General features: G+C 72.3%; 42 protein-coding genes, 1 tRNA gene, 1 rRNA gene and 1 pseudogene. 21 read left to right on the top strand and 24 right to left on the bottom strand.

Annotated features, from left to right (window positions below):
• Positions 1–153 precede the first annotated feature (153 nt).
• Both rrf and AB0C36_RS20875 read left to right on the top strand, forming a co-directional pair.
• Positions 154–270, top strand: a 5S ribosomal RNA gene (rrf, locus tag AB0C36_RS20880).
• A gap of 87 nt (positions 271–357) precedes the next feature.
• Positions 358–552, top strand: a complete 195-nt coding sequence (locus AB0C36_RS20875) for a hypothetical protein (protein ID WP_358356121.1) — start codon at positions 358–360, stop codon at positions 550–552.
• An 84-nt stretch (positions 553–636) separates the two neighbouring features.
• On the opposite strand, the gene AB0C36_RS20870 is transcribed toward AB0C36_RS20875, so the two are convergent.
• Entirely contained in the window at positions 637–2,619 is a 1,983-nt protein-coding gene (locus AB0C36_RS20870) for a protein phosphatase 2C domain-containing protein (RefSeq protein WP_358356119.1), read from the bottom strand.
• Positions 2,620–3,072: 453 nt separating this feature from the next.
• On the opposite strand from AB0C36_RS20870, the gene AB0C36_RS20865 reads away from it, so the two are divergent.
• Together AB0C36_RS20865 and AB0C36_RS20860 are read left to right on the top strand one after the other, a co-directional pair.
• The gene (locus AB0C36_RS20865; protein ID WP_358356118.1) at positions 3,073–4,239 is read left to right on the top strand and encodes a tyrosine-protein phosphatase; all 1,167 of its coding nucleotides are present in this window, start codon (positions 3,073–3,075) and stop codon (positions 4,237–4,239) included.
• Positions 4,240–4,488: 249 nt separating this feature from the next.
• Entirely contained in the window at positions 4,489–5,736 is a 1,248-nt protein-coding gene (locus AB0C36_RS20860) for a tyrosine-protein phosphatase (RefSeq protein WP_358356116.1), read from the top strand.
• A 298-nt stretch (positions 5,737–6,034) separates the two neighbouring features.
• On the opposite strand, the gene AB0C36_RS20855 is transcribed toward AB0C36_RS20860, so the two are convergent.
• Positions 6,035–6,943 (bottom strand): RNA polymerase sigma factor SigF, encoded by a 909-nt coding sequence (locus AB0C36_RS20855; protein WP_358356114.1) that lies wholly within the window; start codon positions 6,941–6,943, stop codon positions 6,035–6,037.
• 412 nt (positions 6,944–7,355) lie between these two features.
• On the opposite strand from AB0C36_RS20855, the gene AB0C36_RS20850 reads away from it, so the two are divergent.
• Entirely contained in the window at positions 7,356–10,067 is a 2,712-nt protein-coding gene (locus tag AB0C36_RS20850; protein ID WP_358356113.1) for a SpoIIE family protein phosphatase, read from the top strand.
• Between the two features lie 78 nt (positions 10,068–10,145).
• Here the strand turns inward: AB0C36_RS20850 and AB0C36_RS20845 are convergent, their stop codons facing one another.
• From AB0C36_RS20845 to upp, 5 genes are all read right to left on the bottom strand, one after another.
• Entirely contained in the window at positions 10,146–11,078 is a 933-nt protein-coding gene (locus AB0C36_RS20845; protein WP_435839085.1) for an RNA polymerase sigma factor SigF, read from the bottom strand.
• Between the two features lie 253 nt (positions 11,079–11,331).
• Entirely contained in the window at positions 11,332–11,625 is a 294-nt protein-coding gene (locus AB0C36_RS20840; RefSeq protein WP_358356109.1) for a Dabb family protein, read from the bottom strand.
• Positions 11,626–11,632: 7 nt separating this feature from the next.
• Positions 11,633–12,139: a PH domain-containing protein gene (locus AB0C36_RS20835; RefSeq protein ID WP_358356108.1), complete on the bottom strand. Its 507-nt coding sequence runs from the start codon at positions 12,137–12,139 to the stop codon at positions 11,633–11,635.
• 64 nt (positions 12,140–12,203) lie between these two features.
• On the bottom strand, positions 12,204–12,371 hold the full coding sequence (locus tag AB0C36_RS20830; protein WP_358356106.1) for a hypothetical protein: 168 nt from the start codon (positions 12,369–12,371) through the stop codon (positions 12,204–12,206).
• A 424-nt stretch (positions 12,372–12,795) separates the two neighbouring features.
• Entirely contained in the window at positions 12,796–13,437 is a 642-nt protein-coding gene (upp, locus tag AB0C36_RS20825; protein ID WP_358356104.1) for a uracil phosphoribosyltransferase, read from the bottom strand.
• 354 nt (positions 13,438–13,791) lie between these two features.
• Here upp and AB0C36_RS20820 point away from each other — a divergent pair, with 354 nt between their 5' ends.
• The 4 genes from AB0C36_RS20820 to AB0C36_RS20805 all read left to right on the top strand — a co-directional run bounded on the left by AB0C36_RS20820 (position 13,792) and on the right by AB0C36_RS20805 (position 15,798).
• Positions 13,792–14,484 (top strand): hypothetical protein, encoded by a 693-nt coding sequence (locus tag AB0C36_RS20820; RefSeq protein WP_358356102.1) that lies wholly within the window; start codon positions 13,792–13,794, stop codon positions 14,482–14,484.
• A gap of 228 nt (positions 14,485–14,712) precedes the next feature.
• Entirely contained in the window at positions 14,713–15,180 is a 468-nt protein-coding gene (locus AB0C36_RS20815; protein ID WP_358356100.1) for a tRNA adenosine deaminase-associated protein, read from the top strand.
• Positions 15,181–15,245: 65 nt separating this feature from the next.
• Positions 15,246–15,701, top strand: coding sequence for a tRNA adenosine(34) deaminase TadA (tadA, locus tag AB0C36_RS20810; RefSeq protein WP_358356098.1), 456 nt, complete (start codon positions 15,246–15,248; stop codon positions 15,699–15,701).
• A gap of 10 nt (positions 15,702–15,711) precedes the next feature.
• Positions 15,712–15,798: transfer RNA gene (locus AB0C36_RS20805), tRNA-Ser, on the top strand.
• Between the two features lie 155 nt (positions 15,799–15,953).
• On the opposite strand, the gene AB0C36_RS20800 is transcribed toward AB0C36_RS20805, so the two are convergent.
• From AB0C36_RS20800 to AB0C36_RS20790, 3 genes are all read right to left on the bottom strand, one after another.
• Positions 15,954–16,334 carry a DUF2784 domain-containing protein gene (locus AB0C36_RS20800; protein WP_358356096.1) on the bottom strand — a complete coding sequence of 127 codons (381 nt, stop codon included), beginning with the start codon at positions 16,332–16,334 and terminating at the stop codon, positions 15,954–15,956.
• 59 nt (positions 16,335–16,393) lie between these two features.
• Entirely contained in the window at positions 16,394–17,053 is a 660-nt protein-coding gene (locus AB0C36_RS20795; RefSeq protein WP_358356094.1) for a LytR C-terminal domain-containing protein, read from the bottom strand.
• Positions 17,054–17,317: 264 nt separating this feature from the next.
• Positions 17,318–17,614 carry a type II toxin-antitoxin system VapB family antitoxin gene (locus AB0C36_RS20790; RefSeq protein WP_358356092.1) on the bottom strand — a complete coding sequence of 99 codons (297 nt, stop codon included), beginning with the start codon at positions 17,612–17,614 and terminating at the stop codon, positions 17,318–17,320.
• A gap of 175 nt (positions 17,615–17,789) precedes the next feature.
• On the opposite strand from AB0C36_RS20790, the gene AB0C36_RS20785 reads away from it, so the two are divergent.
• Together AB0C36_RS20785 and AB0C36_RS20780 are read left to right on the top strand one after the other, a co-directional pair.
• Positions 17,790–19,427: a helicase HerA-like domain-containing protein gene (locus AB0C36_RS20785; RefSeq protein ID WP_358356090.1), complete on the top strand. Its 1,638-nt coding sequence runs from the start codon at positions 17,790–17,792 to the stop codon at positions 19,425–19,427.
• A gap of 126 nt (positions 19,428–19,553) precedes the next feature.
• Positions 19,554–21,479: a hypothetical protein gene (locus AB0C36_RS20780; RefSeq protein ID WP_358356088.1), complete on the top strand. Its 1,926-nt coding sequence runs from the start codon at positions 19,554–19,556 to the stop codon at positions 21,477–21,479.
• Between the two features lie 275 nt (positions 21,480–21,754).
• Here AB0C36_RS20780 and AB0C36_RS20775 read toward each other — a convergent pair whose 3' ends face one another.
• The 6 genes from AB0C36_RS20775 to AB0C36_RS20750 all read right to left on the bottom strand — a co-directional run bounded on the left by AB0C36_RS20775 (position 21,755) and on the right by AB0C36_RS20750 (position 35,538).
• A complete protein-coding gene (locus AB0C36_RS20775; protein ID WP_358356086.1) occupies positions 21,755–23,626 on the bottom strand; it encodes an AAA family ATPase in 1,872 nt (623 codons plus the stop codon).
• 100 nt (positions 23,627–23,726) lie between these two features.
• Positions 23,727–25,175 (bottom strand): DUF2201 family putative metallopeptidase, encoded by a 1,449-nt coding sequence (locus AB0C36_RS20770; RefSeq protein WP_358356084.1) that lies wholly within the window; start codon positions 25,173–25,175, stop codon positions 23,727–23,729.
• Positions 25,176–25,268: 93 nt separating this feature from the next.
• Positions 25,269–27,596, bottom strand: a complete 2,328-nt coding sequence (locus AB0C36_RS20765; protein ID WP_358356082.1) for a hypothetical protein — start codon at positions 27,594–27,596, stop codon at positions 25,269–25,271.
• A complete protein-coding gene (locus AB0C36_RS20760; protein WP_358356080.1) occupies positions 27,593–29,680 on the bottom strand; it encodes a hypothetical protein in 2,088 nt (695 codons plus the stop codon). Before AB0C36_RS20760 ends, AB0C36_RS20765 begins: the two co-directional genes overlap by 4 nt.
• Positions 29,677–32,109: a hypothetical protein gene (locus AB0C36_RS20755; protein ID WP_358356078.1), complete on the bottom strand. Its 2,433-nt coding sequence runs from the start codon at positions 32,107–32,109 to the stop codon at positions 29,677–29,679. Before AB0C36_RS20755 ends, AB0C36_RS20760 begins: the two co-directional genes overlap by 4 nt.
• 102 nt (positions 32,110–32,211) lie before the next feature.
• A complete protein-coding gene (locus tag AB0C36_RS20750; RefSeq protein WP_358356076.1) occupies positions 32,212–35,538 on the bottom strand; it encodes an AfsR/SARP family transcriptional regulator in 3,327 nt (1,108 codons plus the stop codon).
• Positions 35,539–35,936: 398 nt separating this feature from the next.
• Here AB0C36_RS20750 and AB0C36_RS20745 point away from each other — a divergent pair, with 398 nt between their 5' ends.
• Together AB0C36_RS20745 and AB0C36_RS20740 are read left to right on the top strand one after the other, a co-directional pair.
• A complete protein-coding gene (locus tag AB0C36_RS20745; protein WP_358356074.1) occupies positions 35,937–36,962 on the top strand; it encodes an NADP-dependent oxidoreductase in 1,026 nt (341 codons plus the stop codon).
• A 2-nt stretch (positions 36,963–36,964) separates the two neighbouring features.
• Complete coding sequence (locus AB0C36_RS20740; RefSeq protein WP_358356072.1) at positions 36,965–37,630, top strand: NAD(P)H oxidoreductase; 666 nt, start codon at positions 36,965–36,967, stop codon at positions 37,628–37,630.
• Here AB0C36_RS20740 and AB0C36_RS20735 read toward each other — a convergent pair.
• Complete coding sequence (locus tag AB0C36_RS20735; RefSeq protein ID WP_358356071.1) at positions 37,617–38,792, bottom strand: FAD-dependent monooxygenase; 1,176 nt, start codon at positions 38,790–38,792, stop codon at positions 37,617–37,619. The genes AB0C36_RS20740 and AB0C36_RS20735 overlap by 14 nt on opposite strands.
• A 120-nt stretch (positions 38,793–38,912) precedes the next feature.
• On the opposite strand from AB0C36_RS20735, the gene AB0C36_RS20730 reads away from it, so the two are divergent.
• Positions 38,913–39,536, top strand: a complete 624-nt coding sequence (locus AB0C36_RS20730; RefSeq protein ID WP_358356069.1) for a TetR/AcrR family transcriptional regulator — start codon at positions 38,913–38,915, stop codon at positions 39,534–39,536.
• 46 nt (positions 39,537–39,582) lie between these two features.
• On the opposite strand, the gene AB0C36_RS20725 is transcribed toward AB0C36_RS20730, so the two are convergent.
• On the bottom strand, positions 39,583–40,161 hold the full coding sequence (locus AB0C36_RS20725) for a helix-turn-helix domain-containing protein (protein WP_358356067.1): 579 nt from the start codon (positions 40,159–40,161) through the stop codon (positions 39,583–39,585).
• 115 nt (positions 40,162–40,276) lie between these two features.
• Between AB0C36_RS20725 and AB0C36_RS20720 the strand changes: the two genes are divergently transcribed.
• Positions 40,277–40,984 carry a B3/B4 domain-containing protein gene (locus tag AB0C36_RS20720; RefSeq protein WP_358356066.1) on the top strand — a complete coding sequence of 236 codons (708 nt, stop codon included), beginning with the start codon at positions 40,277–40,279 and terminating at the stop codon, positions 40,982–40,984.
• A 12-nt stretch (positions 40,985–40,996) separates the two neighbouring features.
• Here AB0C36_RS20720 and AB0C36_RS20715 read toward each other — a convergent pair whose 3' ends face one another.
• Positions 40,997–41,401, bottom strand: coding sequence for an ATP-binding protein (locus AB0C36_RS20715; protein WP_358356064.1), 405 nt, complete (start codon positions 41,399–41,401; stop codon positions 40,997–40,999).
• Positions 41,402–41,649: 248 nt separating this feature from the next.
• On the opposite strand from AB0C36_RS20715, the gene AB0C36_RS20710 reads away from it, so the two are divergent.
• Positions 41,650–42,501 carry a helix-turn-helix domain-containing protein gene (locus tag AB0C36_RS20710; RefSeq protein ID WP_358356062.1) on the top strand — a complete coding sequence of 284 codons (852 nt, stop codon included), beginning with the start codon at positions 41,650–41,652 and terminating at the stop codon, positions 42,499–42,501.
• Positions 42,502–42,705 carry a DUF397 domain-containing protein gene (locus AB0C36_RS20705; protein ID WP_358356060.1) on the top strand — a complete coding sequence of 68 codons (204 nt, stop codon included), beginning with the start codon at positions 42,502–42,504 and terminating at the stop codon, positions 42,703–42,705.
• Positions 42,706–42,780: 75 nt separating this feature from the next.
• Here the strand turns inward: AB0C36_RS20705 and AB0C36_RS20700 are convergent, their stop codons facing one another.
• Complete coding sequence (locus AB0C36_RS20700; protein ID WP_358356058.1) at positions 42,781–43,107, bottom strand: hypothetical protein; 327 nt, start codon at positions 43,105–43,107, stop codon at positions 42,781–42,783.
• 271 nt (positions 43,108–43,378) lie between these two features.
• Between AB0C36_RS20700 and AB0C36_RS20695 the strand changes: the two genes are divergently transcribed.
• Positions 43,379–44,068, top strand: a complete 690-nt coding sequence (locus AB0C36_RS20695; RefSeq protein WP_358356056.1) for a restriction endonuclease — start codon at positions 43,379–43,381, stop codon at positions 44,066–44,068.
• A gap of 128 nt (positions 44,069–44,196) precedes the next feature.
• On the opposite strand, the gene AB0C36_RS20690 is transcribed toward AB0C36_RS20695, so the two are convergent.
• The 3 genes from AB0C36_RS20690 to AB0C36_RS20680 all read right to left on the bottom strand — a co-directional run bounded on the left by AB0C36_RS20690 (position 44,197) and on the right by AB0C36_RS20680 (position 49,920).
• The gene (locus AB0C36_RS20690; protein ID WP_358356054.1) at positions 44,197–45,405 is read right to left on the bottom strand and encodes a cytochrome P450; all 1,209 of its coding nucleotides are present in this window, start codon (positions 45,403–45,405) and stop codon (positions 44,197–44,199) included.
• Positions 45,395–46,267, bottom strand: coding sequence for a cyclodityrosine synthase (locus tag AB0C36_RS20685; RefSeq protein WP_358356052.1), 873 nt, complete (start codon positions 46,265–46,267; stop codon positions 45,395–45,397). Before AB0C36_RS20685 ends, AB0C36_RS20690 begins: the two co-directional genes overlap by 11 nt.
• Before the next feature lie 338 nt (positions 46,268–46,605).
• Positions 46,606–49,920 (bottom strand): ATP-binding protein, encoded by a 3,315-nt coding sequence (locus AB0C36_RS20680; RefSeq protein WP_358356050.1) that lies wholly within the window; start codon positions 49,918–49,920, stop codon positions 46,606–46,608.
• Positions 49,921–50,002: 82 nt separating this feature from the next.
• On the opposite strand from AB0C36_RS20680, the gene AB0C36_RS20675 reads away from it, so the two are divergent.
• From AB0C36_RS20675 to AB0C36_RS20665, 3 genes are all read left to right on the top strand, one after another.
• Complete coding sequence (locus AB0C36_RS20675) at positions 50,003–51,241, top strand: alkene reductase (RefSeq protein ID WP_358356048.1); 1,239 nt, start codon at positions 50,003–50,005, stop codon at positions 51,239–51,241.
• 49 nt (positions 51,242–51,290) lie between these two features.
• Positions 51,291–51,434, top strand: coding sequence for a hypothetical protein (locus AB0C36_RS20670; protein ID WP_358356046.1), 144 nt, complete (start codon positions 51,291–51,293; stop codon positions 51,432–51,434).
• Positions 51,435–51,568: 134 nt separating this feature from the next.
• Positions 51,569–53,395 carry an AMP-binding protein gene (locus AB0C36_RS20665; RefSeq protein ID WP_358356044.1) on the top strand — a complete coding sequence of 609 codons (1,827 nt, stop codon included), beginning with the start codon at positions 51,569–51,571 and terminating at the stop codon, positions 53,393–53,395.
• A 106-nt stretch (positions 53,396–53,501) separates the two neighbouring features.
• Here AB0C36_RS20665 and AB0C36_RS20660 read toward each other — a convergent pair.
• A pseudogene (locus tag AB0C36_RS20660) lies at positions 53,502–53,629 on the bottom strand (ectoine hydroxylase); the annotation flags it as partial.

Below are 53,629 nucleotides of genomic sequence, written 5' to 3'. Positions count from 1 at the left end.
CCGAGGACTTGTCCTCAGATGCTCGCGTCCACTGTGTGGTTCCCGGACCGCAACCGGTTTCGGTGTGAACCACAGTTGAGAATTTCATACAGTCACAGGCATGGCTGGAAGATTTTCGGTACACATGTCGGTTGTTTGTGTGTTCGATGGTTTTCCGGTGGTCTTGGCGAAGAGGAAACGCCCGGTCCCATTCCGAACCCGGAAGCTAAGCTCTTCAGCGCCGATGGTACTGCACTCGAAGGGGTGTGGGAGAGTAGGACGCCGCCGGAATTAGCGTGATAAACGAGTAGGCCCCCTCCTGTGGAGGGGGCCTACTTGCGTTCTGGGGGCATCGCGCGGCGCGGTAAGGTCGTGCGCATGGCTGAGAACAATGAGATGGATCCTGCCGCAAGCACCCAGATGTTCCGTGCGTTCGTCGCGGAGCAGGGGAACCCGAACCCGGCGCCGCCGGCGGAGCACCACCGAAGTGGTGGAATCTCCCCGGTAGTTGTGGGCGTGATCGTCGTCGCCGTCATCGCGGTTGTCGTGGCGGCTGTGCTTGCGTTCGCCTGAGGAAAGACCGAAGGCGACACACAGAGGGCGGGCCCGGTGACGGTGCCCGCCCTCTGTGTGTCTTTCAGTGCTTCTTCGGGGCTCCTACGGTTCGGGCCACAGCGCGACGACCGCGCCGTCGTCCGCGTGGCTGCCCTCCACCACATCACGCAGGAAGTCGAGCAACTCCGGTGGGCGCCGCCAGTCTTCCGCGAGCCTTGCGGCGAGGACGCCGCCCTCCGCGCCGAGTGACTCCGCGAATCCGCCGGTCATGAGGACCAGCGAGTCACTGGGACGCCAGGTGGTGCGGCAGACGCGTACGTGCTCGGTGCCCTGCTCGGGGAGTGCGGGCGGGGGAGCGTCCGTCGGGGTCTCGCGCATTCCCAGCGGTGCGCGCCAACCGCCCTCCGCCAGGCGGAGGATCGTGCTGTCGCCGAGGACCGCCATGTCGACGCGGTCGTCCTGCAGCGGTTCGGCGGACGTGACGAGCACCGCGAGCCGGGTGGCCGGGGCCGGTTGCCCCAGGGTCCGGGCCTTGGTGCCGATCTCGGCCAGCCGGGTGCGCAGTTCGGCCTGCACGCCCGCGAGGGTCGTGGTCCAGTCCCAGTCCTCGTGGCGGGCCGACATCACCATCCGCGCAACTGCCCGGTAGGTGCTGCGGATCGCGACCTGGGCGGCCAACTCGGGGGCGTATCCGCCCTCGACGCCGTCGCAGATGATGGAGATCGTCCACCGCAGGCTCGGGTCCGGACCGGACGCGAAGCAGTTCTGCCGGGGTACGCCCTGCTGGGAGTGCAGGTCACCGCGCGCCGCGGCGGCCCGTACGGTCAGCTGGCCGATCCTGCCGCCGTCGACGACCATGCCGCCGCCGTCCGAGAGGACGGGGGTGGGCAGCAGCCGCAACATCCGCCGGGGTTCCGGCGATTCCCGCTCGGCCGTCGGCAACACCTGCTGTGCGGCCGAGGGTTGTTCGGCGGGAGACTGCTTGGCCGTGGAGACACCGGGCAGCGGGGGGAGCGGAGCGGGTGGCTTCGAGGCGGCGTGCCCCGGCGCCGCTGCTGGGGGTGCCTGTGCGGGTAGGGCGGCGATCGTTCCGGTGGGACCGGGGTCGTCGAACTGGCTGTCCGGATCGGCGTCTTTCGATTCGCTGACCGTGTTGTTCCCGATGGCCGTGCCCGTACCCGTGCCCGTGCCGGCGCCACTGCCCGCGCTCGTGGTCCTGCCCGAATCGGTGTCCTCCGACGATGCCCCGGTCGGATCGTCCGGGTGCAAGGGGTCGACCGGGTCCATCGGATCCAGCCAGTCGGAGAGCGCCGCGCCGCCGCGGGTTTCGCCCGCGCGGCGGGACGGGCTCTCGGACAGGGGTACCGAGGGTGCGTCGGCGGCCGCCGCGGGCGGGCGTACCGCGTAGGGGTCGGGCGGCAGGGTCCCGGCGGGCAGGGCGTCGGACATCGGCGTACCGGGCGGTGGGCCCGAGCCGAGCATGATGTCCTCCCAGGGGCTGGTGGCCCTGGTACGCCGAGGCCGCGCGGCGGGCGGCAGCCCCGCCCCGGCGGTTCCGACCGGATCGCCGTCTGCGCCGGACGTGTCGAAGTCGTCTCCGGCGCGCGCGGATCGGGCGTCCGGCAGCCGCGTCTCGGGGATCCGGTCGTCTTCCTCCGCGTCGTACGGGTCCCGGTCGCGGCGGTCGTCGGCCCGGGTGTACCCGGAGTCCTCGTCATCGAGCAGCAGCGGGGGCGGCGACTTCGGCTGCGGCGGGATGGCGGGACGCGTCCCGTAGAGGTCGTCGTCCTCGCCGTCTTCCCCGTCGGCGCCGGGGTTCCGGGGCTCCCCGTACGTCTCGTCCGAACCGACGCCGAGGCCGAGCCAGTTCGCGATGCGGCGGACCGGCCCCGGGCGTTCCTCGCCCGCTTCGTCGGCGTCCTGCCCGACGTCGTCGTAGTCGTCCTGGTAGGGATCGCCGTACGGGTCGCCGCCGCGCCGCGGCTCGTCGTCGTACAGCTCGTCGTCGTCGTGCTCCCGCGCCGCCGTTCTCCGGGCCGGCTGTCGGTCGCCGGTGCTGGGGCGCCTGTCGAGACCGTCCGGCACGGTTCCCTCCTCTTCCTCCCGGGCAAGTTCGTTGTTCCTGCCCGGATCTGCTGCCCGCATCCGCCGACCTGGTCCATCTCGACCGGGCCTGCCGACCGGTTGTCACGTCACGGTCCTAGCCTGCCCGGATCGTGCGGTGCGGCGCACGGATTCGCGCGCCGAGAGCCCTTGACCGAGGTTACGTCGGGGTCTCGCCCAGGCGGCGTCGCCGACACGATCTTGTGACGTGCGCGGCGGATTGGCCGAGGGTTGCCGCAGTTCACTTTCCGGCCACCAAAAATCCCGTTCCTACTCTCGATCCTTTCGCCCCTTTCGCTTACAGTCTGCGCACCTGATCCTGGTGGGCCGGTGACCGGGCACTGACACGTGTCATCGGCCTTCTCGTGCTGCCCTCACGCGCCGTGCGGCATCGCCGCGCGCCCGCGTGCGGGCACCCGACCATTTTGGAGTGGAATGAAGCTCCGTCGTACAAGAGCCGCCACCTGCGCAATGGTGGCGACGCTCGCCCTCGGCACCACCGCCGGGACCCTTGCGGTCTCCGGGACGGCCGTTGCGGCCCCCTCCCAGCAGTCCGCCCACAGTGGCCGGACCGTTCTGTCCGACGCGGCGGCGGAGGCCGCGTCGGACGGTTCGGTCAAGCTGTCGTGGACGGCGAGCCGCGCCGGCGAGGTGCGGGTGTACGCGTCGACCAACTCGTCCTTCCCGGCCCTGACAGGCCGTCAGGTCGCCGTCACGAAGGCGACTTCCGTGACGGTCACCGGCCTGGACCCGGCCAAGCGCTGGTACTTCCAGCTCGTGCCGGACCGCAACCCGCTCGGCGCCGTCACGGTGGCGCCGCGCGGTATCGGCCTCTCGGCCGCGGGCAACGCCCGTGACCTGGGCGGCTACCAGGCGGCGTACGGCCTCACCGTCAAGTACGGCCAGGTCTACCGCTCCGACGCGCTCGTCAAACTGACCGATGCGGACATCGCCCGCCTCAAGACGCTCGGCGTCGACACGGTCGCCGATCTGCGCACCGAGTTCGAGCTGAACCTCAACGGCCAGGACAAGGTCCCGGCCGGCACCGAGGTCCTGCGCGTGCCGGTCTCGGACGGCGGCATGTACCAGAAGCTGAACGAGGTCATCGACAGCAAGGACCCGGTCAAGCAGGCCGAGGCCCTCGGCAACGGCAAGGCCGAGCAGCTGCTGATCGACGCGAACCGGTCGTTCGTCCGCGACGCGTCGCAGCGTGCGCAGTTCGCCCAGGTGATCAAGCGCATCGCGAACGGCGAGACGACGCTGTTCAACTGCTCGGCGGGCAAGGACCGTACGGGCTGGATGTCGGCCGTCATCCTGACCGCGCTCGGTGTCGACCGCGCCACGGTCACGCAGGACTACCTGCTGAGCAACACGTACCTCAAGGCCGCCAACGACCGCACCAAGGCGGGCCTGAAGTACGCGGGCCTCATGCAGAACCCGGACCTGCTCGACCCGCTGCTCGGGGTGCAGAAGCAGTACCTGGACGCCGCGTTCGACGAGGTGCAGAAGCAGTACGGCTCGTTCGACCCGTTCCTGCGCGTCGGCCTGGGCCTGGACGGTGTGACGCTGGCGAAGCTGCGCCTGCAGATGCTCACCATCTGACGCGCACCATCTGATCCGCAGGACCTGACACGCACAACTGACGGGCACGGCGCCTGACACACGGAGCGGCGGCACACGGGCGAAACCGTGTGCCGCCGCTCACGTCGTGCACCTACACACCCAACCGTATGGAGTCCGACCGGGCCCGGTCACTAAGGTGGTTGCCGCGCGCATCGGTCGAACCCCCGTACGTTCTCGCGGGCGATCCCGGGCGCGCTTCCTGCTGAATCGATCCAGGAGCACCACCGAATGCGCGTTCGCCGCACCCGATTTGCCACCGTCGCCCTTGTTTCGTCCCTCACGCTCGGCCTGACCGCCGCGTCCTCGTCGGCGTCCTCGTCGGCGTCCTCGTGGGCGTCCCCCTCGGCACCGGCACCGGCACCGGCGCCGGCCGCCGCGTCCGCTCCCGTCTCGGATGCCGCGGGCGGCGGGTACGCCGACTCGTCCTCGTCCGTCTCGGCGCTCGCCTCGATACTCGACGCGACCGCGGCCGCGAATGCCGACGGTTCGTTCACCGTTGCGTGGACGGGCCTGCTGGCCCGTGGCGAGGTGTACGTGTACGCCTCGACCGACCCGCGCGACCCGGCCCGTTCGGGGAAGCGCGTCGCGGCGTCGCGGTCCGGGAGCACGGTGGTCGACGGGCTCGACGCGGCAAAGCGCTGGTATTTCAAGGTGGTTCCGGCCGGCACGTCGTACGGCGTGGTCACCGCGCCGCGCGGGGTCGGGGCACAGGGTGCGCTCAACACCCGTGACCTGGGCGGCTATCGCACCGAGAGCGGCCTCGCCGTTCGCTACGGACAGGTGTTCCGCTCGGACGGCCTCGGCAAGCTGACCGAGGCGGGCGTGGGCAAGTTGGGTTCGCTCGGCCTGGACACGGCGTACGACTTCCGCGTGAACGGCGAGATCGGCAGCAACGGTCCGAACAAGCTGCCCGCGGGCGTGGAGTCGGTCAACCTGCCGCTGTCCGACAACGGTGTGCTCGCGACCGTCATCGGCGCGGTCTCCAGCGGCGACCCGGTCAAGCAGCAGGAGATGCTGGGCGACGGCAAGGCCGCGAAGTTCATGGAGGACGTGAACCGTTCGTTCGTGAGCGACCCGGCCAAGCGCGCCCAGTTCGCCGCGGTGCTGAAGGCGGTCGCCCGCGGTGAGACGGTGCTGTTCAACTGCTCGTCCGGCAAGGACCGTACGGGGTGGATGTCGGCGGTCGTCCTGACCGCGCTCGGGGTGGACCGGCAGACGGTGTACCGGGACTTCCTCGCCAGCAACGACTATCTGAAGCCGAGCATCGACGCGACGATCCAGCAGATGGTGGCCTCGGGTGCGCTGCAGAACCCGGACCTGATCCGGCCGATGCTGGGTGTGCAGTCGTCGTTCCTCGACGCCGCGTTCGACGAGGTGCGGAAGGTGTACGGGTCGTTCGACCGGTACCTGCGCGACGGGCTCGGCATCGACGCGTGGACGTTGGCCCAGCTGAAGCTGCGGATGCTGGCGGTCTGACGGACGGCCCGGTCGCCGTAGAACGTACGTGTCGCCCCGTCCGGGCGGTCCCCCTCCGCGGGCTGTCGGGGGTGGGGACCAGGCGGGGCGACATGTCGCTTCCTGGACTTGTTCACGTGGCCTGTCCCACCGGTGAGCGCACCCTCCCCCGAAGGGTGGCCATCACCAATCCGTTGGTTCCCCCCTGTAATTCCTATGAGTTTCCTGCCATGAAACAGCGGGATTCCGTCCTGTCCCCGGCTTCCCCCGACCCCCCAGGGCGTGTGCCGCGCCGGCTCGCGGCCACCCGAACCTGCGTTCAGCAGTCCCCCAGCTCGGCGCGAAGGCGCGTGAGCGTGCGGGACAGGAGCCTGGACACGTGCATCTGGGAGATGCCGAGCTCGATGGCGATCTGGGACTGCGACATGCTCTGGAAGAACCGCATCATGAGGATCTTGCGCTCGCGGGCCGGCAGCCTGGACAGCAGCGGCCGCAGGGCCTCGCGGTACTCGACGCCTTCCAGCGCCTGGTCCTGGTAGCCCAGGCGGTCCGCGAGCGTGCGCTCCTCGGTGCCGTCGGGGGCGTCGAGCGAGGACGGGGCGTACGCGTTGGTGGCCTCCAGGCAGGCGACCACCTCTTCGTGGGTCACCTGGAGGTACGCGGCCATCTCGGCCACCGTCGGGGCGCGGTCGTTCGCCTGCGACAGCGTCTCGATCGCCTCGGACAGCGACAGCCACAGCTCCTGCACGCGGCGCGGCACGCGCAGCGACCAACCGCTGTCGCGGAAGTACCGCTTGATCTCACCGATGATGGTGGGCATCGCGTACGACGGGAACTGCACGCCGCGGTGGGGGTCGAAGCGGTCGATCGCCTTGATCAGGCCGATGGTGCCGACCTGTACGACGTCCTCGTGCGGCTCGTTGCGGTGCCGGAACCGGTTCGCCGCGTAGCGCACGAGCGGGAGGTTCTGGCGGATGAGCCGGTCGCGGATGTGGGCGTGTTCCGGGGTCCCGCGCTCCAGTTCGGCGAGCCGTACGAACAGCACGGCCGACATCCTGCGGACGTCGGAACTGTCGCGTGGCCCGTCGGGATCGGGCTCGAGTGTGTCGAGTGGCCCCGGGTCGTCGGCCGTCGGGAGTGCGGCCGACCGCCGCCCGATCGGGACCTCGGGGAGAGTGCGAGGCGCTAGTTCGTCGTGAACGTGCTGGGTGTCGAGCAGAGCGGACATCCGTACCTCATCGCGGGATCGTCTAGAACCGGCAGTGCTTTCCGGACTGGCCGGATCGATACCGGTCGGTGTCCATCAGATCAATACCAGAAGGCGCGTCCTTATCAAACCGCTTCGGGTAAACCAGACATTTACCATCAAAATTCTTCATATCACACAGCCTCGGGTAGGGTACAGATCAAATCAAGGCGAATGTCGATCAAGATACGTAGTTGTTTATGCTCACGAGTGGCACGAATCGGCAGTTATTGCTATAGGTGTGTTGTCCAACGGATCAGGTATCCGCCGCGTAACCTTGCGCGACATATGCCACCGGGGAGAGTGGCCGCGCGATGCACGATCCGTACTCGGGGTGGGGGGCTCGCGGCGGATGCGCGTCCTGGGCATCGCGTCACCACCGAGGAGGCAGCGCATGGGGGACGAACGGGGGAACGGATTCCCGGCAACCCCTCGAACCGGAGTCGCCGCGATGAGCGCCGCCGCCCGCGCGGGGGCACCGCGCCCGAACGGCGGCCATGTACCTGCCTGGTCGTGGCCCGGCCTCCAGGAACCGCTCGAACCCCTGCTGCTCGACCTCGTCGAGACCTGCGGCCGAGAGTCGCAGGTCGGCGTCGTGATGCTGCACCTGTGGCATGAGGACATCGCCGAACTACGCGGCGTGGCCGGACTCGTCATGGACTTCGTCGGCCCGCCCACGACCGCGCACCTGTGGTGCCGCATCCTGCTCGACGAGCACCTGCCGGTCACCGAAGCGCTGCGCACCCGCCGGGTCGTCACGGTGGAGGACCAGGTCGCCGGCGCCGCCCGCTACCCGCGCCGGGAGGTGCAGACCTGGGGCGGCCGCACCGGATCGTGCGTCGCGGTGCCGCTGGCCGGGCCGATAGGCGCCCCCGCGCGCGAGGAGCCGATACGCGGCGTACTGACCGTCGCGTTCCGCGATCCGATGCGGTTCGACCCGCGGCTGATCGCGCGCGTGCGGGCGTTCGCCGAGCTGATCGGCGAGGAGGTCGCGGGCATCGGTGAACTCCCGCTGGCCGAACCGTTTCGCCGGGGGCGCGCCAACGGAGCGGCCGGTGCGGCCAACTCCGGTGCCGCGGCCGGTCGTACGTCGGCGCCCGACCGGGTGGCCGCCGGCCCCGCGCCCGCCCCGCCTGTACGGCGTTCCCGCCGGTCACGCTCCGGCCCCGACCTCCAGTCCACCCTGGAAGCCCTGGACGCGGCCGGCACCGGGACGTTCGACTGGGACCTGGTCAGCGGCGAGATCGTGCTCGGCACCCGGCTCGGCGGCCTGCTCGGCTCGCGCGGCGCGTACGTCGGACCGATCGAGGCGGTGCTTTGCGCGCTGCACCCGGAGGACTACCCCGGGTTGCGGATGAGCCTGGCCGAGGCGTTCGCGAGCGACGGGCGGCTCAGCTCCGGGCACCGCATGCTCGACCCCGACGGCGGCCCGCACCGCTGGGTCGAGGTGCGCGGCAGCGTGGTCAACGAGTCGGGCGGCCGGTCGCGCCGCCTGCGCGGCGTCGTCACCGATGTGACCGAGGCGTCCGACCTGCGGCTGAGCCTCGCGCGACAGGCCGAGGAAGTCGAGGCGCTGGTCATCGTGGTCGACGAGGAGTGGCGCGTCGTCTACTGCAACAGCCCCAGCGAGCAGCTCTTCCGCCGGCCCCGCGCCGAGATTCTGGGCAGGCCGTTGCACGCGCTGCTGCCCGAGGCGCGCAGCCACGGGTGGGGGCGCCACCTGTTCGCCGCGCTCCAGGAACGCCGCCCGCAGTCGTTCATCCTGCATGTGCCGGGCGAGGACCGGTGGTTCCGGGTCCGGGCGTACCCGAGGCCCGACCAGATGCTGCTGTTCTGCGTCGACATCACCGACGAGCGGCGCGAAGAGGCGCAGCGGCGCGAGGCCGCCCAGCTGGCCGCCGCGCAACAGGCGCGAATCCAACTGCTCACCGCGGCACTTGCCGAGTCCCTGACCGTACGTGACGTGGTGCGTGCGGCGCGTCGGCTGCCCGCCGTGTGCGGCGCGGACGGCCTGGTGGTCGGCATGGTGCAGGACGGCCGCCTGCGGGTCGTCGGCCACGCCGGGTATCCGCCGCGCGCCGCGACCGGCTACACGGCCTGGGAGCTCGACGAGGACGCGCCCTTCGTCGAGGCGGTACGCCGCCGCAGCGCCTTCGCGATCACCTCGCGCACCGAATACCTGCGCCGCTACCCGCACTTGGTGGACCTTGCGGGGGCGGCCGGCAAGCAGGCGTGGGTCTTCCTGCCGCTGGTCGCCTCGGGGGAGGTCGTCGGCACGGCGGTCCTCTCCTACAACCGCGAGCGGCAGTTCGACGCCGACGACTACCGCCTGTTCGGGCAGTTGCGCGCACTGCTGGCCCGCGCGCTGCACCGCGCGCGGCGCTACGACGACGAGCACGCGATGTCGTCGGGCCTCCAGCGCGGCCTGTTGCCGGGACGCCCGGCACGCGTCGCGGGTCTGACGGTCGCGACGCGCTACATTCCCGCGACGGTCGGCATGCAGGTCGGCGGCGACTGGCACGACGTGATCTCGCTGCCGGGCGGACGCGTGGGCCTGGTGATCGGCGACGTGCAGGGGCACGGCGTGGACGCGGCGGCGATCATGGGCATCCTGCGTACCGCGGTCCTGGCGTACGCGGTCGAGGGTCACGAGCCGGCCGAGGTGGTGCGCCGTACCAACGCGCTCACCGCGGGGCTCGGCACCGACCTCTTCGCGACGTGCGCGTACGTGGAGTTCGACCCGCGCACCGGGCGCGCGGTCGTGGTGCGCGCCGGCCACCAGCATCCGGCCGTGCTCGGGCGCGCGGGGACGCTGCTGGTGGACGTGCCGGGCGGGCTGCCGCTCGGCATCGACACCGACGCGCGCTACCCGGCCACCGAACTGGTGCTGGAGCCCGGCGACATCCTGGTGCTCTGCACGGACGGGCTCGTCGAGTCGCGCGGGCTCAGTCTCGACGACGGTGTGGCGTGGATGTTGGAGACCTTGGAGCACGGCCGGGGCATGACCCCGGACGGGCTCGCGGGACACCTCATCGCCCGGCGTACCGGCGAACTGGGCGACGACATCGCGCTGTTGCTCGCCCGGTACGACGGCGTGGACGGCTGACCGGCCGACCCCTCCCGGCCGGATCCCGGCCGCCGACCCTGACGCGTCTACGCCGACCCGCCGCCCCCGACTCGCCTGCTACGCGGACAAGTCCGCGCGCAGCCGGGCCAACGCGCGGGCCAGCAAACGCGATACGTGCATCTGGGAGATGCCGAGGCGCTCGCCGATCTGCGACTGCGTCATGTTGCCGAAGAACCGCAGCATGATGATCTGCCGGTCGCGCGGTGGCATCCGGGCCAGCAGCGGGCGTAGCGCCTCGCGGTACTCGACGCCGTCCAGCGCCTCGTCCTCCTGGCCGAGCCGCGCGATCAGCGCGTTGTCGCGGTCGTCGTCGAGGTCGTGCGCGTCGAGGGAGGCGGGCGAGTAGGCGTTGGCGGCCTCCATGCCCTCCAGGATCTCCTCGACGGACATGCCCAGGTGCGTGGCGAGTTCGACGACGGTGGGCGCGCGGTCATGCTTGTGCGAGAACTCCTCGGTGGCCTCGGCAAGTGCGAGGCGCAGCTCCTGGAGACGGCGGGGGACGCGGACGCTCCACGACGTGTCGCGGAAGAACCGCTTGATCTCGCCGATGATCGTCGGGACCGCGTACGTCGGGAACTCCACGCCGCGGTGCGGGTCGAAGCGGTCGATCGCCTTGATCAGGCCGATGGTGCCGACCTGGAGGACGTCCTCGTACTGGTCGGTCCGGCTGCGGAAGCGGTTCGCCGCGAACCGCACCAGCGGCAGGTTGAGTTCGACGAGGGTGCTGCGCACGTAGGCGTGCTCGGGGGATCCCTCCTCGACCTCCGACAGACGCAGCAGCAGGGTGCGCGACAGCACCCTGGTGTCGAGCGGGGCCTCGGAGGCGGCCGGGGCGGTGCGTGGCGCCGTCCCGGGGGTGTCCGGGGCGACGGACCCGTCCCGCACGGCCGGCACGGTGGCCGAGCCGGAGCGGGGGAGAGGCACGGAAACGGGTTGGGGTGCGGAGTCAGCCTCGGCGGCATCCACCGCGGACGCATCGCGTAGCAGCACTGGAGAGCCCACCTCCTCATCGGAGCCGAACCTGGTCGGCCGTCCGTCAGGTCCGGGCGGCCGTCGTTCGCTACCCACATACCGGTGTGCGCGGCGGCCAAACCCCTTGCGACATCCTGGATTTGTCAGGTGAAGCGCGTCAACTCGGACGTAGGCCACCGGGCAACCGGTGATGAAGCGGGCAAATGCTGTGCCGAACGAGCCGGAAATCGCGGCAAGTTACCCGTGGGTCGGGGTCGTTCGGACCGCGCCGTCAGCTCTCCAGGTCGGCGACGACCCACGTCGCGAACTCGCGCCACCGCCCGGCGGCGGCCTGGTGGTCCGGGTGCGCGATGTAGCGCTGGAGGGCGTCGCGGTCCTCGACGTCGCACACGATGGCGTAGTCGTACGCGATGTCCCGCACGGTGATGTTCCACCCGCACTGCCACGACTTGAGCTCGGGGATCACGCCGTCCAGCGCCGCGAACGCCTCGTGCCCCGCGACCACGCGCGGCTCGTCGCGCGAGACACCCTCGTCCAGCTTGAAGAGCACCAGGTGACGGATCATGTCTCGCCTACTCCTTGGAATCGAACATCAGGTCGCACATCCGGACATAGATCGTGTCCGGCCACGGAACATACTGCACGTCCTTGAGGGAGTCCTCGGTGACGTTCGATTCCAGGATGAGCGTGCCGTGGCCGAGGATCCGGCCGGACAGCGAGCGCTGGAACTTGAGCTCCGTCACCTTGCCCAGCGGCACCATCAGCACGCGGCGGGTCAGCACGCCGTGGGTGACCATCACCCGCCGGTCGGTGACGAAGAAGTAGTCGTGCCGCCAGACCATGACATGCCAGCCGGCCCACAGGACCGCCGCGACGACCGCGGGCCACACCGCGAGGTGCACGACCGCGTTCTCCTCCGGGAAGTACCAGGCCATCGCGAGGGCGAGCGCGGCGGCGCCCAGCGCGGCCGCGCCGGGGCGGATGAGGATCGACCAGTGGCGGCGTACCGCCACGACGCACTTCTCGGCGGGCAGGAGGTACCGCTGCACGGTCTTGGGGGATATCGACGGGTCCAGCATCGGCGGCGGGTTCTCGCGGTCTCGGGCGGCGGGGTTTCCGGGGGCGGCTGCGGGTCGGTCCGGCTCAGTTCGCCAGGTTGCCGATCTGGTTGCCGACCCACTTGGAAGCCGAGGAAATCGCCGAGAACCACTGCGCGATCAGGTCGCTGGCCTTGTCCGGTGTGGCGATGATCGTATAGACGACGAAGCTTATGAGCAGTACGCCGAAGATCTTCTTGGCCTGCACCTGCATCGTCCTGCCTCCCCTGAGGAGCGCCGCCCGACGCTCACCCTCATTGATACCGGTCCCTGCGGACTGCGGCGAGCCTCCACGCCGTTCGTGCCGGGGAAGCGAAACGGGGCGGTACGAGTATGCACCGCAATGACCCGTAAGTCCGTCCGCCGGGCGCGGCGGTAGCCGTAAAGAGATCCCCAAAGAGGCCGGGAACGACAAGAAGAGGGAGCGGCCGCGGGGGGAATCGGTCGCTCCCTCTTCTCTGCAGGGGACCCGGCCGGAGCAACGGTGGGTCGAACCGTCGCAGGCATCGGCCTGGAGTCCCGGGGTGCCGACGGGGCTCCTGCCCAGCCCCGGGCACACCATCAAGCATGCGCCGTACCGGACGGTTGTGCATCCGGCGGACGTCCCGCTTTCGCGGGGTCTTTGGTCCTTCGCCGGGTCAGCCGGCGGTGCCGTACAACCGGTCGCCCGCGTCGCCGAGGCCGGGCACGATGTAGCCGTGCTCGTTCAGCCGCTCGTCGACGGCGGCGGTCACCACGGTCACCGGCACCTCGGAGTCCGCGAACGCCTTGCGCATCACCTCGACGCCCTCCGGGGCGGCGAGCAGGCACAGCGCCGTGACGTCGCGGGCGCCGCGCTCGATCAGCAGGCGGGTCGCGGCGACCAGGGTGCCGCCGGTGGCCAGCATGGGGTCCAGCACGTACGCCTGCCGCCCGGTGAGGTCGTCCGGCATGCGCGTCGCGTACGTCGACGGCTGCAGCGTGCCCTCGTCGCGGATCATGCCCAGGAAACCGACCTCGGCGGTGGGCAGCAGCCGCACCATGCCGTCGAGCATGCCGAGTCCGGCGCGCAGGATCGGCACCACGAGCGGGCGCGGGTACGAGAGCTTCACGCCGGTGGTCGCGGACACCGGGGTCCGCAGGTCCACCCGGTCCACCCGGACGTCGCGGGTCGCCTCGTACGCCAGCAGCGTGACGAGCTCGTCGGCCAGCCGCCGGAAGGTCGGCGAGTCGGTGCGCTCATCGCGCAGGGTCGTGAGCTTGTGCGCGACGAGGGGATGGTCGACGACGTGAATCCGCATGGTGAGACAGTATCCGCTCACCCGCACGGATCTGGACTGCGGTGGCGTAAAACCCGCTGAACGGGCAGGTTAAAGGGAGTCGGGACGAAACACGACAGGGACGCGAGGGGACCCATGGCCCAGCCAAGGCGCAGCACGGCACGGACCCGTACGGCCGCAAACCCTGCCACCAGCCCGCCTTCGACCGCTCCCGAAAGCCCGTCAGGCGAGGCTCCGGCGCCGGCCTCGGGTACCGCCTCCGGGCGCCGGCCCGCCGCGCGCGGCGGTGCATCCGAGACATCGGGCAAGGCCGCTTCCCAGGCCGACCCCCCGGCCAGGTCCACCCGCGCGCGGCGCGGCGGCTCCGCCAAGCGCGTGAACAAGGCCACCGGCAAGGCGGCGAAGTCCGCGAACCCGCCGGCCGCCGCGGCCGCCGACCCGGCCACCGGCGCGACCGGCAACAGGACCGCAGACAGAACCGCCGACAGAACCGCCGACAGGACTGCCAAGTCCGCTCGCGCGTCCGCCTCTGCCGCCAACGGCGTCCGGCCCGCCACCACCGCGCGCGTGACCGACAGCGTGTCCGATCGGCCCGCGTCCGCCGTCGAGACCAGGGACGCCGCCGGCCCGGCCGCGCCGTCGCCCGCGTCCGCCGGAACGCGCCCGCGCCGCCGCGCGTCCGCCTCGCGCAAGACCTCCGTCCGGCGCCCTGCCTCCACCACCGCCGCGGTCGAGGACGGCAGGGCCCCGGTTCGCACCCCTGCGGACCGCACCCCCGCGGACCCGCTCGGCACCGACCCCGCCGACCTGTCCGCGACTGCTGTCCCCGCAGACTCCGCCGACCCCGTCGAGGGCGCGCCCCCGGGGGCGGGCCTGCCGTCGGTCGAGTCGGCCGTACGCGCACCGGAAGGCCGCCCGGAGGAGACGGACGCCGAACGGCGCCGCCGACGGGCCCTGTTCCTACGGGAGTTGGCCGAGGCGCACGAGCTCCGCGAGCGGATCCAGCCGCGGCGCACCCGGACCGCCCGGCTGCGCCAGATGATGCGTATGCGCACGTTCCGGTACTGATCCCGCCGTCCCGCACGCCCGAGCCCCGCGACGCACGCGTGACCCGGGCCGCCAATCCGCGCGCAGGCGCCCCCGTTTCTGCCACGATGCGTGAGGGAAGCACATCCGTGGTTCCGGGCCCGCGGGGATCCCGGCACGCGAGCCGGGGGACGGCGGAACCCGACAACACGGCAGGGCGCGCGGACCGGGAAGCCGGCCGCGCCGAGTCTGACGACCTGGGAGAGTCCGGTGGCGTACTTCGCCGCAGTGCTTGTGCGCACTGAGCACCAATGGGAGGCGCAAGAGGTCGACCTCGACGATGTCGAGGACCTCGACGCGATCGCCGATCTCGCACGCGCCTCGTCGGTCGACGAGGAACCGGTGTTGCTGCTCGTCGAGCAGGAGGACACCTGGTTCGCCGTCGTTCGCGTGGACGGCGAGGAGGATCCGCGCATCTACGTCTCCGACGCCGCCGCGGTCGCCCGCAGCGCCTACGGGGACACCCTGCTGACCGCCGAAGTGCTGGGCCACGACCCGGACGACGACGAAGAGGCCGCTCCGCCCGGCCCGGCCGGCGACGAGACGGTCCTCGCGGACCTCGGCGTCGACCCCGACGAGCTGACCGACCTCGGCGGCGGCGGCCGCCTGCCCGCCGACGCCCTCATCGTGATCGCCGAACGCCTCGGCTGCGCCGACGAGCTGGAGACCGTGCGTTGACGGTTCCGCCGGCCACCCCGGACCGGGACCGCAGAGGCCCGGTCCGGACCCGGTACGAACCGTGGATGCGCCTCGCCCTCGACGAGGCGCGCCGGGCCCCGGCCACCGGCGACGTCCCCATCGGGTGCGTCGTCCTCGACCGCGACGGCAAGGTCGTGGGCCGGGGCCGCAACGAGCGCGAGGCGTACGGCGACCCCACCGCGCACGCCGAAGTGGTCGCCCTCCGCGAAGCCGCCCGCACGGTCGGCGAATGGCGCCTGTCCGGCTGCACCCTCGTGGTGACCCTCGAACCGTGCACTATGTGCGCGGGCGCAATCGTGCTCGCCCGCGTCGACCGCGTCGTCTTCGGCGCCTGGGACGAAAAGGCCGGCGCCGCCGGCTCCCTCTGGGACGTCCTGCGCGACCGCCGCCTCAACCACCGGCCCGAAGTGGTCTCCGGCGTCCTGGAACAGGAGTGCGGCACCGTCCTCAGCACCTTCTTCCGGCAAACCGGTTTCGGGGCACGGGGTGACGTCGGGTAGGCTCTCCCTCGGTAGCGTGTCCGAGCGGCCTAAGGAGCACGCCTCGAAAGCGTGTGAGGGGGCAACTCCTCCGTGGGTTCAAATCCCACCGCTACCGCTCTCAGCAGCAAAACCGTCAGCCCCGACCGTACTCCGGTCGGGGCTGACGCCGTTTGGGCGAGCTTTCGTCTCGCTCCCGTCTCATGCGGCCCGGTCGATTGTCTGTCGGCCGGGTCTTCTCTTTTGCTTGGACTGCCGGGGCTGCTGTTTGGGTCAGGCGCGGCTTTGGGGGTGGGGGCGGCTGGTCAGGCGGCGGCGGAGGGGGACGGACCAGGAGGCGAGGACGCAGGCGACGGCGAGGAGTTGCAGGAGCAGGGTGTACCGCTCGGGGTAGACGACGCCCTCGATGTAGTGGTCGATGAACCCGGAGGGCGGGAGGCGGTTGCCGCCGGCCCGGTCGCGGGACCAGTTCTCGGCGGCGGTCAGCGGGCACTCGATGCCGGCGGTCAGGATGAGGACGCCCCACACTCCGGCGGCCAGGTGCGGCCAGAGCGCGCGGGGCCACCGCCAGGCGAGGAAGCCGCCGGCCACGACGTACACGAGGAAGGCGAAGTGCACGGCCATGGCCGCGTCGGCGAGGATGCGGTAGCCCATACCTCAGTCATGCCCCGCGGGGCGGGGCATGACGAGCGAGGAACGGTGGCCGGTTCGGGTCAGCAGTTCGCGGGGGCCGGGCCGACCGGTGCGGGGGCGGCCGGGGCGAGCGCCGCCGCGGCGGCGTCGGGGGTGGCCAGGGCCTGGAAGGTCTCGCCGAGGACGAGGTCGACGGAGGCGTCGGTACGCGCGTCCTCGACCGGCTGCATGCCCGCCGCGTGCGCGCCCACGACCGACGACGGGGACTTGCCGGGCACGCCCGCGCGGATCTGGCCCGGTCCGGGCATCACCGGCGACTTGGGCTGGCGCAGCGGGTCGTTGGCGACCGTGCCGATCACGAAGCCGCGCGCCTTGAGTTCGTCGGCGACGGTCTTGGCCAGACCGGTGCGGTCGGTCGCGTTGTAGACGTTGACCTTGATGGTGTTCGCGGCCGGCAGGTCGGCAGGGGCGCCGACCGGGGCACCGGTCTGGGCGACCGGCTGCGTGTTGGGCGGTGTCGGCGAGCCGGAGGGCTTCGGCGTGCACTGCTTGCCGGCGGAGTTGTTCTTGTCGTCCGCGGTGTAGTGGTAGACCGCCCAGGCACCCGTGCTCAGGACCGCGAGCGCGACGAGGCAGGCCACGATGACGGGCCACTTGCGCCGGCGGCGGGTCATCCGCGGGTACAGCTTGCCGGTGATCTTGTACTGCCCCCGCATTCCGCGGGGAGTGAGCATGCTCATCGACGCGCCCCCATCCTCCTCGCACCCCCGGCCACACGTGCGTGGTCAGGGCGGTCTGTTGCGTACCGGAACCGGCGTCGGTTCCAGCCCGCCGTGCTGCCGAGACTAACGCCGACCTGCGCGGATCCGCGCGGGGACGCGTCGTGTGCGACCGGGTTCTGCTGGGCCGTCAGGGTGAGCCCTGACGGGTGGTCCTGGGGTGGCTGCGCCGCGCGTACGACCGGGCCTCGGTGTCGTCGGGAGCCTGCCCGGACCGGCCCCGCGTCAGTCCAGTTCGAGCACGCGGGCGTGCAGGACCTGGCGCTGCTGCAGGGCGGCTCTGACCGCACGGTGCAGGCCGTCCTCCAGGTAGAGGTCGCCCTGCCACTTCACGACGTGGGCGAACAGGTCGCCGTAGAACGTCGAGTCCTCGGCCAGGAGCGTGTCCAGGTCGAGCTGTCGCTTGGTCGTGATGAGCTGGTCCAGGCGCACCGGCCGCGGGGCGATGTCGGCCCACTGGCGGGCACCCGACCTCCCGTGGTCCGGGTACGGCTTGCCGTCACCGATCCGCTTGAAGATCACAGGGGTCAGCCTACCGGGGCCGGGGTGTCTGCCGTCGCGCGCATCGGCTACTCGTTTCTGCGCGAGCTCGGTTCGGGGGCGACCCGAACGGGCGCGCCGGGTGGCCCGGCCGGATCGCCAAATGGGATATTTCTCGCGTAATGGTACGAATGGATGGCGACGCTGGAGGAGACCCATGGCGGCCAAGGGCGGCAGCGACGGCACGGCGGCACCGGACTCCCCGGAGAATTCCGCGAAAACTTCAGAGGCGGTCGCCACGGTCGGCGCCGGATACGCCTTCACCGGCCCCGCCCTCGACCTCGGCGCCCTCGTCGTGGACGGTACGGGCCACCCCGAAGCGCAGATCCGCATCCCGCTCGGCATGCTCAACCGCCACGGCCTGGTCGCGGGTGCGACCGGCACCGGCAAGACCAAGACGCTCCAGCTGATCGCGGAGCAGTTGTCGGCGCAGGGCGTCCCGGTCTTCCTCGCCGACATCAAGGGCGACGTGTCCGGCATCGCGCAGCCCGGCGAGGCCAACGACAAAGTTGCCTCGCGCGCCGCCGACGTGGGGCAGGACTGGCAGCCGCACGGCTACCCGTGCGAGTTCTTCTCGCTCGGCGGCCTGGGCCCGGGCATCCCGATCCGCGCCACCGTCACCTCCTTCGGTCCGACGCTCCTGGCGAAGATCCTCGACCTCAACGAGACGCAGGAGTCGTCGCTCGGCCTGGTCTTCCACTTCGCCGACCAGCGCGGCCTGGAACTGCTCGACCTCAAGGACCTGCGCGCGGTCATCCAGTTCCTCACCTCCGACGAGGGCAAGGAGGAGCTGAAGAACATCGGCGGGCTCTCGGCCGCCACCGCGGGCGTCATCCTGCGGTCGCTGATCACCCTGGAGAACAGCGGCGGCGACGTGTTCTTCGGCGAGCCCGAGTTCGACACCGCCGAGCTGCTGCGCACCACCCCCGACGGCAAGGGGTTGGTGTCCGTCCTCGAACTTCCCGCCGTGCAGGACAAGCCGCAGCTCTTCTCCACGTTCCTGATGTGGCTGCTCGCCGACCTGTTCGCGGACCTCCCGGAGGTCGGCGACCCGGACCGCCCCAAGCTGGTGTTCTTCTTCGACGAGGCGCACCTGCTGTTCACGGGCGCGTCGAAGGCGTTCCTGACCGCGATCACCCAGACCGTGCGGCTGATCCGCTCGAAGGGTGTCGGCATCTTCTTCGTGACGCAGACGCCGAAGGACGTGCCCTCCGACGTGCTCGCCCAACTCGGCAACCGCGTGCAGCACGCGCTGCGCGCCTTCACCCCCGAGGACGCCAAGGCGCTCAAGGCCACGGTGTCGACCTTCCCCAAGTCGTCGTACGACCTGGAGGAGGTCCTCACACAGATGGGCACCGGCGAGGCGGTCGTCACGGTCCTGTCCGAGAAGGGCGCCCCGACGCCGGTCGCGTGGACCCGCCTGCGTGCCCCCGAGTCGCTGATGGCGCAGATCGACCCGGCCGCGATGCAGGCGATCGTGAACGCGTCGCCGCTGCTCGGCAAGTACGGGACGGCGATCGACCGGGAGTCGGCGTACGAGAAGCTCACCGCGTCCCAGCAGGCCGCGGCGGAGGCGGCCGCCGCCCAGGCCGAGGCCGAGCAGCGGGCGAAGGCCGAGGCGCCGTCGTCCGCGCCGTCGTCCGCGCCGTCGTCCGCGCCGTCGTCGCGGCGTCAGAAGCAGGAGCCGAGCGCGGTCGAGTCGGTCCTCAAGAACTCGGCCGTCAAGGGCATGCTCAACACCGCGGTACGCGAGATCACCCGCAGCCTCTTCGGCACCGCCAAACGCCGCCGCTGACCGCGCCCCCCGCGGGGCGACAGGGCGGCGCCGGGAGTTTTCCACAGCTGTGGACAGGCGATCGGCGTGATCGCGGTGGACGGGCATACTCGGACCAGCCCGTCGCCCTGCCGGAATCGGGGGATCATGAGCGCCATCGCGTCGTCCACCAGCGCGTCGTCCACCAGCGCGCCACCCGTCAGCCTGCTGCTCGCCGCGCTCGCCGAGCGCGAACCGGCGCATGCCCGCGCGGCGTTGACCCGCATGACCGCGTTGTACGGCGCGGGCGCCCTCGCGCACCAGCTCGCCGCCCACACCCCGGTGCCCGACGGGTTCGTGGCCGTCGTCGCGGAGGCGGGCGGCGACGAGGAGCGTGCCGCGCTGGCGTGCAACGCGTGTCTGACGCCGCATCAGCTCAGGACGCTGATCGAGGCCGGCGGTGAGGCGGTCGTGCGTGCCGTCTTCTCGCCGCCCGAGCCCGAGGACATGCACCGGCGCGTGGCGACATGGGACCAGGCGGTCGCCGCGGCACCGTTCGACGAAGGCGACCCGCGCGGCCCGGCCGATCTCGCCCGGGACCGCATCCGCGAGTCCACCTGCACACGCGACGAAGCGCTGGAACTGCTCACCGCACACCCCGAGCTCACCTACAGCGCCCGCGTGCGTCCGCACTACCGGCAGCGGTCCGCCGTCGCCACCCTCGACCTCGCGCCGCTGCTGCACCGCCCCGACCGGAGCTGGCGCTCGGTCGACCACCTGGTGGAGCCGGCGAGGGAGGTGCTGGCCTGGGGCGCGGCCACCGCCGACGACCTCGCATCGCACCTGCGTCCCGCGCTCGTCGCCACCCAGGCGCTTGCGCGCCTGACCCGCGACCATGCGCCGACGCTGCACGACGACAACGCGGCCAACGCGGTCGTACGCCCGCTGCTGCACAGCACCGTCAAGGCCGACCCACACGCGTGGGCGCGCCTCGCGGTCATCCTCGGAACCGCCGACGGCACACTGCCCGAAGCCCTGGCCGCGGCGGCCGAGGACCCTTCCCCCACACCGCAGATCTCGCCGCCCGCCCGCGTCCGGCCCGCTCTCCTCTATCTGTTGCGGCGACTCGACGCGGACGACGTCGGCGTCCTGCTCCCGCACATGACGGAGGAAGTGGCCGCCGACCTCATCCCCGGCAACGTAGCGATAGCGCCGGGCCTGCTCGAACTGGCGCACAGCACCGGCCACCGGGTGCTGCTGCGCAAGATCGCCTCGCACCAGCACCTGCGCGACGAGCAGGCCCGGCGCATACAGGCGTACGAGGACGCCGAGTTCGACCGCATCCTCGCCTGGAACAAGGCGGGGGTCAGTGCCGCCCTCCGTCGCGAGGTGTTCGCCGGGCACTCCCCGACGAGCGGCGTGCGCAGGCCGATGGATCCGGAGTTGCGGCAGCGGGTCGTCGACGAGCCGAAGCACATCGAGGCGACGACGCTGGTGTTCTGCGGTGATCCCGCGGTGGTGTGCCAGGCGCTGCCAGAGTGCCGCAAGTTGCGCCGCATCGACCTGATCGACGTCCTGCTCAGCGTGTGGGAGCGCGTGGGCCCAGGGGAAGTGGCGGGCGTGCTCACGTCGGTGCCCGAGGCGTTCCCGAAAGCAGTGCGCTCGGTGGCGGACGAAGCACTCGCGCAAGGGTCGACCGACCGGCTGACCGAGGCACGCGCCCGGTTCGAACGGGGCAGGCGCGGACCGGCCAAGCCGCCGCCCGAGCCGGAGGCGTGGGACCTGCCCGCGGCCGAGCGGATCCGCGAACACCCGCTGCCGCAGACCGGTTACGACGAGTGGACGCGTGCTCTGCCGCCCGAGGACCCGGTGCTGATCGGCCGCCCGGCAATCGCGGCGCTGCAATCACTGCGCTGGCACTGCCGGGACGGGGCCGGGCCGCAGGTGCGCGCGACCATCGCCGACGGCGTCCTCGTGCCGCTGGGCACCGATCCCGAGGCGTGGGCCGTGTTCGCGCAGCTTCTCCCGGACTTCGAGGGGACGCTGCCCGAACTGGCCGCGTTGTGCGCAGCCGCCGTACACCGCCCGGGGTGAGACCGCAGTGAAACCGGGATGCGTCGGGCGCGCGGGGTCAGGCGGGACCGGAGACGGGGACGGATCCGTCCGGCACCGCGACCGCAGAGCGCACGGCAGGGCGGCCCGGGCTGAGGTTGATGCGGGCCGGGTTGATGCGGGCCGGGGTGATGCCGACCGTGTTGGGGAGTGCGGCCGGGACGCCGCGAGTCGAGACGGGCCGCGACAAGGCGGCCCGGGGCGCTACGGCGCGGCCGTTCGTGTAGCGGGCCGGGCGAACCGACCCGCTACGTGCGCTACTTGCGCGGCATCCGGGCGAACGCGTCGATCCAGAACCGCTGTTTCTCGGCCGACTGGCCGACCAGGTAGCTCGACCGCAGTTTCGGCGGCAGGCACGCCAGGAGCCGGGCGACCGTGTCGATGTGCTCGCGCAGCTGCGACAACTCCGCGTTCGCCAGCACCTGGTGCACGGTGTCGGTGTCGTTCGTGCCCTCGCCCGACACCTCGTTGCCGGCGCGCAGGCGTTCCTCCCACGCCTCCAGATCGTCGGTCAGGTCGCCGAGCCCGGTCCGCGGCTTGTCGGCGAGCCTGGCCTCCAGCGCGTTGAGCGGCACCGGCGCGTACTCGCCGTCACCGAGGTAGACCTTGGCCATCTCCAGGTTCATGCCGCGGCGGTGCAGCTTGATCAGCCGCTCCAGGGTGCGCTTGGTGATCCACTCGCGGCCCTCGTCGTCGATGTCGGACTTCCACCACTCCAACACCGTCTCGGCGATCGGGCCGTACGTCGCGATCAGCCACTCGTTCGCCGGGATGTCCTCCGGCCGCACCTGCAACGACGCCGTGAAGCGGGTGGCCTGCGCGATGTTGTTGCGCGCCACCAGCATCTTGCGGCCCAAGTGGTACGGCGGGTTCTGCAGCGCGATCTGAGCCCGCAGCCCCGGGATCCGCCGCCCGGCGATCGACCACTCCTGGGTGATCTCCATCAGCTTGGCGAACGCCGACTTGTCCTTGGGCCGGTTGTACTCGTCCCAGACGATGACCTTGTCGCCGGGCGCGGTGAACCGCTGCGCGAGCAGGTTGTCCAGCGAGCCGTCGACGGTCGGCACCGGGGCGCACAGGTCCTCGACGTTGGTGACCGGGAGCGAGAAGTAGATGGGGTCGTGGCCCAGCTCCTCGCGTACCACCTCGCGCACGATCTCGGTCTTGCCGCAGCCGGGAGGCCCCTGGATGAGGACGGCCCAGCGCCGCGCGACCGCTTCGCGGACCACCCGGCGCACCGCGTCGGGGGTGTGCTCGGGGTTGCGTACGCCGAGGGCCGCGGCGATGCGGTCCAGCGTCTCGTCGGTCCGGTCCGGGCCCGCGCCGCCGTCCTTGAGCGCCTCCACGAGCCGCAGCCGCTCGCCGTTGAGCAGCGGCAGGCCCCACTCCAGCGGGAACCCGGCCAGGGCGCAGTCCATGATGTGCTCGAGCGTGCGCGGCGACAGCAGTTGCCGCAGGGCCGGGGACAGGCCGGTCCAGATCCGGAACACGCCGGACAGGTCGGTGTGCGCGAAGCGTTCGGCAAGCTTGATGCGCCACGAGGTGTCGGTCGCGCTGATCTTCACGGTGACCATGCGGTCGAGGATCGCCAGGTCGCTGCGCCGGGTCGCGGTCTCGGTGAGCGACTCGTTGTCGGTCAGGAAGACCCCGATGCAGCCGAGTTCGCGCAGGTCGAACTCGCCGAGCGTCCAATTGCACGCGACCTGCATCAACTGCGACTGGATGGTCTCGCCGGCCTGCAGGGCGTCGTCGATGAGCAGCACGAACTTTCCGCCGGGCCGGAGCTGACGCATGATCAGCTGACGCAGCACCAGTTCGTTCGTGCGGGGGTCCCGGACGGGGGTGTTGACCAGCAGGTCGTCCGGGGTGAGGTTTGCGGCGGGGACGAACACGAGCGTGGTGTCCGGGTATTTGTCCGGGATGTGGGTGAAGAACGTCGCCGTCTTGCCGATGCCGTGCTCACCGAAGATCTGGCCGGTCTGGCCGAGCTCGATCATCGCGTCGATGAACTCCTCGAGCTTCGAGACGCCCTTCCAGCCCTTCGGCGGCTCGGGGAAGGTCGCGGTGGCCTTCCAGCGCGGGCGGGCGGTCCGTCCGCCGGTCTGCGGGGTGTCGGCGGTGATCGTCATGGGTCCTTCCGCAAACGGGGGTTCGGGATGCGCGTGCCGGGTCGGGGAGCGGCCGGGGAGCGGCCGGCGTGCCGGGCCGTGGGACGCGGCCCGGGTCCGGTCACCGGTCTCCGGTGAGAACACGGTGGCACGCCATCGGCGGGTTGTGGCTCTCGGGCCACTCGTCGCCGCCTTCGGTGATGAGCCAGATCCACTTGTCGGGTTCGGCCGGGGTGATGTGCGGCGCGTATCCGTCGGTGAGCATGAGCACCGCGTCGGCGGTGTCCTCGAAGCGCTGCCCGGCGACCGCCAGGCGCCCTTCGACGTAGTCCGCGACCTGCTGGAAGTCGGTTCCGCCGCCGCCGTAGACGCGCTCCCCGGGCTTGAACGGCATGAGCGCGCCGTCGAAGCTGAGCCAGTGCGCCTCCACGCCGTCGGTGTGGCCGACCAGTTCGGTCAGCCAGTCGACGACGTGCGCGGGCATGGAGCCCGATGTGTCGTACGCCACGACGACCACCTTGGTGCGCTCCTGGCCGCGCCGCGCGAGCATCGGGTCGTGGCCGAGGGTGGCCAGCAGCGCGCCGCGCTTCTTCGGGTACACGAGGCGTTCGCCGTCGCGCAGCTTGGACGCCAGGACGTCGACGAGCCACTGCTGCCACCAGTCCACGCGCCTGGTCTTCTGCGTCTCGCCGCGCAGGAACCCCGCGCCGAGGTCGCCCCAGAGCCGGGACACGTTGTCGGTCGCGCCGTCGGTGCGCTTGAGGAGTTCGAGCAGTTCCTCACGGGCCAGGCGCACGCCGCGGCGGGCAGCCAGCAGGACGGCGCGCAGCACCTCGGAGGAGATGCGCGCGGTGGTCTCGGCGTCGAGGCCGTCGCCCTCGCCCGTGCCGTCGCCGAGCACCAGGTGCACGCACAGCGGCGGGGGGACGGGCGGGTCCTTCATGCGCTTCAGCTCGGCGTACACGAGCGCGTCGGTCTCGATGAACTGGTCGTACGCGAGCGGTTCGAGGCCCTGTGCGGTGAGGTCGTCGACGTACGCCTGGTGCACCTTGCGCGGGTCGACACCGGTCGGTTCCTCGGTCTCCTCGCCGGTCTCCGGGTCGGTGCGCCGGATGGTGGGCAGTTGGTCGCGCCCGAGCCTGCGCATGGCTACGTGGTTGATGGTCACCTCGCCCGCGAGCGTGAACACCGGGTCGGCGCGCAGCTCGGGGTCGGCGAACAGGTGGCGCTGGATGAGGTGGCGGGCCTCGTGGAACAGCACGAACTTGACGCCGTCGAGTCCGAGCGCGACGAAGAAGTCCGGGTTGTACAGCAGCAGGCACGTTCCGTCACCGGAGGCCATGACGGCCGCGGTGTCGATCGCGGTGGTGGGGATCTGGTGGTGGCACTTGGTGTAGAGCCACGACGCGACCACGCTCGCCTGCATGCCGAAGTCGAGGAGCGCCTGCTCCTTGAGTTCGAACGCCTTGGCCACCGTGGCCTCGTCGGCGGGCTGGTACGCCTCCAGGGCGCGCCGGTCGGTCAGCTCGACGACCAGCGGTTTCGCCTTGTCGGTCGATCCGTAGGCCATGCCGGTCACCTCCCTTCGCGCTGGGTCGATCGTTCCAGGCACGTGTGACACCCGTCCAAGCAATTGACGCGGGAAAGGCCCGGTCAGTTGCCGTCAGGCGGTGGGCGCGGTGGCCGCCGCCACGGTGGCGAGGAGTTCCGGGAGGGTCCCGGTGAACTCGCCCAGCAGGGCCGCCGCGACGGCCCAGGTGTCCGGCCGGTCGGCGGTCAGGCGCGCCGCCTCGTCGGCCAGGTGCCCGCGCAGCTTGCCCAGTTCGTACGGGTATGCCCCGATCAACCGCAGTACGGACCGCGCCGGGCGCCCGAGCGCGAACACGTCCTCGGCCGTCACCGCGCCGGATTCCAGGCATCGGGCGGACCACAGGAGGTCCGGGTGCAGGCGCCCGTCCATCCAGACCGGGACCACCGGCAGCAGGCCGAGTGCGGCCGTCGCCCAGGTCCGCGACCGCGGCGCGAGCACGAACGGCACGGCGGTCGTGCCGTCGTCGGCGCGGAGCAGGGCGATCGCCACGGCGTCCGGCAGGTCCGGGTGCTCGGCCAGCAGTTCGCGGGAGCGGACCGGCAGGCGTCCGGTCAGCACGAGCGACTGGATCTCCTGCCACGGCGGCGGCTCGTCGCGCTCCAGCTGGGCGTGCACGGCCTCCGCGGTCCCGTGCTGGAGGTCGTGCACGGCCTGGGCGCGGTCGAGTGCGGCCAGGCGCCGGCCCAGCGCGCGGGGGCCGCGGACGGCGAGGGTGCGCCGGATCGCGGTGCCCAGCAGCGGGTCGAGCGGCCCGTGCCGGCCGGACAGCTCGGCGAGTTCGGTGATCCGGCCGGTTTCGGCGAGGAAGCGGCAGGCGGTGATCTGGTGCGCGGTGGTGAGGGGCCTGCGCAGCGCGGCCGGCACGAGGTCCGCGTCGCGGGTGTGCACGGCGAACCGCATCGCGCTGCCGCCGCCGGGCCTTCGGGAGCCTTCGCCGCGCAGGTAGGACCGGACGTCGGGGTGCAGCGGGACACGCCCGCCACCGGCCTGGGGGGAGTGCGGGGTGCCGGCGGCGATCTCGTACCAGGTCCGGCGCGGTACGTCGCTGCCGCGCAGGAGCGTGGCGTTGACCGACGGGTCGTCACGCCGCAGCAGACAGGCGCGCGTTCGGTCGTGGTGCGCGTGGTGCGGGACGAACACCTCCAGCACCTCCGGTCCCGCGTGGTCGAGGAAGGCGTCGACCAGGGCGTCCGGCAGCGGCTTCTGGATGTCGTAGTGCGCGATCTCCCCGAGGTCGTGCGGGTCCAGCGCGCCGAGGATGCCGGACATCGCGGCCGGGTCGGCGAAGCGCAGCAGATGCACGAACGGCGAGGTGGAGACCTGTTGCGTGTGCGGCCAGGGGCGTTGCGGGTACGGCGGCGCCGGTGCCGTCCGGGCCGCGGCGGCGAGGTCGGGCAGCGTGCCGGGGAACCCGCCCGCGCTCAGATGCGCCAGGAGCGCCCGCCACACCGCCGGGTCGTCGCCCAGCGATCGCCGCACCAGAGCGGTGAGTTCGCGGTGCAGGTCGTGGACGAGGAGTGAGTGCGCGATGGCGTCGCAGTCCCGGTCGAACGCCTCCAGGGCGCGCAGCACATGCGGTGCGTGCGGTGCGCGGAGTACGACGTCCGCCGCGGTGAACGCCCCGCTGCGCAACCCCGCCAGCAGCGTGTCGGCCCGGACGTCGTCGCCGGAGTCGTCGCGGAGCAGCGCCAGCGCGACGTCGCGCGGGCACTCGGGGAGTTCGGCGAGCACGCTGCACGGGGCGGGGTCGAGCGGGTCCGCGTCGTGCAGGGCGGTGAGTTCGGCCCAGTCGGCGGGCGTCCACTTGTCGGGCCGGAAGAGCGGGATGCGTCCCCGGAGCAGCGCGTGGCTCTTGGGGGAGGTGTAGGTCGTGCCCTTGAACCAGGCGTACAGGGCCGCGGGTGTGTTCGGCGGGCGTCTGCCGTGTGGGCCGCGCGCGAGGATTTCGGCGCGCTTGACGAGTTCCGGGTGCGGGCAGTCGAGTGCGGGTGCGAGCAGGGCCCTGGCGGTCATGTGCATGACGCAGCCGCGCATTTCGTCGGACAGCACGGGTGCGTCGAGGAGCCTTCGCCGCAAGGCGGGCGTGGCGTTGCGGTGCCGGTAGAGGGCGCCGGCCAGCGCGCCGTCGACGGGTCGCCCGGCGCTCGCCGCCCGGTGGTCGGCGCAGTCGGCCAGCAGGTGCAGTTGCCGTCGGTCGAGGCGGGGATTGGCGGCCAGCGCGCGCAGTTCGTCGCTTGTGCCGTGGTCGAGAGCCCAGCTGACGAGTGCGGGGTGCCGGGCGGCGCCGTGGCGCAGGACGTCCGTGCGGGTTCCGGCGGGGAGCCGGGCCAGGGCCGCGGCGAGGTCGGCGGCCGCGCAGGCGTCCAGCAGCAGCGCGAGTTCGTTCGGATGGCTTGTCACGCGGTCACCGCCTTGACGGTGGCCAGCAGTTCGGGCAGGTTGCCGACGAAATCGGGGAAGAGGTGGACGGCGACGGCCCACGCCTCGGCGTCGTCGCGGAGCGCGTCCAGGAGGAGCCGGCGTACGTGCCCGAGCGCGGTTTCGTGGGTCTCGGGCAGCACCGCGCGTACGTCGCCGAGCGCTTCGAACATCGTGTGCGCCGGCCCGGTGAGGTCGACGAACTCCGCCGGGGTCAAAGCCCCTTCGGCGAGCGCGGTGAGATACCACGCGTTGCGTGGCGTCTGCCATGCCGAGGGTTGCAGGTGCAGCGGGTGCCGGGCGGCGGTGAGGGCGTACGCGCGCGAGCGGCCGCCGAGTTGGTGGGCGAGGTCCGGGAACAGGCGGCACGCGTCCAGCGCCAGCGTGTCGGGGCACGCGTCGCGCGCGGCGAGTTCGCGCAAGGCGGGTTCGGGCAACGGCTCCCGGGCGTGCTCGTCGGCGGCCACCGGCCAGAAGGCGTCGGGCAGCGGACGGGCGGCGAGTCCGGGGTCGCGGCGGATCGCGGCGACCAGCGCCTCGGGCCGCTCGTGCCGCTCCACGTCGGCGCGCAGCACCGCGTACCCGTCCGTCGAGGTGCGGGCCGTGCGGGCGAGGGCCGCCGCCGCTTTGTCGAGGACCACCGGGCGGTCGTTGTCGGCCTTGCGACCGTGACCGCCGCCCCGAGTACCGGGGCGCGGGCCTTTGGCGCCGGGGCCCGCGGCGCGCGGTCCGCCGGGGGCCGGGTGTTCGGCGTCGGCCGCATCGTCGCCCTCGTCCGCGTCGGCGTCCAGGACTTCGGCCACCAGCTCGCCTGCCGCCTGGCACTCCCAGAGGCCGAGCAGTCCCCGCAGCGTCATGGCGGTGCCGAGGTGCGTGCCGAACTGCTCGAAGGTGGCGCGGATCAGCTGCGGATAGTGGCCGTGGACCGCGGCCGCGTGCCGGTTGGCTCCTGCGTCGGAGCCTGTACCCGTGGCGTTCTGCACCTCCCACCGGGCGGCGGGGGTCAGCGGGACGGGACGGGTGCCGTCGCGTCGCGTCGCGCGGAACACGGCGGACGCCAGCTCCGGCCGGTCGGGCACTTCGGTGAGCAGGGCGCTGTTGACCTCGGGGTCGCGCAGCGCCAGCAGCGCACGGAGAGTGTCCGGTGACCGGGCGGCCTGCCGGACGAGCTGCGCGGTCAACTGCGGGGCACGGCGCAGCGCGGGCACGACGACCTTGGCGGGCAGCGCGGGCGTCTCCAGGAACGTGCTGATGAGCGGCATCGGCATCGCCGCGATGAGCTTGGCCGCGACGTCGCCGCGGGCCCGGGACAGCAGGCCGGACGGGTTGGCGAGGTCGCGGTGCACGGCGCCCGGCGGGAACTCGGGTGCGGAGGCGTGCCTGCGCGCCGCCCGCCCGGCGTCGGCGGAGGGGCCCGGCAGGAATTGCCCGGATCCCCTCGGCCGCTTCTCTTCGTGGCCCGCGGCGATGGCCGCGGCGCACAACTCGGGGAACGTGCCGCGGAAGGCAGGCCCCTGGGCGAGGAGCCACCACCAGGCGGCGATGTCGTCGCCGGGCAGCAGCGCCGCGGCGTCGTCGAGGACTTGGCGGATCGGACGCAGCCATTCGCCGTACGCCGTCGCGTACTTCTCCAGCACTCGCAGCGCCGACCAGCCGGGTGTCGCCTCGAACATCACTTGGCGCGGCGTCACCGCACCGCGGCGCAGCGCGGCGGCGAGCGTGGCGGTGCCGAGGCCGCGGCGGCTGGTGGAGTGCGCGACCACCAGGCGCAGCGCCGCGGACGGCGGGCAGTCGGCCCGGGCGACGAGGCCCGCGCCGATGGCGTCCGGCAGCGGCGCACGCCGGTGCTCGGACACGATCAGGTCCCAGTCGACGACGGCGACGCCGTCCAGCACATAGCGCGGGTCCTTGCCGCGGCCGGAGCGCAGCAGCGTGATGACGTCGTGCGGATCGGCGGTGGCGGGTGGGCCGGGGTCGGGGTGCGGCGCGAGGCCCAGGCGCTCGGTCAGGGCGCCGATGGTCTCCCGCGCCGCGTGGCGCAGCAGCGGATGGTCCGCCGCCGTCATGCCGCCGCCCGTGCGGTGGCCACGAGTTCGCCCAGCGTCGCGGTCGGGCGCTGGACCAGCAACCGGGCCACGACCACCCAGGCGTCCACCGCGTCGCCGAGGCCGTCCTGCAGCACCCGTGCGACGAGCCGGGCGAGCGGCCCGGCGGACGCCGCGCCGGTGTCCACGACGTCGGCGGCGTTGCCGGCGGCGAGGTACTCCTCGGCCGTGAGCGAGCCGCCGTCCAGGGCGGTCGCCGCGTCGAACCGCGCTTCCGGCCCCTCGGCGAGGATCTCCAAGGCCACCGGCCGGTGCCGGAGGACCGCGGCGGAGCGGCCGACCCCGACCGCGTACTTGCGTGCCGCGTGCGCTCCGCGCCACACCCGGCTCAACTCCATCGGGCAGTCCGGCCGTTGTGAGAGCTCGTGGAGCACCGCTTCGTTGATCTCGCGGCGCCGGGCCGCCGCGATGACGGCCCGCCAGTCCAGTCCCGGGTCCGCGAGCGCCCCGTGCACGCCCCCCGCCTCGCGCCGGTAGGGCAGGTACGTCGTCTGCGTGAGCACCTTGAGCCACTGCGCGTCGCACTCGCGCAGCCGGGCGTCGAGGACCCGCAGGCCGCTGCTGCGGGCGGCGGTGACCTCCTCGTCGTCGGGCACGTCCTCCAGCGCGCCCACGCCGTGCAGTTCGGCCAGCCGGTACGCGGCGCGCAGCCGTGCCCACTTGCCCAACTCGCCCACGGAAGCCCACGCCACGTGCCGCAGCAACGCGGCGTCCGTGCTCGCCAGCAGCGGCCACAGCCGTTCCGCCCGGGACTCCTCGAGGAGTTCGGTACGCAGCTCGTCGTCGATCCCGTCGACGGACAGGATGTACTGCCGCAGCGCCATCGGGCAGCGCGGGTTGCGGTAGGCCGCCGACGCGATCGTCCGGTCGCCGCCCAGGACCAGCGTCTCGATCAGGTCCACGCGGACCGCCGGGTTCCCGGCGAGGACGCGCCGCGACACCGGCCCTCCGTGCGCGCAGACATGGTCGGCCACCGACTGCGGCAGTTCGCGGCTTCCGGCGACCGGCGCGAGGTGCAGATCGTCCAGGAAGTCCAGGGCGTGCGAGGCGTGTTCGGCGTCGACGAGGCCGACCAGGACGGCGTACGCCCAGGCGGCCTGCCGTCCGGGCCGGGGCAGTTCGGCAGGCGGTTCCCCGGTACGGCCGGCCGGGTGCGAAACCGCGGTCATGGAGGCCAGCAACTCCGCTACGGTTCCGTCGAATTCGGGGAGTGCCGTGTAGAGCGCCCGCCAGGCGCCGGGGTGTTCGGTGACCAGCGGGACGAGGAGGCTGCGTACCAGCCGCGCCGCGGCCGCCTGCGTCGCGACGGCCTCGATGCCGCCGTGGGTCAGGGCGGTGACGGCCAGGCGTGCGGGACGCACCTCGGCGACGAGTTGCGCGGCGTCGATTCCCCCGGTCGTGACGCCGTGCAGGAGCACCTTCTTGGTGAACTGGTCCTCGCCGAGACCAAGGCAGACGCGCAGGGCTTCCGGCCCGGGGCGCGCCACCGACTGCACCGCGCGCGGGTGGGCGGCGAGCAGGCTTGCCTGGAACTCGCGGGGACACCGGGTGTGTTCGAGCAGCGCGACGGCGGCTCCCCAGGGGAGGGGGTCGGCCGCGTGGCGGGCCGCCAGCTCGGTCCACGGGGGTTCGAGCACGTCGCGCACGATGGTGCGGCCGTGCGCGGTGCGCAGCGCATCTTGCAGCTTGGCGCAGAAGCGGTCGGCGCCGTACTCCGCTATGAGGAACCGCTCGACCGCCTCGAAGGTCCCGGAGCCGGCCAGTCCCCGCACGACGTCCTCGGGGGTCTCGGGCGGCAGTTCGAACGGCGCGACCTGGTGGACCCGCCGCAGTTGCGCCCAACGCCCGTTCCGGACCAGCGTCATGGCCGCGGTCAGCCGCGCGTACACGCCTCCGTGCGCACCGCCGGGGAAGCCGTTGATCAGCGCCCAGAAGGCCAGCTCGGGGTCGGCGGCGGACAACGCGGCCTGCACGTCGCCGCGGGAGCCGCGCCCGAGGACGGCCTGGCGTACGGCGGGCGCGAGCGGCACGGGGGTGTCGTCGTCCGCTTTGGGGGCGAAGCGGGCCTGCGAGAGGACGGCCTGGCGCAGCGCGGCCCACGACGACTTCTCGAAGAGGGCCGCGTTGACCTGCGGGTCGTCGAGTTCGAGCAGCCGCAGGACGATGTCGGCGTTGCCGGAGGCGCCGGCCTGCCGCTTGCTCCGGTCGTACACGCCGGCGATGCCGTCGGCGACGCCGTTCCGCACCGCGTGTTCCAGCAGGGCCGGCGGCAGGGTGGGTTCCGCCGGGCCGCGCCGGCCGGCGCGCACGGGTGCGCCGAGGCGGCCGAGGATCTCCGCGCCGAGGGCGGGCCCGGCATACCAGAGCAGGCTTGTCACGGTGTCGGTCACGCCGCCGCTCCCCTTCCACCGTCGCTGTGGCGCCGTGCGCCGTGGGACGCGGCTCCGGGCCCCCGCTGTTGCCGCGGCCTCACATTCTGGCTGCTGGGGTGCTCATCGGGCAGCAGGGTTTTCCGGCCTCGGGCCGGGCGTGAGTGCCGCGATGTGCTCGTCCGGGGTCATGGTCCGGCCCGCGTCGACCGCCTTCGCGTACGTCTCGGCGCCCAGCCCGTGCCGTGCCCGGGCCGCTGCCCGGTCCACGTCGTCGCGCTCCGCATCGGGCAGCGGGCTGTCCACCGAGGCGCGCAGCGCTTCCGCGGTGCCCAGCAGCGCGGCGGCCCGCTCGTGGTCGCCTGCCAGCGAACGCGCCCCGGCCAGACCTTCCAGCGCGAAGGCGACGGCACGCGGGTCCCCGGTACGCGCGGCTGCCGTGTACCCCTCCAGATGCAGGGACGTCGCGGCCTCGGCGTCGCCGCGCTGCTCGGCCACCAGACCGAGGAGGGTCAGTACCAGCGCCTCGCCGGCCGCCACTCCGAGGCGGCGGTTCCACGCGACCCACGGCCGCAGCAGCTCCTCGGCGCGCGCGTGGTCGCCGCGACGCCGGGCCCCGATGGCCAGACCGGTCGCCGCGAACTGTTCGGCGGGCCTGTGCGACTGCTCCGCGGCGAGCCGCACGGCCCGGCTGTGGAAGTCGTCGGCCTGGTCCAACTCGCCGGTCAGCAGCGCGATCCGGCCCAGGCGGGCGAGGCGGAACGAAGCTTCCACCCACAGGTGCAGCTCCTCGGCGACCCGCAGCGCGTCGCGGTGCAGCCGGGCCGCTTCGGCGTAGTCGCCCGCGATCTCGGCGAGGAGGCCGAGCTGTTCGGTGGCCCGCAGATGGCCCCAGCGGTCGCCGAGCTCGGCGAACAGTCCGGCGCTCTCCACCGCGTCGGCCCGCAGCGCCGTCAGATCGCCGTCGTAGATCGCCTTGCCCGCCCGGGTGCTGAGCGCGGCGGCGAGGCCCCAGGTGTCCCCGCCGGTCCGGAACGCGTCGAGCACGGGGGCGAGTTCGGTTTCGACGTCGGCCGTCTCACCGAAGCCGACGCGGGCGAAGGCGAGGAACCACGCCGCGCGGGGCGTGGCGCCGGGCGCGGTCGCGTCGGCGTACGCTCCGTCGCCGGTCAGCAGCGCGAACGCCGCGCGCCGGGCGATGGCGTCGGCCCTGGCCGAGTTGTCCGACCCGGTCTCGGGCACCGCGCCGAGCACCGCGTCCAGCGCGCGGCGCGCTTCCGTCAGGCGGCCGCGCAGCATCCAGTACCACGACAGCGCGTTGACCAGGCGTAGCGCGTCCGCGAGGGCTTCGCGGGTGCCTGCCGCGACCGCGTCGTCCAACGCGGCGCGCAGATCGGCGGCGTCGTCGTCGAGTCTCGTCAGCCAGGCGCGCTGGTCCCGGGTGTGCAGGTGCGGTGCCGCGCGTTCCGCCCGGGCGGTGAAATGCGTCCGGTGCCGTGCGGTGAACGCGGCGGTCTCGCCCGCCTCGTCGAGGCGCTCGCGGCCGTACGCCGCCACCGACTCCAGCAGCCGGTAGCGCGTCCCGGCGGCCCCGGTCACGACCGTCAGGAGCGAGCGGTCGACGAGGCGGCTGACGATGTCGACGACCTCGGACCGCCGGACGGCCGATGCGGTGGCCCCGGTTCCGGGCGCCGCGTCCGCGCAGACGTCCTCGGCGGAGTCCAGCGAGCAGCCGTTCCAGAAGACGGACAGCCGGCGCAGGACGGCGCGCTCGGGCGCGGTCAGCGGGTCCCAACTCCAGTCGATCATGGCCCGCAGCGTGCGTTGCCGGGACGGGGCGTCGCGGCGGCCCGCGGCCAGCACGCGGAAGCGGTCGTCGAGGCGTAGCGCGAGTTCGTCGAGGCCCAGGACGCGTACGCGTGCGGCGGCGAGTTCGATGGCGAGCGGCAGGTGGTCGAGGCGCCGGCAGATCGCCGCGACGGTCGCGGAGCGCGCGTCGTCGAGGGTGAAGCCGGGGGAGGAGGCCGCGGCACGGTCCGCGAACAGGCGTACGGCGTCGTGCTCTTCCAGGGGGACGACCGCCTCGACGATCTCGCCCGCGACGGCCAGTGGTTCCTGACTGGTCGCCAGAAGGCGTACACCGGCGGCGTCGCGCAGCAGGCGCGCGGCCAACTCGGCGGCCTCGTCGACGACGTGTTCGCAGTTGTCGAGGAGCAGGAGGAGCCGCCGGTCGCGCAGGAGATCCGCGAGGCGGTCGAGGGCGGAGCCGTGGGCGGCGTCGTCGCGGAGCCCGAGCGCCGCCGCGACCGCGGGCGCGAGTGCGGCAGTTCCCGGGGCGAGTGAGGCGAGTTCGACGAGCCACACGCCGTCCGGGAACGGGTCGGGGGCCTCATGGGCTTCATGGGCCTCAGAGGCCTTGCCGTCGTCGCCGTCGCCGCAGTCAGTGGGGTCGACGTGGTCAGCGCGGCCGACGCGGTCAGCGCGGTCAGCGCGGGCGGTTCGCGCGGTTCGGGCGGACGCCGCCGCGAGGGCCAGGCGTGTCTTGCCGACCCCGCCGGGGCCGACCAGCGTGACCAGTCGCGAGGAGTCGAGGAGGCCGCAGACCCGCGTGATGGCGGCATCGCGCCCGACCGGGGCGTCCAGGCGCGCCGGCAGGTTGGTGGTGGGCCGGGCGGCGGAGGCCACGGGAGCGGCGGGCGCGACCAGTTCGGGGTCGCGTACCAGGATCGCCTGGTGCAGCGCGGTGACCGAGTCCCCGGGGTCGAGACCGAGTTCGTCGGCGAGGCGCTCGCGCAGATCCTGGTACGCGGCCAATGCCTCGGCCTGCCGCCCCGCGCGGTAGAGCGCGCGCATCTGCGCGGCGCGCAGCCGCTCGCGTAGCGGGTTCGCGGCCACCAGGTCGGCCAGCTCGTCGGCGACGAGCGCGTGTTCGCCCAGGTCCAGGCATAGTTCGGCGAGGTCCTCGACCGCGGTCAGGCGCTGCTCCTCAAGGCGCGTCACCGAGGCGCGCGTGAACTCGGCGTCGCGGAAGTCTGCGAAGGCGGGCCCGCGCCACAGGGCGAGGGCGTCGGTGAGCAGCGCGACGCGTACGCCCGGCTCCGATTCCTTCCGCGCCCTCCCGACCAGCGCCGAGAACCGGGCGGCGTCCACGGCGTCGTCCTCGATCTGGAGCAGGTAGCCCGCCGGGAGGTAGGCGACCAGCCCGCGAGCGCCGGGCTCCGCCTGGTCGAGGACGCGGCGCAGCTGCGAGACCTTGGTCTGGAGGGTGTTGACGGGGTTGCCGGGGGCGTCCTCGCCCCAGACGTCGTCGATCAACCGGTCCGCCGAGACGGGGGCGCCTTGGTGGGCCAGCAGCGCGGCCAGCACGGCCCGCACTTTGCCCTCGGGCAGCGCGACGAGACCCCCGTCCTTGGTCCGCGCCCGAACGTCGCCCAACACCTCGAACCACATCCCCCCACGCTATCCGGGCCCGCAGATGGCCCGCCCGGCCAGGCTCCGGGGGAGGCGGTGCGGCATGGCCCCACCAGGGAATCGGCCCGTCCTCGGCCGGAAAGGCGCCGGTCGGGCCGTCCTCGCCGACGGTGGCCAGGCGAACCGCGATGGCTGCGCCCTCCTCAAAGGTGCGTATCCCGGAGTGGCGGCTGAGGTCGGTCGCGCAGGAGCCGGGACTGACCGCGTTGACCAGGATCCCTTTGGCGCGCAGTTCATTGGCATGGACACAGCCGGCCGTGCGTGGAGCGTGCGTGGGGCGTGCGCGGGTGTCGGCAGAGTTCCGGATCACCGGCGGGGAACACCGCCGGATCCACCGCCCGGGTCGCAAGGCCCGGGCGCGCACCGAGGAGCCCACGATGTCGAACACCGCCGCGGCCACCCGCTCCGCCGAGATCCGCCTCGCCGCCCGTCCCGTCGGTGAGCCCGGGCCGGAGGTCTTCGAGCTGGTACGCACCGACGTACCGCGTCCCGGAGAGGGGCAGCTCCTGGTCCGCAACACCCTCATGTCGGTCGACCCCTACATGCGCGGTCGCATGAACGACGTCCCCTCCTACATCCCGCCCTTCGAACTCGGCGCCGCGCTGGAAGGCAGCGCGCTGGGGGTGGTCGTGGAGTCCCGGGACGCGTCCGTGCCGGTCGGCGCGACGGTCACGCACTTCTCGGGGTGGCGCGAGTACGCGGTGGTCGACGCCGCGTACGCCACCATCGCCGACACGGCTCTCGCACCCGAGGAGGCGTACCTGAGCGTGCTCGGCACGACCGGCCTCACCGCGTACGCCGCGCTGACCCGGGTCGCCCCGGTCCGCGAGGGCGACGTCGTCTTCGTCTCGGCCGCCGCGGGCGCGGTCGGCAGCGTCGCCGGCCAGATAGCCCGCAAGCTCGGTGCGAGCCGTGTCATCGGCTCGGCGGGCGGGCCCGAGAAGACCAGGCGCCTGGTCGAGGACTTCGGGTACGACGCGGCGATCGACTACCGCGCAGGCGACCTGGAAGGGCAACTGGCCGCGGCCGCGCCGGAGGGTGTGGACGTCTACCTCGACAACGTGGGCGGAGACCACCTCCGTGCCGCGATCGGCGCCATGCGGGTCGGCGGGCGTATCGCGATGGTCGGCGCGATCAGCTCGTACAACGCGACGGAGCCCGTCCCGGGGCCGGACAACCTGTTCCAGGCGGTCGCGAAGGAGATCACGCTGCGCGGCCTGCTGGTCAACAGCTACCTCCCGTTGTTCCCGGAGTGGATCGGCAAGGCGGCCGGCTGGCTCGCGGACGGGAGCCTGCGCAGTGAGGAGACCGTGGTCGACGGCATCGAGCAGGCGCCGGCCGCGTTCCTCGGGATGATGCGCGGCGCCAACACCGGCAAGATGCTCGTCCGGATCGGGGAGTGACGATGACTGCCGACGCCGTGCAGCAGCAACTTCCTTCGACCGCGCGTGCGTTGCTCGTCGTGGCGCACCCGCGCTCCGATGCGCTGACCGCCGCTGTGGCCCGGCGGACCCGGGAGCGCCTTGCCGCCGGCGGTTACGACGTCGACGTTCTGGACCTGTACGCCGAGGGGTTCGACCCCCGCCTGGGTCCGGAGGACGAGCCGGACTGGGCGGACCGCGACAAGGTCTACTCCGCCGAAGTCCGGGGCCACCAGCGGAGGGTGGACGCCGCGGACGTGATCGTCGTGGTCTTCCCGGTGTGGTGGTTCGGCCTCCCGGCCATCCTCAAGGGCTGGATCGACCGGGTGTGGGGCTACGGCTTCGCGTACGGCCGCAGCCGCCCCCGGTTGGCCGCCAAGGGCATGGCGTGGATCGGCCTCGCGGGCTACGGGCGCGAGCACTTCGTCGCCAACGGCTGGGACGACGTGCTCGAACGCACGCTCCGTGTCGGGATCTCCGAGTTCTGCGGCATCCGCGACGTGTCCGTCACGCTGCTGTACGACTCGCTGGAGTCGTCGTCGGCGCTGCTCGCGGACGCCGACGCGGCGATGGACGGGCTGCTGGGCGGGTCGGCGGAGGACCGGCCCGGCCGGGCGGTGGCCGACGTGTCCGCGGTCACGCCGCGGTGAAGGGGCGCCACGCCATGATGCTGTCGAGGGGCTTGATCGCGGTGTCGGGGGACAGCCGGGCGGACAGCCGCAGCAGGGCGTTGCGTACGGCCACCGCGGGGCGCGACTCCCACTGGGTCATCGCGCCCATGCGCCGGGACCGGCGTACGACGTCGGTCGTGCGCGGCAGTCTGAGCGCGGAGAACTCCGGCAGCGCGTCGAGTACTTCGTCGCCGTGATGGGCGATGACCGCGGCCAGGTCGACCGCGTCCTCCAGGGCCTGGTTGCCGCCTTGGCCGAGGTTGGGCGTCATGGGGTGTGCGGCGTCGCCGATGACCGCGACCCGTCCGCGGTGCAGTGCGGGCAGCGGGGAGTCGGACCAGTGCACGTCCAGGTGCAGGATCGCGTTGTTGCCTGCGGAGCCCACGAGTTCGGGGATCGGGTCGTGCCAACCACCGAAGAGGGAGAGGAGTTCGGCGCGCGGGTCCGGGTGCTTCCCGCCCGCGGGGCGGTTGGCGGCGGCGTACCAGTAGACCAGGCCGTCGGCGAGCGGCATCGCGCCGAACACCCTTCCTCGCCCCCAGGTTTCGCCGGTGGCGAGCGGTGAGGAGGGCATCGGTACGACGGCCCGCCAGGTGGTGAAGCCCGCATAGCTCGGAGCCGGGTGGTCGGGGAACAGGCGGCGCCGCAGCGGCGACCAGATGCCGTCGCCCGCGACCACCAGGTCCGCGCGGTGCACCTCGCCGTCGGCGGTGGTGACGGACGCGGCCCGGTCCGCGTCGCCGGGGTCGACGTCAACGGCGCTGCCCTGCCGCAGTGTTCCTTCGGGGACGAGGGACAGCAGGGTCTCCATCAAGGCAGCCCGTGTGGCGAGCACCATCGGGTCGCCGAAGCGGCGTACGAACGCGTCGGCACTGGAGGCGGCGACGACCCGCCCGTCCGGCGTGCGGAGCGAGGCGTCCCCGTGGATCGCCGCGAGCCCGCGCACGCGGTCACCGACGCCGAGGGTGTCGAGGGCGCGAAGTCCGTTGGAGGCTATGGAGATGCCCGCGCCGATCGGCTCGACAGGCAGGTGCTTCTCCAGCACGCGCACCGACCAGCCGTCGCGGTGCAGTGCCGCGGCGGTCGCGAGGCCACCGACCCCGGCGCCGACGATGACAGCGGTACGGGTGGAAACAGTCATGGTTGTCCCCTTCTCGTCCGGCTCTTGTCCTCTGCAGGTGTAGAGCCCCGATGCTCATGACTCTACACATGTAGTGCCGAGATTCTCTACGCCTGTAGTGATGATTGTTAGGGTGGGGCCGTGACCATCGGCAAAGGCGCACGCCTGGACCTCATCGGCGACACCGCCGTCAACCTGCTCGTCGAACGCGGCATGCGCGGCCTGACCCACCGCGCGGTCGACGAGGCCGCAGGGCTCCCCCCCGGTTCGACCTCCTACTACGCACGCACGAGGGCGGCCCTGCTCGAAGTCACGTTGGCCCGCATGACCGTGCGCGAGGCGGGGGAGTTCGCCGAGGCGATGGCGTCCGAGGGGGCCGACGGCAACCCGCCCGACCTCGCCGCGCTCCTGCCCACCAGTCGGGAGGCCGTCGTCGACCTGCTGGCGGACATCGTCAGCGAGGCGATCCGCCAGGGCCGGGACCAGAAGATCGCCCGCTACGAACTGGCCCTGGAGGCCACCCGGCGGCCGGAGTTGCGCGGCGCGTACGACGAGGCCGGACGCGCGTTCCGCGAGGCGTCCGTCGGCATCATGGCCGCGATGGGATCGCAGGACCCGGTCCGGCACGGCCGCTTCCTGGTCGCGTGGTGCGAGGGCATCATGTTCGACTCGATCGCCGGCGCGGGGTGGTCCGTCCCGCCGTCACGCACCGACATCGCCGCGGGGCTCGGAGAATTGCTCGACGGCATGCTGCGCGCGGTCTGAGGCAGCCGCGCGGCGCGTGGCAGTGCAGACACCCGAACCGGGCCGACTAGACCGGCTGTTGCCGCTGCGGAACGAGCACCACGCCGGTGTATTCGGTCACTTCGCCACCGAGGTTGGCGTACGCGTGCGGGTGGTCGGCCGCCATGCGCAGCGCGTGGCCGGTCGGCAGCACCACCTCGCGGTCCGCGACCGTCACCGTGAGGGTGCCGCTCAGTACGTGCAGCAGCTCGACGGTCCCGGCCATGTGCGCCTCGCTCGCGTGCCGCTCGCCGGGCAGCAGGCGCCAGTGCCACAACTCCGCCCCGACCGGACGCGAGACCCCGGTGGCCAGGGTGCCCGAGCCGCCGTCCGGGCCGGTCCACAGGACGGACTGCTCCTCGGGGGCGGCGGCTTGCAGCAGCAGCGGTTCGGGCGCGCTCAGCAGGGTGGTCAGCGGTTCGCCGAAGGCGTCGCACAGGCGTACCAGCGTCGCGAGGTTCGGGTTCGAGCGGCCGTTCTCCAGCGACACCAGCACACCCTTGCTGACCTGTGCGCGCGTCGAGAGGACGTCGAGGCTCCAACCGCGTTCCTTGCGCAGTGCGCGTACGCGGGCGGCGACCGCCTCGACGATGGCCCTGTCGTCCACGTCGTCTGCCTCCGCACTCGTCGTCCCATGCCGCCGACCCGCCGGCTCTCAGCTCGGCCCGCGGTCGGTTAATGCTACCGTAGAGTTCATCAGAACGACCGGAGGGAAGCCCGGCATGCCCACCACCCCCGACCTGGACCGGGTCGTCGCGAGCGTGCTCGTGGACCCGGCCGTCCACGCCCTGCGCCCCGACTTCGCGGTCCTGGTGGTCGCGGTGGACGGCCTGCCCGGCGGTCCCGCCGACGCCTGGTCCGGTGGACTCCTCAAGGCGGCCGCGGAGAGCGCGGCCGACCTCGACGTCACCGCCGACCCGCACATCGCGGCGTGGCGCGAGGCGTACACCGCCTTCGGCGCCAAGCCGAACCGTACGCGCAACAGTGCCGAGGCCCTGATCCGCAGGGCGGGCGCGGGTCTGCCCGAGGTCAACCGGATCGTGGACGCGTACAACGCGGTCAGCGTCGCCCACCGCCTGCCGGTCGGCGGGGAGGACCTCGACGCCTATTCAGGTGCACCGCGCCTGATCCGCGCCACCGGCACCGAGCCCTTCGAGACCGTGGCCAACGGCGAGCCCGCCGTGGAACATCCGTCGGCGGGCGAGGTGGTCTGGGCGGATGACCTGGGCGTCACCTGCCGCAGGTGGAACCACCGGCAGTGCACGCGCACCCGCATCACCGAGTCCACCACGCGGGCCCTGTTCCTGTTCGAACGCCTCGCCCCGATGCCGCTCGACGCCGTGCAAGCCGCCGCCGACGAACTGCTCGCCGAATTGGCCGCCCAGTCGCCCGCGCTCCGCACCGCGCGTCGTCTCACCGGCCCTGTGTAGTCGCACGCGAGGTCAGATGCCCGGCTCGTAGTCGAGCGTGGCGGAGACGGCCTTGCGTCCCTGTCCGACGGAGTGGACCTCCAGGGTGCCGCCCAACAGGACGATCAGGGGTAACCCCCGCCCGCTCGTGGCGTCGTCGGTGAGATTGGCGAAGCAGCTGTCCCCGTGGGGCAGTTGCGGGACCAGGGTCGGAGCGTGGTCGACGACCTCGACGAACCAGCACGCGCGGTTCGCGTACACCGACAGCACCATGCCGTCGCCGGTGGATGCGTGCCGTACGGCGTTGGTGACGAGTTCCGAGGCGACCAGCGTCGCGACGTCCTGGTCCACGCCGAGGAGACCGGCGACGTTGGTGATCGTGCCTCGGGCCGCGGCGACTGCTCTGGACTCGCACGGCAGCCTCAGGCGGAAGACCAAGTCGGCGTCTCTACCCGTGTGTTCAGCGTGCACGGCACCCCCAGGGGCTGCGCGGTGCGAAGGCATCGCGAAGTGATGTTGTCGCAGTGCGTATTGGTTCCACTGCGCAACGTGATTCCCTCCAATGTAATACTCGAAGCTATGGAAGCGGCAAGCTACTTACTCGAAAATTTTCGAGTCACTGGCCATGGCTGTGATGAGCCGACACACTGTGACCGCCATCAGTCCGTGCCTGAGAGGAGCGCCACGTGGCGAACCTGCGCCAGACCGTCCGACGGCTCCGACTCGGCATGGAGCTCAAAGCGCTTCGGACCGCCAAGGCGTGGAAACTCGAGGACGCCGCGCCGCTGCTGGAGCGTTCGGTGTCCGGACTGAGCAAGATCGAGACTGGCAAACAGCGGCTGTACCCGCGCGATCTGCTGATCTTCTTCCAGGTCTACGGCGTTACCGACGAAGCGAAGCAGGAGGAACTCAAAGAGCTTGCGCGGACCAGCACGAAACGCAACTGGTGGCAGCCTTATTCAGGTGTGGTGCGCGACCCGCTCGCGGACTACCTCAGCCTGGAAGAGGAGGCACGGCAGATCGGCGCGTTCGGCGGCTTCCTGGTTCCGGGCCTCCTGCAAACCGAGGCCTACGCGCACGCTGTGGTCGAGGCGAGTCGGAAGTGGGAAGAAGCCGATCAGGTCGACAAGTTCGTGCAACTCCGCATGGCCCGCAAGGTGGTACTGACCCGGTCGGAAAAGCCCGCGCAACTGTGGACGGTGCTCACCGAGCAGGTGGTGCGCCAGCAGATCGGCGGGCGCGACGTCATGAAGGAACAGCTCAGGCACCTGCGCGAGATCTCCCGCGACATGACCAACGTCACCGTGCAACTGCTGCCGTACAGCGCAGGTGCTCACGCCGGACTCGACGGGTCGTTCACCATCATGCGGTTCGACAACTCCGGGCCGATCGTCTGCGTCAACTCTCTGACTTCCTCCACCTACGTGGAGGACGAACAGCTTGAGCGGTATGAGACTGCTTGGGACCATGTGAAATCGTCCGCGATGTCTCCGCGCGAGACGTCGGCGACCTTGAAGAGATTGATCGAGGACCTGTAGTTGAACACGAACCGCAGCAGCAGCCTTCAGTCGTCCACGGCCTGGCGCAAGAGCACGTACAGCGACGGCGGTGACAACTGTGTTGAGGTTGCCGGCCTGGAGGCCACGGCCGGTGTGCGTGACACCAAGGCGCGTGACCGCGGCCACCTGGAACTGGGCCCGCACACCTGGCGCTCGTTCCTGGACACGCTCAAGCGCGGCTAGTCCCGCCGCGCGCCACCGACGGCTGGACCGTACACGCGTGATCGTCCGGTCCGGCCGTCCGTAGGCGCGCTCGGATCAGGAACCCGCGGCGACCTCGTCCGCCGCTCCGCGGTCGGCCAGCAGATACGACGCGACCGCGACCGACCCCGCCGCCGTGAACACCGCGGGCCAGGCGCCGATCTTCTTCGCCAGCGGATGCGAGACACCGAACGCCGCTAGGTAGAGACCCGTCAGTCCCGCCGCGACCGGTACGCCCGCGGCGTCCTTCCAGCCCTTCGCCGCCACCGCACCCGCGCCCGCGAGCACGACGCCGCCCAGCGGCCGCCGCTTCGAGAAGCGCGCCACCGCGTACCCGCCGACCAAGCCCAACCCCGCCACCGCGGCACCCGGAACACGTCCCACGACCCGCACCCACTTTCACCCGGGCGGCGCCGGCCGCCGGCGAACAATTCCCCTCGAACGTACCTCGGCCCCGATCAGCCCCCGCCGACCACCCCATGAGGTCACCGGGCGGGAAGCGGCCGAAGGCGTTCGCGAGGGGACGGCCGACGGGGTGGAGAGAGCGCAGGGCAGCAGACCCGGCCCCGAACGCTCCGGCGATCAACAGGCCTTCCCTTGCGACCGGGTGGCGCTCACACTGCTGTGGAGGGTGTCGATCCGGTTGGGGGCCGCCATGGCAGGCGGGCGGGGTACGGAAGGGCTCGGGGCATCCGAGCTGGTGTTGGTGGGCGGCGCGCTCGTGGTGGCCGTCGCGTTGGTCTACCGGGTGTCGGGCTGGCCGTACGCGCTGGCCGCGCTGGTGGTCGGAGTCCTGGGCGGCGCGGCGTGGTTCGCGGTACGGACCGATCGTCGCGTACGAGCGGCCGACCACGAATGGCGTGCCGAGGACGCGGTCGCCGCCGGGCGCCGCACGCTCGACGAACTCGACGCGATGACGGGAACGCAGTTCGAGGAACACGTGGCCGACCTGTGCCGCCGCGACGGCTGCACGGAAGTGCGGCGCGTGGGCGGAGCCGGCGACAACGGCGCGGACGTGCGCGGGCGCATGCCAGACGGCCGGACGATGGTCGTGCAGTGCAAGCGGTACGCGCCGAAGGCCGCGATCCCCGCCCGAGACCTGCGCGAACTGCGCGGCGCCCAGGTGCACTTCGGGGCCGACGTCGCCATCCTTGTGACCACGAGCCGCTTCACGCGCCAGTCGACCGCCTTCGCGGTCGACAACGGCATCATCGCCATCCACCGGGACTTCCTCGGCCTGTGGAACAACGGCACGCGACTGCCGGTCCTCGCCGCGCTCAACGGCGCCGGGCAGGGCGACCGGCGGCACCGCGAGCGCTGGAAGCGGACGTACGACGACCGCTGAGCCGCAACGCGGGCCCGGGGCCGCCGCCCGACGGCCGAAGCGTGAGCGCGACCCCGCCGGAGACCGGACGGGGCCGCGCACGACGGCGGACGACTCCCAGGGCAACGGCGCCGGGCCGCCTTCGCCGGCTACCACATGACGTGCAGGCGCTCCGGCATCCGTTTCATGAACCCGGTACGCCAGACGATCTGCTCGACCGGCACGGCGAGCCGCAGGTCCGGCATGCGCGCGATCAGCGTCTCCAACGCGATCTCCGCGTGCTTCTTGCCGAGGGCCGTCGCCGGGCAGTAGTGCTGGCCGCCGCCGAACGACAGGTGGGTGTCGCTGTTCGGGCGGGCGATATCCACAAGGTGTGGATCGTCGAACGCCTCGGGGTCGAAGTTGGCGCCCTCCACCAGGACCAGCACCAGTTCGCCCTTCCTGACCTCGACGTCCCCGAGCTTCACATCCTCCAGCGCGACGCGCGGGAGGCCATCGCCGATCGACAGGTTGACGCGCAGCAGTTCGTCGACGGCGCCCGGGATCTTCGTGCTGTCGTCCCGTAGTTCGGCCCACACCTCGGGATGCTGGAGCAGCGAGAACACGGCCATCGTGAGAAACGCCGACGTCGAGATCACCCCCGCGCCGAACATGGTGACGCCGACCGTGGCCAGCATCTCGTCCGTGAGGTGGGCGTAGTCCGGGTTCCCGCGCAACGCCGCGATCTCCGCCATGAGCCCGGTGGTGGCCGGGTCGTCGAGGCGTTCGACCATGTACGCCATGTCGCGGTCCCAGTTCAGCTTCGCCCCGGTCACCGGGCACGCCGAGTTCATGAACGCGATGTCGAGGCTGGCCGCGAGCCGCGGCGCGTCGGCGAGCGGGATGCCCAGGATCCGGCAGTGCAGCGCCTCGGAGTACGGGTTGGCGAACCGCGACCGCAGGTCGACCGGCGCCCCCTGCGCGAACAGTCCGTCGACCAGATCGGCGGCGTACGCGCGCATCCACTCCTCAAGGCCCTCGCTCTTCGGGTTGATGGCCTTGAGCACCGCTTTGCGCAGCCCCACGCCCGTGATGTTGCCCATGTTGTTGACGACCTCGGGCGGAATCGTCAGCGCGTACTGCCGCGGAGCGCCGGGGGCCGACGTGTCCTTGAGACTGAAACGCCGGTCCTCCAGCACCTGCCTGCACAGCGAATAGGAGGACACGAGCCACGCCTCGTCACCGGCTATCGTCCGGACCCGCTTCACCGGCTCCTTGCGCAACATCTCGATCTCGTGGGGGAGTTGGTCGCCCCGCCAGGAGAACGGAAAGTCGACGGGCGCGTCGGCGGGCTGGAGCGGCAGCGTCTCAACGGTCATGGCGGTTGCCTTCCGTGGCGATGGTGGCGGTGGCGGTGCTTTCAGAAGTGGTGTCGGCGGCAGCGGATGTGGCCCGGGATCCGCCGAGAGATCCGGTCAGGGACACGGCGACGGGCCTGTCGTGCGGTCCCTCGGTCGGCTTCACGATGGCGTGCCCCTGATTGCGCGAGGCCCGCAGTCCCGATCCGCGCGAGTACAGCAACTCGGCCATCGGCAGGAGCTGGTGGTAGCAGTTGAGCGAGGAGGGCACGCCCAGAATCGCGGGTGTGTCCAGGAACAACGGCGCCTCGGCGCACACGTACTTCAGGCACACCTCGCGCTGCTCCGCCGTCGCCGCTCTGCCGTCGAGGACCTTGGAGGACAGGAACGAGTCCACCAGGGCATCGCAAGTGCGGACGAACTCCGGGTCGTGTTCCAGAAGTTCGGATATGTGCTCGTGGATGGCCCGATAGGCCGGGTTGTCGGTGAAGGCCGACATGGGGTGCGAGCGGAGTCGGCCCCCGTGCGGACCGACGGCCTCCACGGCGCCGGTCACCTTCGCCCGTACGCCCCGCAGGTTCTTCACCGCCTTGCGCCGCGCGTCGTCGGCCGGATAGCCGAGGGCTTCGTACATCTCGGCGACGTGCAAGTCGGTGTAGACGAGGTCGACTTCACGGAAGTTGGCGACACCCCAGCGGGCCAGGTCGATCACGCGCTGGGCGGAGAAGTAGCTGTTCCCCGGCGACACCCCGATGACGGCGTGGTCGCCTTCCTCGCGGATCACCTGGCAGTGGGGTGTGTAGGGCTCGACGTCGAAGACTCGGGCCGCCGCGACGGCCATGGGGAGGGACGCGGGTTCGAGGATTCCGGTCGCTGTCGTCAACGGTCATGTCCTTCGCGGCACCGCTAGTCCCTGGGAGCCCCGTGCTCCCGGTGTGGCGGCACCGCGCCCAGTCCATATTCGGATGCGGAGAGTGTCAACGAGGCCACGATCCGGAAGCGAAGATTCCTACGAGAGCCCGGCCGCGGGGTCTGGCCGGAGGTGAACTCCCTGGTCAAAGCGCTGCGACCGAACCTCGGGCGCAGGACGGCGGCAGGGCTCGCCGGCCGACGCGCGGAGCCCGCTCGGCGTGCCGCGCCGCGTGCCGCGGATCGACGGCCTGGATGTTTGGAGGTTCCGACAGTGCGTATACCGGCCGTCTCGATGCCCCGCCGCTGCGGTCAGTTCGTGGCCGGAAACGTACGCCGAACCAGGTCCACGGCTTGTGCCGGAGCGAGTTCGGCACCGCGACGGAACGCGGTGCCGAAGTCGTCGCCGCCGAGCACCTTGACGGCTGCCGCGGTGATGCGGTCGACGTCGGTGCGTTCCGCGGCGGGCAGCGGTGCCCCGACGCTCTGCCGCGACGCGTCCGCCGCGCCGAGGAGTACGGCCGCCCGTTCGGCGCCGTCCCGATCCGCGGCCAGCGACGCCGCGCCCGCGAGGCCCTCCAACGACAGGGCCAGTGCCCGTGGTTCGTCCATCGCGAGGGCGACCTCCAGGCCGATGAGATGCTGTACGGCCGCTCGCTCCCGGTGGCCTTGCTGCTCGGCGGCGAATCCGAGTTCCGACCGGCGCAGGTGGACGCCCGCCGGAGCGGCGATGTCCGCGTACGCCTTGAGCAGATGGATCAGACGGCGCTCGGCGTCGTCGAGGTCGCCCGCACGTCGCGCTCCGAGCGCGAGCCCCATCTCGGCGTGCACCTTGCCCAGCATGTAGCCCTGGGAGGACGCCAAGTGCAGTGCCTCCTCATGGAGTTCCCTGGCACGCGCCCAGTCATGGGTGAACAGCGCGAGCCTGCCGAGCCCCGACAGCCGGGCCGCGATCTCGGCGGACAGCCCCAGTTCCCTGGCAATACGCAGCCCGTCGTGCTGCCGACGGGACGCCTCCGCGTAGTCCCCTCTGATCTCGGCCAGCGAGGCGAGCGGTGAGACGGTCTGCAACTCGCCCCAGGAGTCCCCGAGTTCCCGAAACGTTGCGGCGGCCTCCAGTCCCGCGGGCGCGAGCGCGTCGAGGTCTCCGGCGGCGAGCGCGTTGGTGGCGCCGAGTGCCAGCGATGCGGCTGTCGTCCACCGGTCGTCGGCGGCTGTGGCCAAGTCCAGGGCCCGGGCGTTGGCCGCACGGCTGGCGGCCGGATCGCCTGCGTTGAACAGTGCGTACGCGAAGAGCCAAACCGCTCGGGCGCGACGCGCCGGGTCCTCGATCGCCGCCTCGGGGCAGGTGCCGGAGGCCGACCTGTCGCCGGTGAGCAGGACGAATGCGCCGTGCAGGACCTGGAGTTCGGCGACTTCAGCGATTTCGACGTCTTCGACGCTTTCGACGTTCGGGACTGCGGACAAGACCGCGTCAAGCGCGCGCCGGCCCTCGGTCAGGTGTCCGCGCAGCAGCCACCACCACGCCAAGGCCCGGGCCAGGCGGACGGCTGTACGGAACCTGCCCCGGCGTACCGCCTCGTCGAGCGAGGCCCGAAGGTTCGCCGCGTCGGCATCGAGGCCGACCAGCCACTTCCGCTGGTCGGCGCCGCGCAGTCCGTGCTCCGCCGCTTCGGCGAGTGCCAGGTGGTGGTCCAGGTAGCGGTCCCACACCGGTCCCGGGTCCTCCGCCTCCGCGAGCCGCTCCCGCGCGTAGGCCGCCACCGACTCCAGCAGTCGGTAGCGTCCGCCCGCGGGGCCGTCCACGGCGACCACCAGCGACCGGTCCACGAGCCGCGACACGACGCCGACGACATCCTCGCGGCGTACCTCCGCATCGGCGCAGACCGACTCGGCGGCGGCCAGCGTGGAGCCGTCGCTGTGCACGGACAGCCGCCGCAGCACCGCCCGTTCCGCCTCCGAGAGCAGGTCCCAGCTCCAGTCGAGCACCGCGCGCAGCGTCTGCTGCCGCGCCGGGCGGGCGCGCAGGCCGCGGTCGAGAAGGCGGAAGCGGTCGTCGAGCCGGGCCGCCAGTTCCGCGACGCCGAGCGAGCGTACGCGCGTGGCCGCGAGCTCCAGCGCCAGGGGAATCCCGTCGAGTCGGCGGCAGATCTCGGCGATCGTCGCACGGGTCTCGCCGACGGCCCCGGCGAGCGACAGGCCGGGCGCGGAGGCCGTCGCCCGGTCGGCGAACAGGCGTACGGCGTCCTCAGGTTGCAGCGGTTCCACGACGTGGACCGTCTCACCGGCGATTCCGAGCGGCTCCTGACTGGTGGCCAGGACGCGCAGTCCCGAGGCCTGGTGCAGCAGGAACTCGGCAAGCTCCGCCGCCGGTTCAACGACGTGCTCGCAGTTGTCCAGGACAAGCAGGTCGCGGCGATCACGCAGTGCCGCGGCCAGGTGGTCGAGTGGTGTCCCGGATGCCCCGAACCCGGAGGGCAGGGCCGGTGCGTCGTCGCGGATGCCGAGTACGGACGCGATCACCTGGGCCAACTCGTCCGCGTCCCCCCGCCGCCCGGCGAACTCGACGAGCCAGACGCCGTTCGGGAATTTCTCGGGGGCGGCCCTGCCGGAGCGGGTGGCGGCCTCGACTGCGAGGCGTGTCTTGCCCACGCCGCCCGGGCCGGTCAGCGTCACGAGCCTTGAGGTGTCCAGGAGTTGGCCGACGTCTCGAAGGGAGTCGTCGCGCCCGATGAGCGGCGTCAACGGTGTAGGGAGATTGGTCGGCGGGGTCGTGGGCCGCGTCGGTGCGACAACCAGCTGCGCCTCGGTCGCCGACGCCACAGCCACAGACACAGCCGGAGCCGGAGCAGCGGTGACTGTTGCGGCGGTGGCCAGCGCCGGGTCCTGCCGCAGGATGGCGTCGTGCAGCGCGGCGGTCTCCGGTCCGGGATCGAGCCCCAGTTCGTCCGCGAGGCGGGTGCGGAGATCGGCGTACGAGGCCAGTGCCTCGCTCTGACGTCCCGCCAGGTAGAGCGTCCGCATCTGCACCGCGCGCAGGCGCTCGCGCAGCGGATGGCGCTCGACGAGGCCGGCGAGTTCGCCGGTGAGCAAGGTGTGGTCGCCTGACTCGAGGCGGGCCTCGGCCTGTTCCTCGACGACGGAGAGACGCTGCTCGGTCAGCCGGTGTGCGGCGGCGCGGGCGAACTCCTCGTCCGCAAAGTCGGCGTACGCGGGCCCGCGCCACAGCCCCAGCGCCTCGGTGAGCAGGTTGGCCCGTACGCCCGGATCGGCGGCGCGGCGGGCCTCCGCCACCAGCGACCTGAACCGGTCCGCGTCGATCTCGTCGCCCGTGTCCCCGTCGTCGGCAGCGCGGTCGAGGTGCAGGCGGTAGCCGGGCGCCTGGCGTACCACCCGCTCCCGGCCCAGAGCACGCCGCAGTTGGGAGACCTTGGTCTGGAGCGCATTGGCGGGGTTGCCCGGCGGTTGGTCGCCCCACAGGTCGTCGATGAGACGGTCGGCGGAGACCGGACGGCCCTCGTGCACCAGCAGATCGGCCAGGAGCGCACGGACCTTGGGCTCGGCGACCTTGACCGGGGTTCCGTCGCGGTCCCACACCATGAGCGGACCAAGCACCCCGTATCGCATGAGATCACCGTACATAGCGCAGGTGGGAGGCCCGTCAGCGGATCATCAGCGCTTCCACAGCGCCGCCGCGCACAGTCGTCCCATGAACACCGAGACGAACACCCTCGCAACCGCCGCTCCCACGACCACCACCACGGCCACCACCACGGCCGCCACCCCCGGCCCGGGCGCAGCGGCCTCCATCGCCACAGCCGCCGACACCGCCGGAGCCTCCTCCGCCGCCGAACGCGGCCTCTTCGACACCGACGCCCGCCTCGGCGCCCTCACCCTGCCGAACCGCCTGGTCATGGCCCCGATGACGCGCAACCGCGCGGCGGCCGACGGCGTCCCGCAGGCGATCATGGCCAAGTACTACGCCCAGCGCGCGTCGGCCGGGCTCATCATCGCCGAGGCCGCCACGCCCAGCGCGGTCGGCATCACGTACCCGAACATCCCCGCGATCCACGCCCCCGAGCACGTCGTCGGATGGCGGCGCGTCACCGACGCGGTGCGCGAGGCCGGCGGCCGGATGTTCCTCCAGATCCAGCACGGCGGCCGCATCGGCCATCCCGACAACAGCGGCCACATGCCGGTCGCGCCTTCGCCGGTCGCCCTCCCGGACACGATGTTCACGCCCGCCGGCCACCAGCCCTCCGTCGTCCCCCGCGAGATGACGGTCGACGAGATCCGTTCCACCGTCGCCGACTTCGCCGCCGCCGCGCGCAACGCCGTGGAGGCCGGGTTCGCCGGTGTGGAGGTGCACGCCGCCAACGGCTACCTGCTGCACCAGTTCCTCGCACAGAACACCAACCTGCGCACGGACGAGTACGGCGGCGCGGTCGCCAACCGGATCCGCTTCGTGACCGAGGTCGTCCGCGCGGTCGCCGACGAGATCGGCGCCGAACGCGTCGGCGTGCGCATCGCGCCCGGCCTGACCGTGAACGGCATCGAGGAGGGCGACACCGAGGAGATCTACCCGGCGCTGATCGCGGCGCTGTCCGAGATCGGTCCGACGTACCTGCACGTCGTCTTCGCGGACCCGGACAAGCCGCTCTTCCACGACATCCGCCGCCGCTGGTCCGGCACGCTTGTCGCGAACCCGTTCCTGGCGTGGGGCGAGCCGCTGCCCGCGGACGGCGGCAAGGCGCAGGCCGAACGGCTGCTGGCCGCCGGGGCCGACTTCATCGCGCTGGGCCGCTCGTTCCTGGCGAACCCCGACCTGGTCGACCGCCTGCGCACCGGCGCGCCGCTCAACCAGGTCCGCGACCGGCACCTCATGTACGTCGGCGGCGAGACCGGCTACACGGACTACCCGACGCTCGCCGAGTCCCGGGCCGCATGAGCACGGCCCGCGAATCGGACTCGTCGACGACGACGCAGGGCGGCCCGGAATGCGCGTCGGCACACTGCCGGAAGGGACCGGTTTCCGGGCCACCGACGAAGTCCCCGGCCTGGCGGCCTTCCTGAGCCGCTCGACCGCCCACCACAATCTCCTCATCGAGCCCGCGCCTGTGCGGTTCCCGAACCACACGTGATGGGAGGTGGACGACGTCGACGACGAAGCCGGAGGTCTTCGACGACCTGCGGATCCCCCACAGTTGGGGCCGCCCGTGCCCGCGTCGTTCATCGAGCCCGACGACCTGACCGACCTCATGGCAGGAGGCCACTCGTGAGCGAGCACCACACCGACGGTCCGCGTCCGCTCGTCCTCGTCCCCGAAGACGTGCCGCGCATCGAGGCGGTACCGCTGGCCGAGCGCGGGCTCCCGGCGAACACCTACCAGTTGCTCCGGCGGTCCGTGCAGGCCACGCCGGACGCGCCCGCCCTCCACCTGCTCGGCGAAGACGGCGGGCCGTGGCGCGAGGCGCCGACCTGGACGTACGCCGACTTGCTGCGCCGCGTGCACCAGGCCGCCAACACCTTCACCGCGCACGGCCTGCGGCCCGGCGGGGTGGTCGGGATCATGCTGCCCAACAGCGGCCGGATGTTCTCCGTGCTGCTCGCCGCGGAGGCGGTCGGGGTCGCCAACCCGGTCAACCCGGCCCTCGGCGACGAGCACCTCGCGCACATCCTGCGGCTCACCCGAGCCGAACTCCTGGTGGCGGACGTACGCCTGCGCGAGAAGGCGGAACGTATCCGTGACATGGTCCCGTCGCTGCGCGAAGTCCTGCTGGTGGGCGGGGACTTCGACGAAGCCGCGGCGGGGCAACTGGACGACCGCCTCGTCAACGGCCACGAGGCGCAACCCGGCGACATCTGCGGCTACTTCCACACCGGCGGCACCACCGGCGTCCCGAAGGTGGCGCCGCACACGCACGCGATGCAGGTCTACATGGCCTGGGCCCTCGGCTTCATCGGCGTGTACACCGGTGACGCGGTGGCGCTCGCCGGGCTGCCGCTGTTCCACGTCAACGCCCTGCACGTGACCGGCCTGGGCGCGTTCATGCACGGCCGGCCCGTGGTCAGCCTCGGCCCGCTCGGCTACCGCGACAAGGCGCTGACCGCCGACTTCTGGCACATCATCGAGCACTTCCGCGTCACCTCCTTCTCCGCGGTCCCGACCGTCTACGCCGCACTGCCCCCGGTGCCCGACGGCGTCGACCTGTCCAGCCTGCGCGCGGGAGCGGTGGGCGCCGCGCCGCTGCCCGGCCGGGTGCGCGACAGGTTCGAGGCGGAGGCGAAGGTGCCGATGCTGGAGGGGTACGGCCTGACCGAGGCGACCTGCGCGACCTCCGCCACTCCGCCGTTCGCGCCGCGTGCCGGATCGGTGGGACTGCGCCTGGCGTACCAGCACGTCAAGGCGGTGACCGTGGACGCGGACGGGCGGCCGGTCGCCGACTGCGCGCCGGGGGAGACCGGCGTGCTGGCCATCTCCGGGCCCTCGGTGTTCCCGGGCTACCTCGGCCCGGACGGACCCGACCCGGCCGGCAGCGTCTTCGACGGCTGGCTGCTCACCGGGGACCTCGGCGCGGTCGACGAGGACGGCTATGTCTTCCTGCAAGGACGCGCCAAGGACCTCATCATCCGCGGCGGGCACAACATCGACCCGATCCCGGTCGAGGAATCCCTGCTCGCCCACCCGGCCGTCACCGGGGCGGCGGTCGTGGGGCGCCCCGACCCGTACTCCGGCGAGGTCCCGATCGCGTACGTCACGGTGGGCGGCGAACCGGTGTCCGAGGCGGACCTGCTCGCGTGGGGCAAGGAGCACGCCCCCGAGCCCGCCGCCGCCCCCAAGGCGGTGCACGTCATCGACGCCATCCCGGTCACCGCGGTGGGCAAGCCGGCCAAGCCCGTGCTTGTCGCCGACTCCATCGCCCGCATCGTGGCCGCGGAGCTGGCCGCGTGCGCGCTCGACGGGAGCGTCGAAGTCACCGGTGCGGACGGGCGGTTCACGGCCGTCGTCAGGGGTACGCCGGGCTCGCCCGAACTCGCCGCGGCGCTGGAGCGCTATCCGTTCGACCACCGCGTCGTACCCGTCGACCGAGAGGACGCCTGACGGGCCGCGCTCCGGCACCGACGCAGAAGTGCAGGAGTAGTGCGCGTCCGCGCCGCGCCGGGCCCCACCCCGGTCGCGGCACGGACAGCACAAGGCGCCGCCGGGGTCAGCCGACCGGGACGAACGAGCGCGAGGCGATGTGCTCGGGGCGCGGCGCCGGTGCGGCGAACGGCTCGACGAGGGCGTTCTCCACGCTGTTGTAGACGATGAACACGTTGGCGCGCTCGTACGGCG

The sequence above is a fragment of the Streptodolium elevatio genome (assembly GCF_040649515.1).
GTDB classification, from domain to species: Bacteria; Actinomycetota; Actinomycetes; order Streptomycetales; family Streptomycetaceae; genus Yinghuangia; species Yinghuangia elevatio.
This window is presented reverse-complemented; position numbering and strand designations above follow the sequence as displayed.

What these genes read in the sequence shown, in the direction of transcription:
- AB0C36_RS20800 (WP_358356096.1), bottom strand. Translation starts at nt 16,334, where the DNA reads ATGGGCTACCGCATCCTCGCCGACGCGGCCATGGCCGTGCACTTCGCC.
- AB0C36_RS20680 (WP_358356050.1), bottom strand. Translation starts at nt 49,920, where the DNA reads ATGCGATACGGGGTGCTTGGTCCGCTCATGGTGTGGGACCGCGACGGA.
- AB0C36_RS20775 (WP_358356086.1), bottom strand. Translation starts at nt 23,626, where the DNA reads ATGACGATCACCGCCGACACCCCGCAGACCGGCGGACGGACCGCCCGC.
- AB0C36_RS20670 (WP_358356046.1), top strand. Translation starts at nt 51,291, where the DNA reads ATGCGCGTCGGCACACTGCCGGAAGGGACCGGTTTCCGGGCCACCGAC.
- AB0C36_RS20840 (WP_358356109.1), bottom strand. Translation starts at nt 11,625, where the DNA reads ATGATCCGTCACCTGGTGCTCTTCAAGCTGGACGAGGGTGTCTCGCGC.
- AB0C36_RS20720 (WP_358356066.1), top strand. Translation starts at nt 40,277, where the DNA reads ATGCCCACCACCCCCGACCTGGACCGGGTCGTCGCGAGCGTGCTCGTG.
- AB0C36_RS20770 (WP_358356084.1), bottom strand. Translation starts at nt 25,175, where the DNA reads ATGGCCTACGGATCGACCGACAAGGCGAAACCGCTGGTCGTCGAGCTG.
- AB0C36_RS20760 (WP_358356080.1), bottom strand. Translation starts at nt 29,680, where the DNA reads ATGACGGCGGCGGACCATCCGCTGCTGCGCCACGCGGCGCGGGAGACC.
- AB0C36_RS20740 (WP_358356072.1), top strand. Translation starts at nt 36,965, where the DNA reads ATGACTGCCGACGCCGTGCAGCAGCAACTTCCTTCGACCGCGCGTGCG.
- AB0C36_RS20745 (WP_358356074.1), top strand. Translation starts at nt 35,937, where the DNA reads ATGTCGAACACCGCCGCGGCCACCCGCTCCGCCGAGATCCGCCTCGCC.
- AB0C36_RS20750 (WP_358356076.1), bottom strand. Translation starts at nt 35,538, where the DNA reads ATGTGGTTCGAGGTGTTGGGCGACGTTCGGGCGCGGACCAAGGACGGG.
- AB0C36_RS20690 (WP_358356054.1), bottom strand. Translation starts at nt 45,405, where the DNA reads ATGACCGTTGAGACGCTGCCGCTCCAGCCCGCCGACGCGCCCGTCGAC.
- AB0C36_RS20695 (WP_358356056.1), top strand. Translation starts at nt 43,379, where the DNA reads ATGGCAGGCGGGCGGGGTACGGAAGGGCTCGGGGCATCCGAGCTGGTG.
- AB0C36_RS20830 (WP_358356106.1), bottom strand. Translation starts at nt 12,371, where the DNA reads ATGCAGGTGCAGGCCAAGAAGATCTTCGGCGTACTGCTCATAAGCTTC.
- AB0C36_RS20795 (WP_358356094.1), bottom strand. Translation starts at nt 17,053, where the DNA reads ATGAGCATGCTCACTCCCCGCGGAATGCGGGGGCAGTACAAGATCACC.
- AB0C36_RS20860 (WP_358356116.1), top strand. Translation starts at nt 4,489, where the DNA reads ATGCGCGTTCGCCGCACCCGATTTGCCACCGTCGCCCTTGTTTCGTCC.
- AB0C36_RS20875 (WP_358356121.1), top strand. Translation starts at nt 358, where the DNA reads ATGGCTGAGAACAATGAGATGGATCCTGCCGCAAGCACCCAGATGTTC.
- AB0C36_RS20735 (WP_358356071.1), bottom strand. Translation starts at nt 38,792, where the DNA reads ATGACTGTTTCCACCCGTACCGCTGTCATCGTCGGCGCCGGGGTCGGT.
- tadA (WP_358356098.1), top strand. Translation starts at nt 15,246, where the DNA reads ATGCGCCTCGCCCTCGACGAGGCGCGCCGGGCCCCGGCCACCGGCGAC.
- AB0C36_RS20780 (WP_358356088.1), top strand. Translation starts at nt 19,554, where the DNA reads ATGAGCGCCATCGCGTCGTCCACCAGCGCGTCGTCCACCAGCGCGCCA.
- AB0C36_RS20865 (WP_358356118.1), top strand. Translation starts at nt 3,073, where the DNA reads ATGAAGCTCCGTCGTACAAGAGCCGCCACCTGCGCAATGGTGGCGACG.
- AB0C36_RS20785 (WP_358356090.1), top strand. Translation starts at nt 17,790, where the DNA reads ATGGCGGCCAAGGGCGGCAGCGACGGCACGGCGGCACCGGACTCCCCG.
- AB0C36_RS20850 (WP_358356113.1), top strand. Translation starts at nt 7,356, where the DNA reads ATGGGGGACGAACGGGGGAACGGATTCCCGGCAACCCCTCGAACCGGA.
- AB0C36_RS20855 (WP_358356114.1), bottom strand. Translation starts at nt 6,943, where the DNA reads ATGTCCGCTCTGCTCGACACCCAGCACGTTCACGACGAACTAGCGCCT.
- AB0C36_RS20835 (WP_358356108.1), bottom strand. Translation starts at nt 12,139, where the DNA reads ATGCTGGACCCGTCGATATCCCCCAAGACCGTGCAGCGGTACCTCCTG.
- AB0C36_RS20675 (WP_358356048.1), top strand. Translation starts at nt 50,003, where the DNA reads ATGAACACCGAGACGAACACCCTCGCAACCGCCGCTCCCACGACCACC.
- upp (WP_358356104.1), bottom strand. Translation starts at nt 13,437, where the DNA reads ATGCGGATTCACGTCGTCGACCATCCCCTCGTCGCGCACAAGCTCACG.